The 57,671-nt window shown below is 73.2% G+C and carries 27 protein-coding genes and 1 pseudogene (2 of these 28 cut by a window edge); 16 read left to right on the top strand and 12 right to left on the bottom strand.

Annotated elements, in window-relative coordinates; genetic code table 11:
* A protein-coding gene (locus tag J5X86_RS13215; protein ID WP_208516935.1) for a cytochrome P450 crosses the window boundary here: on the top strand, positions 1-754 show its 3' portion. 503 nt of this gene lie to the left of the window's left edge; the window shows 754 of its 1,257 coding nt (coding positions 504-1,257); its start codon lies beyond the left edge, outside the window; it ends in the stop codon at positions 752-754.
* On the opposite strand, the gene J5X86_RS13220 is transcribed toward J5X86_RS13215, so the two are convergent.
* The gene (locus J5X86_RS13220) at positions 751-1,311 is read right to left on the bottom strand and encodes an ATP-binding protein (protein WP_308124533.1); all 561 of its coding nucleotides are present in this window, start codon (positions 1,309-1,311) and stop codon (positions 751-753) included. The genes J5X86_RS13215 and J5X86_RS13220 overlap by 4 nt on opposite strands.
* A 198-nt stretch (positions 1,312-1,509) precedes the next feature.
* Here J5X86_RS13220 and J5X86_RS13225 point away from each other — a divergent pair, with 198 nt between their 5' ends.
* The 4 genes from J5X86_RS13225 to J5X86_RS13240 all read left to right on the top strand — a co-directional run bounded on the left by J5X86_RS13225 (position 1,510) and on the right by J5X86_RS13240 (position 5,444).
* Positions 1,510-2,277 (top strand): IclR family transcriptional regulator, encoded by a 768-nt coding sequence (locus J5X86_RS13225; protein ID WP_208516936.1) that lies wholly within the window; start codon positions 1,510-1,512, stop codon positions 2,275-2,277.
* Positions 2,278-2,320: 43 nt separating this feature from the next.
* Positions 2,321-3,826: a glycerol kinase GlpK gene (gene glpK / locus J5X86_RS13230; RefSeq protein WP_208516937.1), complete on the top strand. Its 1,506-nt coding sequence runs from the start codon at positions 2,321-2,323 to the stop codon at positions 3,824-3,826.
* Positions 3,827-4,006: 180 nt separating this feature from the next.
* Positions 4,007-4,408: an SseB family protein gene (locus tag J5X86_RS13235; protein ID WP_078647054.1), complete on the top strand. Its 402-nt coding sequence runs from the start codon at positions 4,007-4,009 to the stop codon at positions 4,406-4,408.
* A 199-nt stretch (positions 4,409-4,607) separates the two neighbouring features.
* Positions 4,608-5,444, top strand: coding sequence for an undecaprenyl-diphosphate phosphatase (locus tag J5X86_RS13240; RefSeq protein WP_208516938.1), 837 nt, complete (start codon positions 4,608-4,610; stop codon positions 5,442-5,444).
* 17 nt (positions 5,445-5,461) lie between these two features.
* On the opposite strand, the gene J5X86_RS13245 is transcribed toward J5X86_RS13240, so the two are convergent.
* Positions 5,462-5,602 (bottom strand): hypothetical protein, encoded by a 141-nt coding sequence (locus tag J5X86_RS13245; protein WP_208516939.1) that lies wholly within the window; start codon positions 5,600-5,602, stop codon positions 5,462-5,464.
* A 34-nt stretch (positions 5,603-5,636) separates the two neighbouring features.
* Between J5X86_RS13245 and J5X86_RS50635 the strand changes: the two genes are divergently transcribed.
* On the top strand, positions 5,637-5,831 hold the full coding sequence (locus J5X86_RS50635) for a hypothetical protein (RefSeq protein ID WP_243980178.1): 195 nt from the start codon (positions 5,637-5,639) through the stop codon (positions 5,829-5,831).
* A 56-nt stretch (positions 5,832-5,887) separates the two neighbouring features.
* Here the strand turns inward: J5X86_RS50635 and J5X86_RS52835 are convergent.
* Positions 5,888-6,130, bottom strand: a pseudogene (locus J5X86_RS52835) (hypothetical protein); the annotation flags it as partial.
* Between J5X86_RS52835 and J5X86_RS13255 the strand changes: the two are divergent.
* Positions 6,078-6,236 carry a hypothetical protein gene (locus tag J5X86_RS13255; RefSeq protein ID WP_374229250.1) on the top strand — a complete coding sequence of 53 codons (159 nt, stop codon included), beginning with the start codon at positions 6,078-6,080 and terminating at the stop codon, positions 6,234-6,236. The pseudogene J5X86_RS52835 and the gene J5X86_RS13255 sit on opposite strands and share 53 nt — an antisense overlap.
* 85 nt (positions 6,237-6,321) lie before the next feature.
* Here the strand turns inward: J5X86_RS13255 and J5X86_RS13260 are convergent, their stop codons facing one another.
* Positions 6,322-6,471 carry a hypothetical protein gene (locus J5X86_RS13260; protein WP_208516941.1) on the bottom strand — a complete coding sequence of 50 codons (150 nt, stop codon included), beginning with the start codon at positions 6,469-6,471 and terminating at the stop codon, positions 6,322-6,324.
* Here J5X86_RS13260 and J5X86_RS13265 point away from each other — a divergent pair.
* A complete protein-coding gene (locus J5X86_RS13265) occupies positions 6,470-6,814 on the top strand; it encodes a hypothetical protein (RefSeq protein ID WP_208516942.1) in 345 nt (114 codons plus the stop codon). The two genes, J5X86_RS13260 and J5X86_RS13265, sit on opposite strands and share 2 nt — an antisense overlap.
* Before the next feature lie 53 nt (positions 6,815-6,867).
* Here the strand turns inward: J5X86_RS13265 and J5X86_RS13270 are convergent, their stop codons facing one another.
* Both J5X86_RS13270 and J5X86_RS13275 read right to left on the bottom strand, forming a co-directional pair.
* On the bottom strand, positions 6,868-7,722 hold the full coding sequence (locus J5X86_RS13270; RefSeq protein ID WP_208516943.1) for an oxidoreductase: 855 nt from the start codon (positions 7,720-7,722) through the stop codon (positions 6,868-6,870).
* Positions 7,719-8,594 (bottom strand): helix-turn-helix transcriptional regulator, encoded by an 876-nt coding sequence (locus J5X86_RS13275; protein WP_208516944.1) that lies wholly within the window; start codon positions 8,592-8,594, stop codon positions 7,719-7,721. Before J5X86_RS13275 ends, J5X86_RS13270 begins: the two co-directional genes overlap by 4 nt.
* Before the next feature lie 86 nt (positions 8,595-8,680).
* Here J5X86_RS13275 and J5X86_RS13280 point away from each other — a divergent pair, with 86 nt between their 5' ends.
* Together J5X86_RS13280 and J5X86_RS13285 are read left to right on the top strand one after the other, a co-directional pair.
* Entirely contained in the window at positions 8,681-9,910 is a 1,230-nt protein-coding gene (locus tag J5X86_RS13280; protein WP_243980181.1) for a cytochrome P450, read from the top strand.
* Positions 9,911-9,954: 44 nt separating this feature from the next.
* Positions 9,955-11,124, top strand: coding sequence for a serine hydrolase domain-containing protein (locus tag J5X86_RS13285; protein WP_208516945.1), 1,170 nt, complete (start codon positions 9,955-9,957; stop codon positions 11,122-11,124).
* Between the two features lie 51 nt (positions 11,125-11,175).
* On the opposite strand, the gene J5X86_RS13290 is transcribed toward J5X86_RS13285, so the two are convergent.
* From J5X86_RS13290 to J5X86_RS13305, 4 genes are all read right to left on the bottom strand, one after another.
* A complete protein-coding gene (locus tag J5X86_RS13290) occupies positions 11,176-12,498 on the bottom strand; it encodes an MFS transporter (RefSeq protein WP_208516946.1) in 1,323 nt (440 codons plus the stop codon).
* A 2-nt stretch (positions 12,499-12,500) separates the two neighbouring features.
* Positions 12,501-13,868: an FAD-binding oxidoreductase gene (locus J5X86_RS13295; RefSeq protein WP_308124534.1), complete on the bottom strand. Its 1,368-nt coding sequence runs from the start codon at positions 13,866-13,868 to the stop codon at positions 12,501-12,503.
* Between the two features lie 117 nt (positions 13,869-13,985).
* A complete protein-coding gene (locus J5X86_RS13300) occupies positions 13,986-14,576 on the bottom strand; it encodes a helix-turn-helix domain-containing protein (protein WP_093469534.1) in 591 nt (196 codons plus the stop codon).
* A 64-nt stretch (positions 14,577-14,640) separates the two neighbouring features.
* The gene (locus tag J5X86_RS13305) at positions 14,641-15,222 is read right to left on the bottom strand and encodes a TetR/AcrR family transcriptional regulator (RefSeq protein ID WP_208516947.1); all 582 of its coding nucleotides are present in this window, start codon (positions 15,220-15,222) and stop codon (positions 14,641-14,643) included.
* 145 nt (positions 15,223-15,367) lie between these two features.
* On the opposite strand from J5X86_RS13305, the gene J5X86_RS13310 reads away from it, so the two are divergent.
* Positions 15,368-16,105: an SDR family oxidoreductase gene (locus tag J5X86_RS13310; RefSeq protein WP_208517026.1), complete on the top strand. Its 738-nt coding sequence runs from the start codon at positions 15,368-15,370 to the stop codon at positions 16,103-16,105.
* Between the two features lie 16 nt (positions 16,106-16,121).
* Here J5X86_RS13310 and J5X86_RS13315 read toward each other — a convergent pair whose 3' ends face one another.
* Both J5X86_RS13315 and J5X86_RS13320 read right to left on the bottom strand, forming a co-directional pair.
* A complete protein-coding gene (locus J5X86_RS13315) occupies positions 16,122-16,409 on the bottom strand; it encodes a hypothetical protein (RefSeq protein ID WP_308124535.1) in 288 nt (95 codons plus the stop codon).
* Positions 16,410-16,432: 23 nt separating this feature from the next.
* Positions 16,433-16,846: a helix-hairpin-helix domain-containing protein gene (locus J5X86_RS13320; protein WP_208516949.1), complete on the bottom strand. Its 414-nt coding sequence runs from the start codon at positions 16,844-16,846 to the stop codon at positions 16,433-16,435.
* Between the two features lie 381 nt (positions 16,847-17,227).
* Here J5X86_RS13320 and J5X86_RS13325 point away from each other — a divergent pair, with 381 nt between their 5' ends.
* From J5X86_RS13325 to J5X86_RS13345, 5 genes are all read left to right on the top strand, one after another.
* Entirely contained in the window at positions 17,228-17,980 is a 753-nt protein-coding gene (locus J5X86_RS13325) for a hypothetical protein (protein ID WP_208516950.1), read from the top strand.
* A 14-nt stretch (positions 17,981-17,994) separates the two neighbouring features.
* Positions 17,995-19,194: a copper amine oxidase gene (locus tag J5X86_RS13330; protein WP_208516951.1), complete on the top strand. Its 1,200-nt coding sequence runs from the start codon at positions 17,995-17,997 to the stop codon at positions 19,192-19,194.
* Between the two features lie 49 nt (positions 19,195-19,243).
* Positions 19,244-20,602 carry a serine hydrolase gene (locus tag J5X86_RS13335; RefSeq protein ID WP_208516952.1) on the top strand — a complete coding sequence of 453 codons (1,359 nt, stop codon included), beginning with the start codon at positions 19,244-19,246 and terminating at the stop codon, positions 20,600-20,602.
* 135 nt (positions 20,603-20,737) lie between these two features.
* Complete coding sequence (locus J5X86_RS13340; protein WP_208516953.1) at positions 20,738-39,373, top strand: non-ribosomal peptide synthetase; 18,636 nt, start codon at positions 20,738-20,740, stop codon at positions 39,371-39,373.
* Between the two features lie 11 nt (positions 39,374-39,384).
* Positions 39,385-57,671, top strand: the 5' portion of a protein-coding gene (locus J5X86_RS13345) for a non-ribosomal peptide synthase/polyketide synthase (RefSeq protein ID WP_208516954.1). 1,759 nt of this gene lie beyond the right edge of the window; the window shows 18,287 of its 20,046 coding nt (coding positions 1-18,287); it begins with the start codon at positions 39,385-39,387; its stop codon lies off the right edge, out of view.

Here is a 57,671-nt window from a genome sequence, read left to right on the forward strand (position 1 = left end):
CGACTTCCAGCGGTGGGCCACCGTTCTGCTCCGGATCGGCCAGGGCGAGGAGGAGGTCTACGCGGCCCGGGACGCGCTGTGGGAGTACATGCGGGAGCTGATCGACACCAAGCGGCACCGGCCGGACGAGGCGCTGCTCTCCCGTCTGGTCAACGGCGAGCACGGCGCGCCCGGCGGCTCCGGCACCGCCACGGCGGCCGGGCTGACCGACGAGGAGCTGACCGGTGTGGGGCTGCTGCTGCTCATCGCGGGCCATGAGACGACGGCGAACATGCTGGCCCTTGGCACCTACGCCCTGTTGCGCCACCCCGGGCAGTCGAAGCTGGTGCGGGAGCGGCCCGAGGTGATCGACCACGCGGTCGAGGAGCTGCTGCGGTATCTGACCATCGTCCAGTTCGGGACGGTACGGGTCGCCCAGGAGGATCTCGAGATCGCCGGGGCGCGGGTGCGGGCCGGGGAGACGGTCGTCGGGTCGCTCGCCTCGGCCAACCGGGACCCCTCGCGGTTCCCCGACCCCGGCACCCTGGACGTCACCCGCGAGACGGCCGATCAGATCGCCTTCGGCCACGGCATTCACCAGTGCCTGGGCCAGCATCTGGCGCGGATGGAGATGCGGACGGGCTTTCCCGCCCTGCTGCGGCGCTTCCCCACGCTGCGCCTGGCGGTGCCGCCCGACGAGGTGCCCCTGCGCCACGACATGCTGATCTACGGCGTCCATCGGCTCCCGGTCACCTGGGACCGGGCCGCCGGTTAGGCGACCGGCACGTCCGCCCACCAGGTGATGCCCTCATGGCAGGAGTGGCTGCCGTGGCGCGTGGACAGCGCGGTGACGATGCCGAGCCCGCGGCCGTGCTCATCGGGCTCGATGTCCTCCTCCGCCCGCTGACCGGCGGGCACCGGGCCGCCGTCGGTGACCTCGATGCGCAGGCCGGCGGAGCCCTCGCACTCGGTCCAGCGCAGCCGCAGCACGGCCGGGGGCAGGGCGTGCAGGATCGCGTTGGTGACCAGTTCCGAGATCACCATGAGTGCCTCGTCGAGGCAGTCGTCCGACAGCTCCCATTCGGTCAGCAGCGCGTGCGCCCGCCGCCGCACGGTGGCGACGGCCTCGCAGATGTGCGGGACCGGGAGGACATGGCCGTCTCCCTCGTCCGCCGGGGGCCGGCCCGGGACCTCGCCGCGTGTCACCACCGGCGCCAGCAGGGGGTCCGGTTCCGGCGCCTGGGAGCCGATGAGACGGGCGCCGGTGAAATCGACGGTCTCCGCGGCCTGCCCGGTGACGCCGGGCTTCGGATAGCTCAGTTGTTCCGCCACGTCTCCTCCTCTCCGAGCCGAGTGGGTTGTCTGTGCCGGGCACCCTTCGGGTCGCCTTTTGGCATCCTGGTCTTCTTGTCCCGATACGGACGCTATGGCCCCTATCCGCCGGGGTCAACGAATCCGAGTCGGCATTACCGAACGTTTGGCGTTTTCGCCGACAGGCTGTGCCACTGGCCGAAGAGCTACGATCGCGTCATGGCCGGCCCGGTGCAGTCCATCGAGCGGGCGGCGGCGATTCTTCGGCTGCTCGCCCAGGGCTCCGGTCGGCTCAGTCTGGGCGAGGTGGCCGCCTCGCTCGGCCTCGCGAAAGGCACCGCGCACGGCATTCTGCGCACGCTGCAGGGCGTCGACTTCGTCGAACAGGACAAGGCGACGGGGAAGTACCAGCTCGGCGCGGCGCTGCTGCACCTGGGGACCAGCTATCTCGACATCAACGAGCTGCGGTCCCGCTCCATCAACTGGACCGACGCCCTGGCCGCCCGCAGCGGTGAGGCGGTCCGGCTCGGAGTGCCCCTGGAGGGCAAGGTCCTCATCGTCCACCACGTCTTCCGGCCCGACGACACCTTCCAGACCCTGGACGTGGGCTCGCTGCTGCCCCTGCACGCCAGCGCACTGGGCAAGATCCTGCTGGCGTACGGGGCGACCCCTCTGGAGCCGCTCATGGAATCCGAACCGGAGAACTACACCCGTCACACACTTGTCTCTCCCCAGCAGCTCAGCCGGGCGATGGGCGAGATCCGCGAGAATGGCTGGGCGGTCGCGACCGAGGAGATGATGGTGGGCGAGGCCGATATCGCCGCGCCGATCCGCGGACAGGGCGGGCTGGTGGTGGGCGCCGTCGGCGTCTCCGGCGCCGTGGACCGCCTCTGCGACAGCAAGGGCCGCCCTCATCCCTCACTCGTCGGGCTGACGCGCGACGCCGCCCGGGCGATCTCCCGCGATCTCGGCGCGGCCCGCTGGTGACGCCCCGTGCCCTGCTCGAACCCGCCCGAAGGCAGGCCAGGCCATGGTTGAACGCTATGTGATGTCCATCGACCAGGGCACCATGTCCACCCGGTGCATCCTCTTCGACCACCAGGGACGGCTGGTCTCGGTCGGCCAGCGAGAACATGAGCAGTACTTCTCCAAGCCCGGCTGGGCCGAGCACGACCCCGCCGAGATCTGGTCCCATCTGCGCCGTGTCGTCGTACCCCGGGCCCTGGAGGGCGCGGGGATCCGGCCCGAGCAGATCGCGGCCATCGGCATCGCCAATCAGCGCGAGACCACAGTGGTCTGGGACCGGCGCACCGGCGTTCCCGTGTGCCACGCCATCACCTGGCAGGACACCCGCACCAGCGGCTATGTCGAGGAACTGCGGCGGACCACCGGTGACGACTTCTTCCTCGAACGCTGCGGACTGTCCCCCACGACCTACTTCTCCGCGCCACGGCTGCGCTGGCTGTTCGACCATGTCGACGGCTTGCGCGAGCGCGCGGGGCGCGGAGACGTGCTGTTCGGCACGATGGAGAGCTGGCTGATCTGGAACCTCACCGGCGGGCCCGACGGCGGACTGCACCTCACCGACGCCACCAACGCCAGCCGCACCATGCTGATGAACATCCGCAGCCTGACCTGGGACGATGAGCTGCTGGCCTATTTCGATGTGCCCCGGGCGATGCTGCCGGAGATCCGCCCCTCCGCCGAGCGCTACGGCATGGCCCGCGCCCTGCTGCCGCAGGTGCCGATCTGCGCCGCGCTCGGCGATCAGCAGGCGGCGCTGTTCGGGCAGACCTGTTTTGCCAGCGGCGAGGCGAAATGCACCTACGGCACCGGCAGCTTCCTCCTGCTCAACACCGGCACCGAGCTCGTACGGTCCCGGCACGGGCTGCTGACCACGGTGGGCTACAAACTCGGCGACGAGCCGACGGTCTACGCCCTGGAGGGCCCGATCGCCGTCACCGGCTCGCTGGTGCAGTGGTTCCGCGACCGCCTGGGCATGATCCACAGCGCCCCCGAGATCGAGACCCTGGCCCGCGGCGTCGAGGACAACGGCGGCTGCTACATCGTCCCCGCCTTCTCCGGGCTCTTCGCCCCGCACTGGCGCAGCGACGCGCGCGGGGTGATCGTCGGGCTCACCTCGTACATCACCAAGGGACATCTGGCCCGCGCCGTTCTGGAGGCCACCGGGTGGCAGACCCGGGAAGTGGTCGACGCCATGAACGCCGACTCGCCCCAGCCGCTGCGGCAGCTGAAGGTGGACGGCGGGATGACGTCGAACAATCTGCTGATGCAGTTCCTGGCCGATGTCCTGGACCTGCCCGTGGTGCGCCCCATGGTCTCCGAGACCGTCTCTCTCGGGGCCGCCTACGCCGCCGGGCTCGTCTCCGGCTACTGGCCCGATCTGGAGGGGCTGCGCCGCAACTGGCACCGCGCGGCCCAATGGATGCCCACGATGGACCCCGCGCGGCGGGAGGCGGAGTACGAGAACTGGCAGCGGGCGGTCGAGCGGTCGCTGGGCTGGGCCAGTTCGTAGCCCGGGGCACCTTCCCGGGCGGGCCTGTCGGGCCCCGTCGGGCCCCGGGAAGGAATCGAGCGCGAGGAGGACGTGTGAGTTCCATGAGGCGGGGTATTCGAGCCAGCCGCGGCTGTTGAACCAGTCGCTCTGGGACCCAGAAACCCATGAAGACCCAAAACCCGATCCATGGACGGAATCATGACCAGCCCTTCCGATGAAAACGTCTCCGCCACCCAGCAGGCCCTCGGCGAGCTGGCGGCCGACCGGGCGGACGAGTCGGCGCTGAACACCCTCGCCAACAGTGAGGTCCTCCTCCCCTCCGCCGAGAGCGGAGAGGAGACCGACCCCCAGGCCGTGACCCTGCCCGTGTTCCAGCAGGAGGACGGCGCTCAGCTGGTACCGGTCTTCACCACTCCGGACCGGATGCACCAGGCCCTGCCCCAGATCGAGCGGTACCACCTGGTGCCGCTGGGCGCGCTGGCCCAGGGATGGCCCTCCGAAGAGCTCTCCCTGACCATCGACGCGGGTGCCCCGGAGGCCGTCACCCTCTCGGCCACCGGCGTACGGAGCCTGCTCAGCGGCTCCGGTCCGGCCGCCTGACCTTTTCGGCCGCGGCGGCCCGTGCCCTTCTCTCTACGGGCACGGGCCGCGGCGATGCCCGGATGCCGTGGCCGCCCCCTCCCCCACGATCGCGCCGGACCGCGGTGGGCCGCCCGCCGATTGGTCACCTTCCCGATCCATCGTCTACCGTCCCGTACACATTCACTGGTTACGGAAAGACACCGGCGGGACGGATCACGTGAGCGCGATCAACATCGGACAGGCCGTGGTTCTCGGCGTCGTCGAGGGGGTCACGGAGTTCCTCCCGGTCTCCTCCACCGGCCACCTCAAGATCACTGAGGGGCTGATGGACATCCCGGTGGACGACAAGTCCGTCGTCGCCTTCACCGCGGTGATCCAGGTCGGTGCCATCGCCGCCGTCCTGCTGTACTTCTTCCGCGACATCCGGCGCTTCGCCACCGCATGGGGACGGGGGCTGGTCAACCGCGAGGAGCGGTACCACCACGACTACAAGTTCGCCTGGTGGGTCATCTACGCCACGATCCCCATCGTGGTCGTGGGCCTGGCGGCCAAACCGCTGATCGAAGGCCCGCTCGCCTCCCTGTGGGTGGTGGCCGCCTCGCTGATCGTGGGCAGCGGGCTGATGTGGCTGGCCGACCGGATGGGCCGCCACAAGCGCGGGGAGGACGACACCAGCGTCAAGGACGCGATGCTGGTCGGCTCCTCGCAGATCCTCGCGCTGCTCTTCCCCGGCTTCTCCCGCTCGGGCGCCACGATGGCCACCGGCCTCATGCTCGACCTGGACCGCCTGGCCGCCACCAGGCTCTCCTTCTTCCTGGGCATTCCATCGCTGACCGGCGCCGGTCTGTACGAGCTCAAGGACGCCATGGGCGGTGGCGTGGGAACGGTGCCGCTCGCGGTGGGCACGGTGGTGTCCTTCGCCGTGGCCTACGCCTCGATCGCCTGGCTGCTGAAGTTCGTCGCCAAGCATTCGTTCAACGCCTTCGTGATCTACCGGATCGTCATCGGCCTGGCGCTGTTCGGACTGCTCGGCTCGGGCGCCCTCAACGCCTGACGCCGCCGCGGGCGCTCTCACCCGCCTGACGCCGTCTCCCAGCCACCGGCCGGATAGTCGACATAGCCGCCCGCCCCGCCGGTGTAGTACGTCCCCGGGCCGCCCGCCGCCGGCTCGCGGTCCAGGGCGAACCGGGCCACGAGGCCGGGGTTGGCCACGAAGTGCGTGGCGTAGGAGACGAGCGACCGCCCCGTGGCCTATCCGCATCTGCGCGGCGGACCGGCCCCCGCCGCGCCGGGCGCCGCCCTCGGCCAGGACGCCTTCGCCGGCTATCGGCGCCTCTTCGACGGTCCGCTGATCGCCAACCACGGCTTCGACCGGGAGACCGGGAACGCCATGATCGAGGCGGGGCTCGCGGACACGGGCTCCGCCACGAGCGCGTCGTAGTCGGCGAGCATCCGCTCATCGGCGGTGAACCACTCGGCGGTCCAGTACGGCGACAGGCGGACGCCCACCCGGCGGCCGTCCCAGGCCGCGGCCACCTCGTCGACGATCTCCATCAGCAGTCGCCGCCGGCCGGCCGAGTCGTGGCCGTAGGCGTCGTCGCGGCGGTTCAGCCGCGGATTGAGGAACTGCGGGATCAGGAACGAGCCGAATCTCCCGTGGGGTGACCGTCTCCTCGGCCGCCAGAAGGTGCGGGGTATCGCGGCGGTGCCCCGCGCCGAGCTGGACCGGCAGCGGCGCACCGTCGACGCCTTTCTCCCCGCCGCGCGAGGCGGGGACATGGAGGCGCTGCTCGCCGTGCTGGACCCGGATGTCGTACGGCGTGCCGACCGCGCCGCCCTGCCCTAGGGTCCTTCTGACGGATCTCCGTGGGCGAAGGAGCGGCGTCCGGTGCGTGCTCTCGGCGTGCCGCGTGGAGGCCCTCGTAGCGGAGCTACTTGGGTTTTCGCGCGGTGCGGCGAGAGGGCGTGCCGACGGTGGCCAGCGGTGCGCGGGCGGTGGCGGTGGCGGAGGAGACCGCCGGGTTCGCGGTCTCGAATTGGCTCTCCTCGACGAGGTGCGGCCTCACGTAGCCTCGGCCCATGGGTGATGTGCTGCCGTATCTGATCGTCGCCGGGGTGCTCGCCGCGCTCATGGGCTTCCTCGGCTGGGTGGCGTCCCTCGCCCGTCGCCGCGGCGCGACCGGCACGGCCCTGCGGGCGGCCCTGGCCTCCCATGACGAGGCGTTCCGAGTGACCGCCCATGACTCCCACCACGAGATCCTGGCGCAGGCGGAGCGCAAGGTACCGATCCTCTCCCCCGACGGTCAGTGGACGCCGAGCCACGCCGTGGCGGATCCGGGGGCCCGTCCGCCCTTCGGAGCACGGGCTTCCCGGACCCGGCGGGGGCTGCTGCGCCGGTGGAGCCGCCGGGTGCGGGGGCGCTGACGGTCCCGGTGAGTCGGCGGGCCCAGCGCGCGGCCACGGGGTAATCGGCGGGCCTAGGGCGCGGCCACGGGGTAGTCGGCTCCGAGGGTGACATCGCGCCAGGCATCGAAGGCGGTCCTGAGCGAGTCCAGCCTGGCCTGGGCGATGTCATAGGCCGCCTTGCCCAGCAGCAGCCGCAGCGGGGGCTCCTCCGCCTCCACCGCGCCGATGATGGCCTCGCTCGCCCGCGCCGGATCCCCGGGCTGGTGGCCGTAGGTGGCGAGGGTGCTGGTGCGCCGTGCGCCCGCGCTCTCGGCGTAGTCGTCGATGGTGACGGCGGACTGCCGCATGGAGGGGCCGGACCAGTTGGTGCGGAAGGCGGCGGGTTCGACGATCGTCACCTTGATGCCCAGCGGGGCCACCTCGGCGGCGAGCGATTCGGAGAGGCCCTCCACGGCGAACTTGGTGGCGTGGTAGTAGCCGGTGGCGCCGAAGGCGGCCAGGCCGCCGAGGGAGGAGATGTTCACGATGTGGCCGGCGCGGCGGGCGCGCATGCCCGGCAGCACCGCCCGGGTGACGTCCACCAGGCCGAAGACATTGGTGTCGAACAGGGCCCGGACCTCCGCGTCCTCGCCCTCCTCGAGAGCGGCGAGATAGCCGTAGCCCGCGTTGTTGACCAGTACGTCGATGAGGCCGAAGGCGGTTTCCGCCTCCTTGACGGCCTCCGCCACCTGGTCCTTGTCGGTGACGTCGAGCGCCAGGGCCAGCGCGCGGTCCCCGTGCCCGGCGACGATGTCGGCCAGCTGCCCGGGGGCGCGGGCGGTGACCACCGCGCGGTGGCCATGGTCGAGGACGGCGGTGGCGAGTGCCCGGCCCAGACCGGTGGAACAGCCGGTGATGAACCAGACGGGCGAGTTAATGAGGGTCATGCGGAAGAGTCCTTCGTCGTGGTGCTCATGGTGTCGTGGGGCGTCTCCACCGCGTCGGCGGCGAGGCTGCCCAGCAGGGACAGCGCCTGTTCGGACGGGCTGCCCGGTTCGGCCTGGTAGACGACGAGCTGCTGACCGGGGGCGCTGTTCACGGTCAGCGCCTCGTACTCCAGCGTCAGCTCCCCGACCAGGCGGTGCCGGAAGCGCTTGGTCTCATGGGTCTTCTGACGGATGTCATGGCGGGCCCACAGCCGCCGGAACGCCTCGCTCTTCAGCGACAACTCGCCGATGACCGCGATCAGTTCGGGGTCCTCCTCGTCGATTCCGGCCGCCGCGCGGAGCCCGGCGACGGTGTTGACCGCCACCCGCTCCCAGTCGGGGTAGAACTCCCGCGCGTCCGGGTCGAGGAAGACCAGCCGCATCAGGTCCCGGCTGTGGGTGTGCCCGTCGAACAGGGCCCTGCCCAGAGTGTTGTGGGCCAGTACGGTCAGACAGCGCCCCAGGACGACGGCCGGTGTCCGCGGCCAGCCCTCCATCATCCGCAGCAGGGTCGGGCTCACCCGCTCCCGCCGCGCGGCCGGGCGGCGCCGGCCGGGGGCCGGACGGGCCAGCCGGTGCAGATGGGCGACCGCGTCCTCCTCCAGCACCAGGGCCCGGGCCAGCGCCTCGGTCACCTGCGCCGAGGGATGCCGCTCCCGGCCCTGCTCCAGCCGTATGTAGTAGTCGGTGCTGACCCCCGCCAGCAGGGCGACCTCCTCGCGGCGCAGCCCCGCCACCCGGCGCCGGCCGGCGGACCGGATGTCCACGTCCTCGGGCCGCACCAGTTCACGGCGGGCGCGCAAAAAGCGTCCCAGAGGGTTCTCGCTGTCCATGAAATCGAGCCTAGACCTGGGAAAGCGGCATCCGGAGCCCGTAAGGTGGCCGCGCTACTCCTAGTCTGAGCCGGGAGGTGCCGCCCATGGGCGGCGGATCACACGACCGCGGAGCGCGGGAATTCGGGGAGCGCAGGGTCGACCGGGGGCCGTACGGAGGCGGCTGCCCGGTGCGTCGGGGGCCCGACGGGATCTGGCAGGTGTCCGGCTATGAGGAGGCCCGCGCCGTCCTGCGCAGCACCGCCACCGTGCAGGCCGGGCTCGGCATCGAGACGGTGGAGAAGCTGCCGTCCCGGTTCCGGCGGCCGGTGCTCTACCGGGACGGTCCCGAACACCGTGAGGACCGGCGGCAGACCGCCCGGTTCTTCACCCCGCGCCGGGTCGACGAGCACTATCGCGAGGTCATGGTCCGGGTGGCGGAGGCACAGCTCGACACCATCCGGGACACCGGCCGGGGTGTGCTCGCCGATGCGGCCTTCCATCTGGCGATCGAGGTGGCCAGTGCCGTGATCGGCCTGACGGAGAGCCGGCCCGGGATCCGGAGGCGGCTGGAGCGGTTCTTCCCCGAGAAGTTCGGCACCCCGGGGCTGACCAGTCTGCACGGGATCCGCTGGCTGCTGCGGCAGAACGCGAACTGGCTGCGGATCTACTGGGGTGATGTCCGCCCGGCCGTACGGGCCCGGCGGCGACGGCGGCGCGACGACCTGATCTCCCATCTGCTGGACGAGGGGTGTTCGTCCGGCGAGATCCTGGGCGAGTGCATCACCTTCGCCGCCGCGGGCATGGTCACCACCCGGGAGTTCGTCAATGTGGCCGCGTGGCATCTGTTCGGCGACGCCGCCCTGCTGGCGCGGTACCGGGCCGCCGACGAGCCCGGCCGGATCGCGATCCTGCACGAGATCCTCCGGCTCGAACCGGTCATCGGCCGGCTCCGCCGTCGTACCACCGCACCACTCCGGCTGCCCGGCGGCGGCCAGGATCCGGGCGCGGAGGTGACGGTGCCGCCCGGGGAGCTGGTCGATGTCCTGCTCCACCGCGCCAATCTCGACGGCCGTACGGTGGGCGAGCGGCCGGAGCGGCTCCGTCCGGGCCGCCCGATGGCCGCGGGCGCCGGTGCGCCGGGGCTGTCCTTCGGGGACGGTGCGCACAAATGCCCCGGAGCCGCCATCGCGCTCCTGGAGACGGATGTCTTCCTCAGCCGGCTGTTCGCCCTGCCCGGCCTCCGTATGGCGTCCCCGCCCAGGGTCGGCTTCAAGGACGAGATCGGCAGCTATGAGCTGCGCGGCTGCGAGGTCGTGCTCACGGGCCGGACCTGACCGCCACCGGCCCCACCGACCACCCGAGTGTCAGGAGGAACCACATGACCGAGTCCCCGGCCCCGATCCAGGGCTACTGCGACCCCCGGTTCGCCGGAGTGCGGGCCGCCTTCGAGGCGAACTTCCGCGAACGCGACGAGCTGGGCGCCGCGGTGGCCGTGCGGATCGGCTCGGAGACCGTGGTGGATCTGTGGGCCGGCTGGGCCGAGGCCGGGCGCACCCGCCCCTGGGAGCGGGACACCCTGGTCAATGTGTGGTCGACCACCAAGGGGCCGACGGCCCTGTGTGCCCATGTGCTGGCGGACCGCGGGCTGTTGGACCTGGACGCGCCGGTGGCCGCGTACTGGCCCGAGTTCGCCGCGGCCGGCAAGGGCTCGCTGCCGGTGCGGTATCTCCTCTCGCACCGGGCGGGGCTGGCCGGGTTGCGGGAGCCGCACAGCGTGGCGGAGCTGTACGACTGGGAGTTGACCACCGCCCGGCTGGCCGCGGCCGAGCCGTGGTGGGAGCCCGGCACCCGTAGCGGCTATCACGCGCTCACCTACGGCTTCCTGATCGGCGAGGTGATCCGGCGGATCACCGGGCTGCTGCCCGGCGAGTTCCTGCGGCAGGAGGTCACCGGGCCGCTGGGCATCGACTTCACCATCGGCCTTCCGGAGAAGGAGACCGGCCGGGCCGCCGAACTGATCGGTCCGCGGGCCGGGCGGCCGGCCGGTGAACAGGCCGCGGCGGGCCTGAAGTTCACGCCGGTCGCCTTGGCGGCGCTGGGCAATCCGGTGGTCGGCGCCGCCGAGGCCAACAGCCGGGAGTGGCGCGAGGCCGAGCTTCCGGCCCTCAACGGCCATGGCACGGCCCGCGCCATCGCCGAGCTGTACGGCATCCTCGCCCGCCGCGGTCTGGCCGACGACCGCCGGGTGCTGTCCACGGACGCCGCCGAGCGCGCCCGCGAGGGCCAGGGTTCCTGCCGGGACCTGGTCCTGGGCGAGGCTCTCGGCCGGGACACGGAGGTGGCGCTCGGGGTGTGGCTGAGCGGCGCGCACGGCTCGTACGGCCCCAACCCGCGCGCCGTCGGCCATGACGGCTTCGGCGGCTCCTGCGGGCTGGCCGACCCGGAAGCGGAGCTTTCCCTCGGCTACGTGATGAACCGTATGGGCCCGCACATCGTCGACGACCCCCGGAAGATGGCCCTGGTGGAGGCGGTGTACGCGGCGCTGTGACCAGCGGCGCGGCCGGCCGCGGCTGGGCAACCCCGCCCCCACCGTGGCTGACTACGCCTCTCGCGAGCGTTTCAGCAGCGCCAGGGAGCAGATGAGGGACACCGCCACCAGCCCCATCTGGTAGATCACGACCGGCACGATCGAGCCGCCGGTCGAGCGCAGCAGCCACTCGCCGACCAGGGGTGCCGTACCGCCGATGAGCGCCGAACACAGCTGGTAGGAGAGGGAGATACCGGTGTAGCGCACGGAGATCGGGAAGGCGGCGGCGAGCAGTCCGGCCAGGATCGCGTAGTTCATCGCGCCGGTGATGCCCAGCAGACAGATGCCGAGCCCCACGATGACCGGCTGGGTCGTCGAGACACAGGCGTACATCACGGGCACCAGAGCGAAGTTGAGGCTCAGCAGGGCCGCCACGGTGCGGCGCGGGCCGAAGCGGTCGGCCAGCAGCACTCCGAAGGGCTGGGTGAAGAACTGGATGACGCTGTAGACGAGCAGCACGTTCAGCATGGTGGAGCGATCCATGCCGAGGCTGCCGGTGGACCAGGACAGGACGAAGGTGGTGATGAAGTAGGTGGCGGCGATGCCGATGGAGCTGGCGAGCACGCCGAGGGCGAGGGTTCCGGGGTGGCGGGCGACCAGTTCCCGCAGGGGGACCTTCGCGACGCGCTTCTCGTCCCGCAGCCGGGTGAACTCCGGGGACTCCTCGACCTTGAGGCGCACGACGAGGCCGATGACCACCATCACGGCGGAGAAGAGGAACGGAACGCGCCAGCCCCAGGCGTCGAAGTCGTCGTCCGGAAGCTGGGTGAGCAGCGCGAACATCCCGGTGGCCAGGATCGATCCGGCCGGTGACCCCTGCTGGGCGAAGGCGCCGAACGACAGCGCCTTCCCCTTGGGCGCGTGTTCGCTGGCGATGAGGACGGCGCCGCCCCATTCGCCGCCGACCGCGATGCCCTGCACCATGCGCAGCAGCACCAGCGCGATGGGCGCGGCGACGCCGACCTCGTCGTAGCCGGGGAGCAGCCCGATCAAGGTGGTGGCGATGCCCATCATGAGCAAGGTGGTGACCAGGGTCTTCTTCCGGCCGATCCGGTCGCCGAGGTGGCCGAAGACGATGCCGCCGATCGGCCGGGCGAGGAATCCGAGCCACAGGCTGCCGAACGCCTCCAGCGCGCCGGCGGTGTCACCGCCGCTGCCGAAGAAGATCTTGCCGAGGACGAGCGCGGACGCGGTGGAGTAGATGTAGAAGTCGTACCACTCGACGGTGGTGCCGATGAACGAGGCGAGACCCGCCTTGCGGGCGGTCCGCTCGCGGTCGGTGGCCGGGGAGCGGTCCGTGGCCGCGGCGGTGGCGGTGGCGGTGGGCTTGCTCATGGTCAGCGTCCAGATATGCGGTCGGCGAGACGGGCGATGGGGGAAGTGGTGGTGCGGCCGGAGGACTCGGTACGGTCGGCGGCGCGGTACGCGGCGTACATGCCGTGCACCCCGATCCACCGGAACGGTTCGGGCTCCCATCGACGGGTGCGGTGGCCGACCCAGGGCAGCGCGGTCAGCTCGGTGGAACGGCCGAGCAGCAGATCGGACAGGGTGCGTCCGGCGAGGTTGGTGGCGGCCACGCCGTGGCCGACGTATCCGCCGGCGAAGCCGAGGCCGGTGGCCGGGTCGTAGTCGATCGAGGCGCACCAGTCGCGGGGCACGGCCAGCACCCCCGACCAGGTGTGGTCGATGGCGGCCTCGGCGGTGTCCGGGAAGAGGCCGGTGAGGATCCGCCGCAGGGCGCGCACGGTGTCCGCGCTGGTCTGTCCGGCCCGGTCGGTGCGGGAGCCGAACTTGTAGGGCACTCCGCGGCCGCCGATGGCGATGCGGCCGTCCGCGGTGCGCTGTCCGTAGGTGTAGGCGTGGGTGGCGTCGCTGAGGAGTTCCTGGCCCTCCCAGCCGAGCCGCTTCCACAGCTCGTCGGGGAGCGGCTCGGTGACGATCATCGAGGAGTTCATCGGCAGCCAGGTGCGCCGCTCGCCCTCGATGCCGCTGGTGAAGCCCTCGGTGGCGCGGACGATCCGGCCCGCGCTGATGGTGCCGAACGGGGTGCTGACCCGGCCGGGGGCGATGGCGGTGACGGGGGTGGACTCCAGGATCCGTACGCCCCGCGCCTCCACCGCGCGGGCCAGGCCCTGCACCAGCTTGGCCGGGTGAACCCGGGCGCAGTGCGGATTGTGGTAGCCGCCCAGCGCCCCGTCCAGGCGCAGCCGCTCGGCGACGCGGGGTGCGCTCAGCCACTCCAGGTCCTGTGCGCCCCAGTGCCGGAGCTGGTCGTACGCGGTGCGCAGCCGCGGCAGTTGGGCCGCGCCGTGGGCGACGGTGAGATAGCCGCTCTTGACGATGTCGGCCTCGATGCCCTCGGTACGGGCCACCGAGATCACCTCGTCCACGGTGTGGATCATCTCCCGCTGCAGGGCGATGACGCCCTCGCGCCCGCGCTTCCTCGCATAGGTCCCGGCCGATCCGGCGATCTTGCAGCTGAGCCAGCCGGCGTTCCGCCCCGAGGCGCCGAATCCGGCGAACTCCCGGTCCACGACGGTGATATCGAGATCGGGGGCGGCCTGCTTGAGGTAGTACGCGGTCCACAGCCCGGTGAAGCCCGCGCCCACGACGCACACATCGGTGGCGAGGTCGCCGTCGAGGGGCGGACGCCGTTCGGGGAAACCGGTCTGGCGGTACCAGAAGGACACATTTCCGTTCAGCACTGCGGCACTCAGCCAATCGTGGTCGTACGGCCGCTGGTCGGGCGGCCTGGGGATGGCCCCGGTTTCGTCGCGGATCGAGGAGGGCGGATCGAGGAGCGTGGACCCAGGGGGTGCGGGTCAGTAGCTGGGTGGGCTGATCACCCACAGCACCCGGGCGGCCGCCGCGGCCGTCTCGCTCAGCCGGTGCGGTACGGCGGAGGAGTAGCGGATGCTGTCACCGGCCCCGAGGGTGAAGGAGCGGTCGCCGAGCTGGAGGGAGACCGTGCCCTCGAGTACGTAGAGGAACTCCTCCGAGTCTCCGTGGCTGTAGAGGGTCTCCCCCGTGGAGCCGTGGGCGTCGAACTCCCCCAGGAACACCTCGAGATGGTGCTGCGGCCCAGGGGTCAGCCGGAACTTGCGCCCGCCGAGCACCCCGAGGGCGAGCCGGGGCGCCTCCTCGGCGCGCAGCACGCTCGGGCCGCTGGTGAAGTCGTCGCCGAACAGGTCGGCCACCTTCAGGCCGAGCGCGGCGGCGACCTGCTGGAGGGTGGCGATGCTGGGGTTGGCCTGCCCGCGCTCTATCTGGCTCAGATAGCCCTCACTGATCGCGGCGGCCTCGGCGACGGTCCGCAGCGTCAGCCGTCGTGCCTTGCGCAGCGCACGCAGCCGATCGCCAACGGACTCGTCGCCGGTACCGGCGGCCCGGTCCGTGGGGTGTTCGTTCTCCATGGCCGGACACGCTAAGAGCGCTGAGCGGCTGGCACAAGAGTCTGAACTGAAAACTCAGAAATCTTTACTGAGGACGGGGTCCGGCACTCAGTCCGTCCAGGGCGAGGTCGAGGAGGCGGTCGGCCTGCTCGCGCTGTTCGGGCTTCCCCGAGGCGAGGGCGATGCCGGTGAGAGCGGCGAACATGTCGGTCGCACTGATGTCGGACCGGATCACACCGGCCGTGACGGCGGCGTCCATCAGCCGCGAGAGAGCGTCCTGGATCATCTCGTGGCTCTGGGCGTACGGATTGACGCCCGACGCGACGACGCCCCGCAGCGCGTCCGCCATGCCCAGCTTGGCGTTCGCGTAGTCCATGAAGCGGCCCAGCCACGCACGCATGGCCTCGCGCGGGGGCAGGGTCGCCAGCAGCTCGGGGGCGGCGTCGCAGAGCCGGGCCAGCTCATTGCGGTAGGCGGCCTCGATCAGCAGCTCGCGGGTCGGAAAGTTCCGGTAGAGGGTGCCGGTGCCCACGCCCGCCTCCTTGGCGATGCGCTCGAGGTGGGCGTCCAGCCCTTCCTCGGCGAACACCCGCACCGCGGCGGAGAGGATCTTCTCCCGGTTGCGCTGTGCGTCGGCCCGCAGCGGGCGCCCTGGATCCCTGGCCATCGGCGGCTCTCCTCATTCCCCGGTTGCTAAGTGGAGGCACACCCACTTAGTGTGTACGCAGTGAAGTGGAGGCGACTCCGGTTCTCACTGTAGGCCATCGCCGCCTCCCCTTTTTCCTGCAATCCCCCTGGAAGGACTCCCCATGATGTCCGGTATCGAAGGCAAGGTCATCGCCATTACGGGCGCGAGCAGCGGCATCGGCGAGGCCACCGCGCTGCTGCTCGCCGAGCGTGGAGCGAAGGTCGTCCTCGCCGCGCGGCGGTCGGACCGCATCGAGGCACTGGCGGCCCGGATCACCGAGGCGGGCGGCGAGGCCGTCCCCGTCGTCACGGATGTGAAGCGGCGCGAGGATCTGTCCCGCCTGGTCGCGACGGCACGCGAGCGATACGGAAAGCTCGATGTGCTGGTCAGCAACGCCGGTATCAGCCCGATCTCCGCCCTCGACGATCTGCGCGTCGAGGACTGGGAGCAGATGATCGACGTCAACATCAAGGGCGTGCTGTACGGCATCGCCGAGGCCCTGCCCGTCTTCCGCGAGCAGGGCTTCGGGCATTTCGTCCACACCCTCTCCACCGCCGGGCTGACCATCGTCCCGACGATGTCGGTCTACGCCGGCACCAAGAACGCCGTACGCGCCATCTCCGAGGGGCTGCGCCAGGAGGCGGGCGAGTCGCTGCGGGTGACCACCGTCTCGCCGGGGTTCACCGAGACGGAGCTCGCGCATTCCATCACCGACCCGGACGCGAAGAGCCAGATCCAGGACTCCATGGCCAAGATCGCGATGCCGCCGGACGCCATCGCCCGCGCCATCGCGTTCGCCATCGAGCAGCCGGCCGGTGTCGACGTCGGCGAGATCGTGGTCCGCCCCACCGCACAGAGCTGAGGCCCGTGCCCGACGGTCAACCGCCGGGCGTACGGCCGGTGTCCAACAGCGCGGCATGGACGGCCGCGGTGAGAACCACGGTCGCGAGCGTCCATGAGATCCAGTCGCCCGGGTCGGGCAGCAACTGGCGTCCGAGCGCGATCGGATAGATGGCCACCGCGTACCCGGCGGGTACGGTGCGCGGCACGATCCCCTTACGGGCGGCGCCGAGGAATAGCAGCGGCGCCAGCAGCCCGGCGGAGAACACCACGCCCACCACCCACAGCACCCGGTGGCGTTGGCCGGTGTACAGAGTGGGCCGCACGGATGTTCCGGTGGAATATTCGTTCACGATGGCCTTTCGCTCGGTGCGGAGTGCAGACGATTGAGTGCGTGGTGTGCGCTCACGGCGCCGATGCCCTCCAGATCGCGAAGCTGGCGCGCGGAGAAACTGGAGAGTAGTTCGAGATTATCGATACCAGCTCTGAGTAATGCATTGGCCAAACGATGTCCGATTCTGTCGTGTCCGAGGGCATCGAAAAGTTCGCCCCCCTCACAGGAACCGCAGCCTCGTCCGGACTCGCTCGGCGCCTTTTCACCGACGCCGCACCCACCGCACATATCGATCACCCGGTCATCCCATCGCCCCCTGGACCAGCTCATTTTGACGGTGGCTTCACGGAGCGCACCGATGCTGTCGGCCGCGGAGGAGGAATGCGTGGCGCCACAGATGTCACATCGAATGGTGATCGAATGGCTCATGTGAGCATGATGGCAGAGCGACTTCCAACGGGCCTTCCCCGTCATCGCTTTGCGGCCGTTCGGCCACCCATCGAGACATGCGTTTCTCACAGCCGCTTGATGACAAATGCGACTGTTACGCCGCCCGGAGTGGTGAAAGCGTGAGCCATCAGTGGACAGCGAAGTGTCCGGGGGGGTCCGCGCGAGCCGTCGTCAGCGGCTTGAATCCCGTCGGTGCGGACGGGGAACGCACCATCGACAATTCGGGATCCGGCCGAGTGCTGTCACCGCGAGCCCCACCGGGCTCTCCTGACCGACAACGGAAACGGCTGGGTGATGAGAGACAACGCCACTGACAGGGGCGCGGACGATACGAGGGGGCGCCGTCATCGGCGATGGCGCGTGTCCGCGGCGCTGGGTCTGACGGCGGTACTGGCGGGCGGCGGGATCGCCGCCCTCCAGGCCACCGGATCGCCCGCGGCCGACGCCCCGGAGCCCGCGGCCGTCGTCGCCTCGCACTCCGGCCGGCTGACGCCCGGGGAATCGCGCGAGGCGTCCCGCATCGCCGTCGACGCCGCCACCCGGCCCGCGACCGCGACCGCCCAGGGCGGCAAGGACGCGAAGAAGGACACCGGGGGCGGGGAGCGGAACGCCGCGGGCGGTTCCGGCGCCGAGCCGCTGGACACCCGCCGTCCGCCCCGGGCCAAGTCGGCCTCCTCCGCCCCCGACAACCGGGCCGAGGTCCAGCTCTACGACTACGCCTCGGACACCCTCATCACCCGGCTGATCGATCTGCGCTCCAAGAAAGTCCTCGACTCCGCGCGGCAGCACGGCGTCCAGCCGCCTCCCACCCTGGCCGAGGCCCGTGAGGCGGTGAAGGTCGTCCTGGCCGACCGCCGGCTCGGCCCGGGGATGCGGGACTCCTTCACCTCGCAGACCGGGAAGCGGCTGACCTCGCCCTCCCAACTGCGCCTCCAGAGCATGTCGTTCCTCGGCTCCCGCGCCAAGGGGGTGGATGGCGCCCGAAAGGTGTCCCGGTGCGGTGAGCACCGGTGTGTGCAGCTCTTCGTGCGCCTTCCGGGTGGCAAGTGGATCGACACCAGCCGGATCGTCATCGATCTGTCGGCCAGGCGCGCCGCCGTCATCGGCCTGTGAGGGGAGCTTCGTCCGTGTCCAGTCTGTTTCGGCGTGCCCGTGTGCTGGTCGCCGCGGTGGGATTGCTGGCCCTGTGGGTGCCGGGCCCGGCGTCCGCCGCGCCCGCGAGGGCCTCGGCGGCCCCGTCCTGCCCCGCCGCGGATCGCATCGACACCACCCTGAAGAACGGTGCCCGGTGGCAGATGTGCTGGGACATCGACCGCAACACCGGTGCGGTGCTCAGCGATGTGATCTACACCCCGAACCGCGGCGCCCCCACCCGTGTCCTAAAGAGCGCCTCGCTCGCCGAGGTGCATGTGCCCTACGACAGCGGTCAGCCGCGCTTCTACGACGTCTCCGCGATCGGCTTCGGCGATCTGGAGCAGGGCACACTCACCCCACTCAGCGCCAAGGACTGCCCCGACGGGCGGCTGCACGACTTCCGGGACACCCCCGTGCTGTGCGCCGAGGAGCAGCCCCGGCCGTTCGCCTACAAGAGCGCGGTGGAGAAGGGCGTTCTGCACGGCACCGACCTGGTCGTCTTCTCGGTTTCCGAGATCGGCTGGTACGACTACATCACCGAATGGCGCTTCTCGGACGACGGTTCCATCACTCCCCGGTCGGGTGCCACCGGGAGCCTCTCGCCGTTCCAGTTCTCCGACGCGAGCAGCGGCTGGCCGACCGGGGTGGGCTCCACCCGGTTCAGCGAGAACCACTCGCACAACATCTTCTGGCGGCTGGACTTCGACGTCGACGGACAGTCGGCGAACACCGTGGAGCAGTACGACTACCTGGGCAGCGGTACGGCCGAGCGCACCACCAAGCGCACCGTGCTCTCCCATGAGACCGCGGCGGACCTCGCGCCCACCCGATTCTGGCGGGTGGTGAACCCCACGGCCGAGAACTCCGACGGCCACGCCAAGTCCTGGGAGATCGACAACCACCACAGCGATCAGTACCGGGGTCCGCACGAGACCGAGGAATTCACCCACCACGACATGTACTTCACGCAGTACCGGGAGTGCGAGCGGCTGGCCTACGGCAACACCGCCCCGGACTGCGCCGCCTCGGTCGACAAGTACACCGGCGGCGAGAAGCTCACCGACCCGGTCGCCTGGGTCAGCGTCGATTTCCACCATGTGCCCAGGGACGAGGACCAGGACCCGATGCCCACCCACTGGCAGGGCTTCACGATCGTGCCCCGGGATGTCACGGCCACGAGCCAGCTTCCATGACCCGGCCCCTGTCGCCCATCCCGTTCCGTCCCCCGGCAAGGAGTGCACCGTGTTACGTCCGACCCCGGCACCGTCCGTCGAGCGGTCGAAGATACGCCGCGTCCTCGAGGACCGCCTGACCGCCCTGGCCCGCGCCCATCAGGTGCCCGGCGCCCAACTCGCCGTACACAGCGGCGGGATGACGCTCGCCGTGGAGACCGGCGTCCTGGACGCGGAGACCGGCGAGCCGTTCACCGCCGAGGCGGCCGTGCCCATCGGCTCCGTCACCAAGGCGTACACCGCGACCGTGGTGGCGCTCCTGGTGGCGGACGGCGATGTGGAGCTGGACGACCCGCTCGGCGACCATGTGCCGGAGCTGCGCCGGGCCGGTCCGCCGTGCACGGTGCGCCAGGTGCTCAGCCATACCGCGGGGCTGCCGTCCGGGCCCGATTCGGACCAGGTGGCCTCGGTGACCGCCGCACGCTATCTGCTGGACCACTGCACCGACCGCACCCTGGTGATGCCTCCGGGCACGGACTTCTCCTACTCCAACGCGGGCTATGTAGCGGCGGGCCGGCTGATCGAGACGGTCACCGGGATGAGCTGGCAGGAGGCCATGCGGTCCGTGCTGCTCCATCCGCTGGGCACCGTGCCGTCCTTCATCGGCACCGCCGCCACCCCGCACCGGCCCACCGCGCGCGGCCACTCGGCCAACACGGCCACGGGCAGGACGAGACCGGTGCGGCAGAACCTCGCCCCCGCCGAGGCCGCGGCCGGTGCGCTGCGGGCCAGTGCCCTCGATCTGGTGGCACTGGGCCGGGCCCATCTCGGCGACGGCCCGCGGGGGGTGCCGCCCCGTGAGCTCGCGGAGGAGATGCGCCGCCCCGTGCCCGGTGCCGACCCCGGTGTGCTGGCCGACGGCTGGGGCCTGGGATGGGCGCTCTTCCGGCACGGCGAGACGCTGTGGTTCGGACACGACGGCAACGCCCAGGGCACCTCCTGCTCGCTGCGGGCCGATCCCGCCACGGGGGTCGTGGTCGGCTTCACCGCCAACGCGGGCGGCGGCACCGAGCTGTGGAACGAACTGACCGATGTCCTCCGCGAGATCACCGGCGTCCGGGTGCCCGCCAGCCCCACCCCGCGGCACCTGGCCACCCCCATGGCCGTGACCTCGCAGTGCACCGGGATCTATCTCAACGGCGACATCGAGTACCAGGTGACCATGGGCGACGGCGGTGGCCTCGCCCTGTCCGTGGACGGCGACCTCCCCGCGCCGCTGGTCTGCCATGAGGACCTCACCTGCGATCTGGTGGACCCGTCCTCCGGACGCCGGATCCCCGGCGGGCGCTTCGTCCGCGATCCACGGACCGGCGCCGTCGACCGGATCCAGCTCTCGGGCCGGATGGCCCGTAAGAGCGCTCTGGTCTGAGGCCCCACCGCCCACCCGCACGGCCGCCTCCCCACATCTCCCCCGGCCGGGTGCGGGCGCCCCGGCTCGGCGCCGACAAGGCCCGAACCGTCACCCATCCGCCCGTTCAACCGCTCTGAAGGGCCACACCCCGCCATGACGGACCACTACGCGACCTCATCGGTGTCCGCACCCCAGGATGTCCCGGACCTCCCTCCGGCGGCGTGGAACGCCACGGACCGTGCCGTCTCCCGCGCGCCGCTCGGCGAGCTCTTCGCCGTATGGGCGAGGCGCACCCCCAAGGCGCCGGCCCTGGTGGCGGACGACCGCGAGTGGTCCTTCGACGAGGTCGAGCGCTGGGCGAACCGGCTGGCCCACCACCTCATCGGGCAGGGCGTGGGGCCGGAGCGGGTGGTGGCCCTGGTCCTGCCCCGCTCGGCCGAACTGGTGGTGGCCGAGCTGGCGGTGGCGAAGGCCGGCGGCGCGTACCTCCCGATCGATCCGGCGCATCCCGAGGAGCGCCGCGCCATGATGCTGGCCGACGCCCGGCCGGTGGCCGTGCTCGACGACCCGGCGCGGATCCGGGAGGTGGCGGCCGGGGCGGGCCCCGATCACGCACCCGGCCGGGCGGACCTGCTCGGCCCGCTGCTCCCCGAGCATCCCGCGTATGTCATCTACACCTCCGGCTCCACGGGTGTGCCCAAGGGCGTACTGGTGCCGCACGCCGGTCTGGGGAACTTCTCGGCCGCGACGACGGCCCATTACCGGGTCCGGCCGGGCGACCGGGTGCTGCAGTTCTCCTCGCCGAGCTTCGACGCCTCCGTTCTGGAGCTGTGCTCCTCCCTGCTCGCCGGGGCGGCGCTGGTGGTGCCCCCGGAGGGGCCCCTGCTGGGCGCCGAGCTGGCCTCGGTGCTGCGGGAGAAGCGGGTGACCCATGCCCTGATCCCCCCGGCGGCGCTCGCGACCGTGCCGCCGGAAGAACTCCACGACGGGCTGCCCGGCTTCCGCACCCTGATCGTGGGCGCGGAGGCCTGCCCCGCCGATCTGGTGGGCCTGTGGGCGCCCGGGCGGCGGATGGTCAACTCCTACGGCCCGACCGAGGCCACGGTCGTGGCCACCTGGACGGACGCCCTGTCGGCGGGCTCCGGCACCCCGCCGATCGGCCGTCCGCTTCCCAACACCCGGGTGTTCGTGCTGGACGAGGCGGCGCGGCAGGTGCCGGTCGGCGCCACGGGAGAGCTCTGCGTCAGCGGCGCGGGCCTGGCCCGCGGCTATCTCGACCTGCCGGGGCTGACCGCCGAGCGGTTCACCGCCTGCCCCTTCGGCCCGCCCGGCTCCCGGATGTACCGCACCGGTGACCTGGTCCGCTGGAACGCCGACGGTGAACTGGAATTCCTCGGCCGGGCCGACCACCAGGTCAAGATACGCGGCTTCCGCATCGAACTGGGCGAGGTGGAGGCCGCGTTGGCCCGCCACCCCCAGGTGGGCACGGCCGTGGTCACGGTACGGGAGGACGAGCCCGGCCAGAAGCGGCTGGTCGCCTATATGGTGCCGCCCAGCGGCGGGACCCCGCCGAAGGCCGCGGAGGTGCGCGCCGCGGCGGCCCGGGTGCTGCCGGCGCATATGGTGCCGTCCGCCTATGTGGTGCTGGACGCGTTCCCCCTCACCCCGCACCGCAAGATCGACCGGCAGGCGCTGCCCGCCCCGCGCTCCGCGCCGGACGGCGCCTGGCGCCATATCGCCCCGCGCACCCCCGCCGAGGAGGCCCTGGCCCGTATCTGGTCCGAGGTGCTGCCGGTGGACACGGTGGGCGTGGAGGACGACTTCCTGGGCCTGGGCGGCGACTCCATCCTCGGAGTGCGGCTGCTCACCCGCGTCCGGGCCGAACTGGGCGTGGAGCTCTCGCTGCGCGACCTGCTCGACGCCAGGACGGTGGCGCGGCTGGCCGCCCGGCTGCCCGCGGGGGCCACCGACGCGCCCGCGGCGCCCGAAGCACCGATCCCGCCCGCGCCGCGCGACCGTCCGCTGCCGCTGTCCTCCGCCCAGCGGCGGCTGTGGTTCCTGGACGATCTGACCTCCGGCGGCACCGAGTACAACACCGGGGCCGGGCTGCGGCTCGACGGCCCGCTGGACGCGGCCGCGCTGCTCCGGGCGCTGGACCGGCTCGCCGCCCGCCATGACGCCCTGCGCACCACCTTCGCCACCGTGGACGGGCACGGGGTGCAGCAGGTGGCCGCGCACGGGACCGTACCGCTGGACCGGGTCGACCTCGGCGGGCATCCGCCGCGGGAGCGCGCCGAGGCGCTCGACCGCACCCTGACCGGCGAGCTGAACCGCCCCTACGACCTGCGACAGGGGCCGCTGACCAGGGCGCTGCTGATCCGGCTCGCCGACGAGGAGCACATCCTGCTGCTGGCGCAGCATCACATCGTCACCGACGGCTGGTCGGTCGGGGTGCTGGTGCGCGAGCTGGCCGCGCTCTACACCGCCGAGGTGTCCGGAACCGCTGCCGCGCTCCCCGAACCCGCCCTGCAGTACCCGGACTTCGCGGTCTGGGAGCGCGGCCGTCCCGCCACCGCCCCGGACGACGCCGACCTGGAGTACTGGCGGGGCCGGCTGGCCGGGATGCGGACGCTGGAGCTGCCCACCGACCGCCCGCGCCCGCCGGTGCGCACCACGGCGGGCGAGGTGCACCGCCGCGAGCTGCCCGCCGAGCTGGTGGCCGGGCTGACCCGGCTCGGCAGGGAGCGGGACACCACGCTGTTCACCCTGCTCGCGTCCGCCGTCGCGGTGCTGTTCTCCCGCTACTCGGGCCAGCGCGACATCGCCTTCGGCACCGTCACCGCCGGACGCCACCGCAAGGAGCTGGAGTCGGTCGCCGGATTCTTCGTCAACACCCTGGTGCTGCGTGCCGATGTGGACGGGGACAGCACGGTCGAGCGGTTCCTGGACGCGATGCGCGAGACGGTGCTGGACGCCTTCGGCCATGACCGGCTGCCGTTCGAGCGGGTCGTCGAGGAGCTGGCCCCGCGCCGCGACCCCAGCCGCAATCCGCTGGTGCAGGCGCTCGTGGTGCAGCAGAGCGCCATGGTGCCCGCCCAGGAGGCGGCGGGTGTGCGGATCACCGAGCACTCCCTGCCGCGCCCGGCCGCGCGGTTCGATCTGGTGCTGGAGTTCCTGCCCCGCGACGACGGCTCGCTGGGGCTGACCGTCGAGTTCAACTCCGATCTGTTCGACACGGCCACGATCGAGCGGATGGCCGGGCATCTGCACCGGCTGCTGACCGCCATGGTGGCCGATCCGGGCGCCACCCTGGTCTGCTTGCGGATGCTGGCCGACGCCGAGTGGCATGCGATGCTCGACGCCTGGAACGGGCCGGAGCAGACCGCGATCGACGCCACCCTGCCCGATCTCTTCGCCGCCCAGGTGGCACGGCGTCCGAGCGCCACCGCCGTGACCTGCCAGGACGCCAGCCTCTCCTACGACGAGGTGAACCGGCGCGCCAACCGGCTGGCGCGGCTGCTCATCGCCCGGGGCGCCGGTCCCGAGCGGCTGGTGGCCCTCGCCCTGCCGCGCTCGGCCGAACTCGTCGTCGTCCTGCTGGCGGTGCTCAAGGCGGGCGCCGGATATCTGCCGGTGGACCCCGGCCATCCGGCCGAGCGCATCGCGTTCACGCTGGACGACGCCGCGCCCTCGACCATCCTCACCACCACCGGGACGGCCGGCTGCCTGCCCCCGGACGCCGAACCGCTGGTGCTGGACGACCCGGCGGTCCGCGCCGAGCTGGACGGGCTCGCGGACGGCGACATCACCGACGGTGAGCGGATCCGTCCGCTGGACCCGGCCCATCCCGCGTATGTCATCCACACCTCCGGATCGACCGGCCGACCCAAGGGCGTGGTAGCCACCCACCGCGGCGTGGCGGGGCTCGCGGCCTGGGCGGAGACGGAGCTGGGCCGTGAGCGGCTGACCGACGTGGTCGCCTCGACCTCGCTCAACTTCGATGTGTCGGTCTTCGAACTCCTCTGCCCGCTGCTGGCCGGCGGCAGCGTCGAGGTGGTGCGGGATCTGCTCGCCCTCACCGATCCGGGCGGCCGGCCGCGGGCGCAGGGGCTGCTCAGCGGGGTGCCCTCGGTGTTCTCCCGGCTTCTGGGCGAGGATCCCCCGGCGGCCCGGGCCCGGACCGTCGTGCTGGCGGGCGAGGCGCTGCCCGCCCAGACCGTACGGGACATCCGGGAGGCCATGCCGTCCTGCCGGATCGCCAATCTGTACGGGCCGACCGAGGCCACGGTGTACGCCACCGCCTGGTTCTGCGATGGCCAGGCGCCGTCGCAGGCCCCGCCGATCGGCCGCCCGGTCGCGGGCACCCGCGCGTATGTCCTGGACCCGATGCTCCGGCTGGTGCCGCCCGGGGTGGCCGGTGAGCTGTACCTGGGCGGGCACGGCCTGGCCAGGGGCTATCTCAGGCGGCCGGGGCTGACCGCCCACCGCTTTCTCGCGGACCCCTTCGGGCGGCCCGGCAGCCGGATGTACCGCACCGGTGACCTGGTCCGCTGGAACGGCGACGGCCGGCTGGAGTACCTGGGCCGGGCCGATGACCAGGTGAAGATCCGCGGCTTCCGCATCGAGCTGGGCGAGGTGGAGACGGCGCTGCTGCGCCACCCCGACATCGCCGAGGCCGCCGCCGTCGCAAGGGAGACGGACGGTCATACGCGGCTGATCGCGTATGTGGTGGCCGCCGCGGGCGCCGCACCGGACCCGGCGGGGCTGCGGCGGTTCCTGCGGCGTTCGCTGCCCGACTACATGGTGCCCGCCTCGGTCGCCGTCCTGGAGCGGATGCCCCTGAGCCCGGGCGGCAAGCTGGACCGCGGCCGGCTCCCCGAGCCGGAGTGGGCCGAGGCCGCGGCACCGGGCTATGTGGCGCCCCGCACCGCCACCGAGCGGACCCTGGCGACGGTCTGGGCTCGCGTCCTGCGGGTGGAGCGCGTGGGGGTGGAGGACAACTTCTTCTCCCTCGGCGGCGATTCGATCCTCAGCATCCAACTGGTCTCCCAGGCACGGCAGGCCGGGCTCGCCGTCACCTCGCGCGATGTCTACCGCCACCAGACGGTCGCCGCGCTGGCCCTGCATCTGGACACCACCACGGCCCCGGCCGGGCCGCCCGGCTCCGACGGGGACGAGACGGCCACCGGGGAGCTGCCGCTGACCCCCATCCAGCACTGGCTGTTCACCACCGACCCCGAGCGGGCCGGCCACTTCAACCAGACCATCTCCCTGGTGCTCCCCGAGGACGTGGACGAGGACGCGCTGCGGCACGCCGTGGACGCGCTGGTGGCACACCATGACGCCCTGCGCTCCCGGTTCCACCGCCGGGACGACGGCTGGCACCAGCGGATCGAGGACGCGGCGGCCGTCCGCGTACCGCTGAAGACCACCGGCGGCGCGCATCTGGGCCGCTTCGACCTGGCCGGGGAACCGCTGCTGCGCGCGGTGCTCGACCGGGACGCCGGGCCGCACCCGGTCCTCCATCTCACCGTCCATCACGCGGTCGTGGACGGGGTGTCCTGGCGGGTCCTCCTGGAGGATCTCGACAGCGCCTACCGGCGGGCGGCCCGGGACGAGGGGGCCGGACTGCCCGCGAAGTCCTCCCCGCTGCGCCGCTGGGCGCTGCGGCTGGGCGCCCATGCGGCCGAGGGCGGGTTCGCCGACGAGGAGGCGTACTGGACCGGCCTGGCCGGGGCCTGCGACCCCTCGCTGCCAATGGACCTGGAGGGGCCGAACACGTATGCCTCGGCCCGGTCGGTCACCCTTCGGCTCGGCCCGGAGGAGACCGCCGCACTGCTCCAGACGCTGCCCGACGTCTACCGGACACAGGTCAACGATGTGCTGCTGAGCGCGCTGGCCCGGGTGCTGCAGCGCTGGACCGGGCGCGCCCGGGTGCCGGTGGACGTGGAGGGCCACGGCCGCGAGGAGCTCTTCGCGGACCTGGATCTGTCCCGTACGGTCGGCTGGTTCACCACCCGCTTCCCGGTGGCACTCGACCTTCCGGACGGCGGCTGGGGCGAGGTCCTCAAGTCGGTCAAGGAGCAGATGCGGGCCGTGCCACGGCGTGGTCTGGGCTACGGGGTGCGGCGTCATCTGCTCGATGGCGAGGGCCTTCCCGACGGCCCCACGGCCGGGATCAGCTTCAACTACCTCGGCCGGTTCGAGGCGCCGGGCGGTGGCGACGGCCTCTTCCGCGGTCTCCACCGGGAATTGGCCCTGGACGCCGACCCGGCCTCGCCGCGCCCGCATCCGCTGGAGGTGGTGGGCCGGGTCGAGGGGGACGGCCTGGAGTTCACCTGGTTCTACTCCGGGAATCTGCACCGGGAGGAGACGGTCGCCCGGCTCGCCGAGGAGTTCCGCGAGGCGCTGTGCGAGATCGCCCGGCACGGCAGCGCGCCCGGCACGGGCGGCCGCACCCCGTCCGACTTCCCGCTCGCCACCCTGGACCAGGCGGCCGTGGACCGGCTGGCGGGGAACGGCGGCACGGTGGAGGACATCTACCCGCTCACCCCCACCCAGACGGGCATGCTGTTCCACAGCCTGGCCCAGGACGATCGGCGCGCCTACTTCCAGCAGCTCGGTTTCGTCCTCGACGGGGTGCCCGATCCGGCGGCGCTGGCCGCGGCCTGGCAGCGGGTCGCCGACCGTACGCAGGTGTTGCGTGCCCGCGTGGTGTGGGAGGGGGTGCCGGAGCCGGTCCAGGTGGTGGAGCGCGGGGTGCGGATCCCGGTCACCCTGCTCGACTGGCGTCGGCTGTCCGGGCCGGACGAGCGACGGGAGGAGCTGCGCAGGTTTCTCGCCGAGGACCGGGAGCGCGGTCTCGACCTGGCCGCCGCCCCGCTGACGCGGCTGGCGCTGGCCCGGCTGTCGGCCACCGAGGTCCAGGTGGTGTGGACGTTCCACCATCTGATCCTGGACGGCTGGAGCCTCTTCCAGGTGCTCTCGGATGTCTTCCACTGCCATGCGCGGGCGCGTGACGGGGCGTCCGGCGCGGCCCTGGCCACCGGTCTGCCCGGCCGCCGTCCGTTCAGCGACTATGTGGCGTGGCTGCGGGAGCGCGACGGGGCCCTGGCCGAGGAGCACTGGCGGGCCCGGCTCGGCGATCTCACGGAGTCCACCCCGCTGCCGTACGACCGGGAGCCCACCGAGACCCACCACGCCGAGTCCACCGAGGACATCCGGCTCACCCTGCCCGCCGCCACCACCGGCCGGCTTCGGGAGCTGGCCCGGGGCGAGGGGCTCACCCTGAACACCGTGGTGCAGGGCGCCTGGGCGCTGCTGCTGGCCCGGCAGTCCGGGCGCGAGGACATCGTCTTCGGGACCACGGTGTCCGGACGGCCGCCGGAGCTGCCCGGCGTGGAGACGATGAACGGGCTGTTCATCACCACTGTGCCGACCCGCCTCACGGTGCCGGCCGGCTCCACCCTGCTGTCCTGGCTGAGCGCGGTGCAGACCGGGCAGACCGAGGACCGGCGGTTCGACTTCGTACCGCTCACCCGGCTGCGGTCCTGGACCGGTCTGCCCGAGCGGGTGAACCTCTTCGACTCCATCGTGGTCTTCGAGAACTATCCGCTCGGCGACGACCTCGCCGCCGCCCACGGCCTCGCCCTGCGCGAGCTGGACGGCGTCGAGACCACCAACTACCCGCTGTCCCTGGTGGTCTACCCCGGCACGGAGCTGGCGCTGCGGCTCGGCTACGACCCGGCGCTGTTCGATACGGCCACCGCCCGGCGGCTGGCGGAGTATCTGACGGTGCTGCTGACCGCCATGGCCGACGGCCCGGACCGGGCGCCCGCACGCCTTCCGATGCTCACCTCGGTGCGGCGCCACCAGGTGCTCCGGGAGTGGAACGACACCGCGGTCCCGCTGCCCGAGTCCACGGTGACCGGGATGTTCGCCGACCGGGTGCGGAATGCGCCGGACGCGACGGCCGTGGACGGCGAGGCGGGCCCGGTGAGCTACCGGGAGCTGGACACCCGCGCCAACCGGCTGGCCCACCGGCTCATCGGCCACGGCGTCGGCCCGGAGCGTCCGGTGGCCGTCCTGATGGACCGGTCGGTGGAGCTGGTGGTGGCGCTGCTGGCGGTCGTCAAGGCGGGCGGGGTGTACGTACCACTGGACACCCGCGCCCCCGAGGACCGGCTGCGGAGCGTGCTGGCGGAGGCGGGGGCGGAGGTGCTGCTGACCGACCGCGCCTGGGAGCGCACGGCGTCGGACATCGCGGACGGCCGGCGGACGCTGGTGGTGGAGTCCGGCGACGGAGACGACGGCCCGTCCGAGCCGCCGAGCGTGGCGCTCTCCCCCGACAACGCCCTGTATCTGATGTTCACTTCGGGCTCCACCGGGCGGCCCAAGGGGGTGGCGGTGCGCCACCGCGATGTGACCGCCCTCGTCGCGGACCGCGCCTTCGCGGGCCACGACCGGGTACTGGTGCACTCGCCCCAGGCGTTCGACGCCTCGACGTACGAGCTGTGGGTGCCGCTGCTGCGCGGCGGCCGGGCCGTGCTGGCGCCCGCCGGGGACGTGGACGCGGAGACCGTGCGCCGGGCGATCGCGGAGCACGGGGTGAGCTGTCTGTGGCTGACCGCCGGGCTGTTCCGGCTGCTCGCGCAGGAGGCGCCGGAGGCTCTGCGCGGCGCCCGGGAGGTGTGGACCGGCGGTGAGGCGGTGCCCCCCGGGGCGGTGCGCCGGGTGCTCGCGGCCTGCCCGGAGCTGACCGTGGTGGACGGCTACGGGCCCACCGAGACCACGACCTTCGCCACCCGGCGCCCCTTCCGCGCCGGGGAGGCGCTGCCGCGCTCGCTGCCCATCGGACGGCCGCTGGACAACACCCGGACGTACGTCCTCGATGGCGCCCTCCAGCCGCAACCCCCGGGCATTCCCGGGGAGTTGTACATCGCGGGGGCAGGGGTGGCCCGCGGCTACCAGGGCCGTCCCGGCGCCACCGCCGAGCGGTATGTCGCCGATCCGTTCGGGCCGCCCGGCTCCCGGATGTACCGCACCGGGGACATCGTGGCCTGGACCGACGACGGTGAACTCCGCTTCCAGGGCCGCGCCGACGACCAGCTGAAGGTCCGGGGCTTCCGCATCGAGCCGGGCGAGATCGAGGCCGCGCTGGCCCGCCACGAGGCCGTGGCGCAGGCTGTCGTCACGCTCGCCCGCGTGGGCGACCGCAGGCTGCTGACCGGCTATGCGGTGCCGGTCCACGGGAGCGAGGTGCCGGGCGCCGGGGAGCTGCGCGCCTTCCTGGGTGGCCTGCTGCCCGACTACATGGTGCCCTCGGCGTTCGTCGCCCTCGACGCGCTGCCGCTGACCCGCAACGGCAAGGTGGACCGCCGCAAGCTGCCCGCGCCCGATCCGGCGGCGGCCGGGACGGCGGGATATGTGGCGCCCCGTACCGACGCCGAGCGGACCCTCGCCGAGATCTGGGGCACCCTGCTGGGCCGGGATCGGATCGGCGCCGAGGACAACTTCTTCCATCTGGGCGGGGATTCGATCCTCAGCATCCAGGTGGCCTCCCGCGCCCGGCAGGCGGGGCTGGCCCTCACCCCCCGGGAGCTCTTCCGGCACCCCACGATCGCCTCGCTCGCCACCGTCACCACCCCGACCGCGGCGCCCGCCGCCGACACCGGGCCGGTGACCGGCGAGGTGCCGCTCACCCCGATCCAGCACTGGTTCTTACGTCTGCGGACCGCCCGGCCCGGCCACTTCAACCAGTCCGTGGTCGTGGAACTCCAGCGGGATCCGGACCTTCCCGCGCTCCGCGCGGCGCTCGACGCACTGCTGGTCCACCATGACGCGCTGCGGACGCGGTTCGAGCCCGGGGCCGACGGAAGCCCCCGGCAGTACTGCCCGCCGCCGGAGCTGACGAGCCCCGCGCTCTTACGGGAGGACGACCTGTCGGGGCTCGGCGCGCCGGAGCGGCGGGCCGCCGAGGACGCTGCGATGGCGGAGGCACAGGCCGGATTCGACCTGGCGCGGGGTCCGCTGCTGGCCGCACGGCTGTTCCACCACGGAGACGGGCAGCGGCCGACGCTCTTCCTGACCGCCCACCACCTCGTGGTCGACGGCGTCTCCTGGCGGGTGCTGCTGGAGGACCTGAACACCGCGTACCAGCAGCTGCTCGCGGGCGGGCGGGCCGACCTCGGCCCGCGCACCACCTCCGTACGGGACTGGTCCCACAAGCTGACCGAGCACACCGCCACCGGCGGCTTCGACGCCGAACTCCCCCACTGGCGGGCGGTGTCCGCGGAGTGCGCCGCCGGACTGCCCGTGGACGGCGAGGGCGACAACACGGTGGCGTCCATGGCCCAGATCACCGTCCGGCTGGACCGGGAGCGCACCGACGCGCTGCTGCGGCAGGTCCCCGAGGTCTACCGCACCCGCGTGGACGATGTGCTGCTCGCGGCGCTGGGCCGGGTGCTCGGCGACTGGACCGGACGGCGCCGGATCGCCGTGGACCTGGAGGGCCACGGCCGGGAGGAGCATCTGCTGGACGGGGTGGACCTGTCCCGCACCGTCGGCTGGTTCACCAGCCTGTATCCGGTCGCCCTGGAGCTTGCCGAGGGCGGCTGGGGCGAGACGCTCAAGTCCGTCAAGGAACAGTTGCGGGCCGTTCCATCGCACGGCATCGGCTACGGCGCGCTGCGCCATCTCGACCCCGCCTCGGGGCTGCGGGGCGCGGCCGAGCCAGGTATCAGCTTCAACTACCTCGGGCAGTTCGACTGGTCGGCCACGGGTGAGGACACCGAGGACACCGGTCTCGTCCGCACCGTACGGGACGGTCTGGGCGGTGACGCCGCGCCCGACACGGTCCGGGCCCATCTGCTGGACGTCGTGGGCCGGGTGGAGCGGCGGTGCCTGGAGATCACCTGGTACTACGGCTCCGGGACGCACACCGAGGAGACCGTGGCCGGGCTGGCGCGGGGGATGCTCCGCGCCCTGAAGGAGATCATCGGCCACTGCGCCGACCCCGCGGCGGGCGGCCGGACCCCGTCGGACTTCCCGCTGGCCCGGCTGGACCAGGCCGCGGTGGACCGGATCGCCGCCGACGGCCGGGCGGTCGAGGACATCTATCCGCTGACCCCGACGCAGGCCGGGATGCTGTTCCACGGGCTGATGGATCCGGAGTCGGACACGTACGTCAACCAGGTCCAGCTGACGCTGACCGGGGCGCGCGACCCGCAGGCCCTGGGGACCGCGTGGCGGCACACGGCGGACGCCAATCCGATCCTGCGCACCCATCTGGTGTGGGCGGACACCCCGGAGCCGCTGCAGGTCGTGACGCGCGGGGCCAAGCTCCGAATCGTCCACCACGACTGGACGGAGCGGCCCGAGGAGTGGCGCGAGGCCGAGCTGCTCCGCATGCTCGCCGAGGACCGGGCCGAGGGGATCGAGCTGGCCACGGCGCCGCTGATGCGGCTGGCGCTGATCCGGCTGTCCGCCGACGAGGTCCGGATCGTGTGGACGTTCCACCATGTGCTGCTCGACGGCTGGAGCGCGGCACAGGTCTTCGACGAGGTCTGCGAGCGGTACGCGGCGCTCACCACGGGCCGGTCGCCCGTGGTGCCCGCCCGCCGGCCGTTCCGCGAGTACCTGGGCTGGCTCGGCGAGCAGGACACGGCGGAGGCCGAGCGGTACTGGCGTACGGCGCTTGCGGGGTTCACCTCGCCCACCGAACTGCCGCGCGACCGGCCCGCGTCGGAGGCACACCGCACCGCCTCGTCGGGCTCGCACCGGGTCACCCTCGGCGCCGAGGAGTCCGCCCTGCTCCGTACGACGGCGCAGCGGGGCGGGCTGACCATGAACACGGTGGTGCAGGGCGCCTGGGCGCTGCTGCTGTCCCGGTACAGCGCGGCCGACGACCTGTGCTTCGGCACCACCGTCTCGGGGCGGCCGGCCGCGCTGCCGGGGGTCGAGTCCATGGTCGGGGTGTTCATCAACACCATCCCCACCCGGGTCCGGGTGGCGGGGCAAAGCAGGCTGCTGGACTGGCTGCGGGAGCTGCAGTCGGCGCAGTCGGAGGCCCGGCTCTTCGAGTCCGTGTCCCTGGCCCAGTTGGGGAGCTGGAGCGAGGTGCCCGGCGGGGTGAGCCTCTTCGACTCGATCGTGGTCTTCGAGAACTACCCGTTCGACGGCGAGGCCATCACGGCTCACGGCCTCGGCATCCGGCAGGAGCGGGATGTGGAGCCCACCAACTTCGCGCTCAGCGTCGTGGTGGCGCCCGAGGAGCGGCTGTCGATCTCACTGGACTACGACCCCGCGGCCTTCGACGCCCCGACGATCGAGCGTCTGGGGGCGTGTCTGCGCACGCTGCTGGAGGAGATGGCCGCCGATCCGGAGCGCCGGCTGGACGACCTGCCGCTGATCGGCGAGGGCGAGACGCGCGGGATCCTCGACCGCTTCAGCGGCCCGGTCGCCGCCGCGCCGCACGCGGTGCTGCCCGCGCTCTTCGAGGCGCAGGCGGCCCGTACCCCGGACGCGGTGGCGGTGATGGGCGACGGCGGACGGCTCACCTACCGGGAGCTGAACGAGCGCGCCAACCGGCTCGCCCGGCTGCTGATCGCCTCCGGCGCCGGGCCGGAACGGTTCGTGGCCCTCGCGCTGCCGCGCACCCCGGAGCTGGTGGTGGCCGTGCTGGCGGTACTCAAGAGCGGGGCGGCCTATCTCCCGGTCGACCCGGCGTATCCGGCGGAGCGGATCGCCTTCATGCTCGGCGACATCGCCCCGGACACGGTGGTGACCACCGGGGACGTGGCGGACCGCATCCCCGCCGGGGCGGGCGGCCGGATCCTGCTGGACGACGCGGAGTTCGACCGACGGCTGGCCGAGCTGCCCGCGCAGGACATCGGCGACGCCGAGCGGCGCTGCCCGCTGGCCCCCGGCCATCCGGCGTACGCCATCCACACCTCGGGGTCGACCGGTACACCCAAGGGCGTCGTGGTCACCCATGAGAGCGTGGCCGCGCTGGCCGCGTGGGCGCGGGAGGAGTTCGGCGCCCAGGGGCTGTCCCATGTGGTGGCCTCGACCTCCCTCAACTTCGATGTGTCGGTCTTCGAGATGCTCTGCCCGCTGCTGGCCGGCGGCGCCGTCGAGATCGTCCGTGATCTGCTCACCCTGGCCGAGCGGACGGAAGCCTGGACGGCGAGCCTGATCAGCGCCGTGCCCTCGGCGCTCGGGCAGGTGCTCGGCAAGGGGTCGGTCTCGGTGACGGCCGGCACGGTGGTGCTGGCGGGCGAGGGGCTCGCCGCCCGCACCGTCCAGGAGGTCCGCGCGGCCATCCCCGGCTGCCGGGTGGCGAACATCTACGGGCCCACCGAGGCGACCGTCTACGCCACCGCCTGGACCTGCGACCCCGCCGATCCCGACCGCACCCCGCCCATCGGCGCCCCGGTCGCCACCACCCGGGCCTACGCCCTGGACGCGCGGCTGCGGCCGGTGCCGGTCGGAGTGCCGGGCGAGCTGTATCTGGCGGGTCCGGGCCTGGCCCGGGGGTACTTCGGCCGGCCGGGGCTGACCGCGCAGCGGTTCACGGCCGATCCGTTCGGCCCCGCGGGCGGCCGGATGTACCGCACCGGCGATCTGGTCCGCTGGGACGAGCGGGGGCAACTGGAGTACCTCGGCAGAACCGACGACCAGGTCAAGGTGCGCGGCTTCCGGATCGAACTGGGCGAGGTCGAGGCCGCGCTGGCGCGCCACCCCGATGTCGCCGAGGCGGCCGCGGCCGTCGTCGACACCGGCGGTCACAAGCGCCTGGCCGGCTATGTGGTGCAGGTTCCCGGCGCCGCGCCGGTCGACTCCGCCGCGATCCGCGCCTTCCTCACCACGAGCCTGCCGGACCATATGGTCCCCTCGGCCGTGGTCGTCCTGGACCGGCTGCCGCTGGGGTCCAGCGGCAAGCTGGACCGGCGCGCGCTGCCCGCCCCCGTCTGGGCGGCCCGCACCACCGGCCATGTGGAGCCGCGCACGGAGACCGAGAAGGCCCTCGCCGCCATCTGGGCGGAGGTCCTCGGGGTGGAGCGAATCGGCGTGGAGGACAACTACTTCACCCTCGGCGGCGATTCCATTCTCAGCATCCAGATCGTCTCCGCCGCCCGGCGGGCCGGTATCGAGCTGACCCCACGCCATCTCTTCGTCCACCAGACCGTGGCGGACCTGGCCACGGCCGCCCGGGAGGCCCCGGCCGCGGCGACCGCTCACGAGCAGCACCCGGTCGTCGGGGAGGTGCCGCTGACCCCGATCCAACACTGGCTCTTCGAGCAACTGCCAACTACCGCAGGGCACTTCACCCAGTCGGTTTCGGCCGAGCTGACCGCGCCGGTGGACGAGAGCGCGCTGCGGGCCGCCCTGTCCACGGTGGTGACCCAGCATGACGCCCTGCGGCTGCGCTTCGAGCGGACCGAGGACGGCGCCGTACGCCAGCACAGCGCCCCGCCGGAGGACCAGCCGGTACTGGACCTCCACGACCTGTCCTCCGTGGCGCCGGGGCACCGGGACGCGGTGCTGCGGGAGACGGCCGGGCGGATACGGGCCGGGTTCGACCTGGCCCGGGGGCCGCTGCTGCACGCGGCGCTCTTCACCCGGGGCGAGGGGGAACGGCCCGTGCTGCTGCTTATGGCCCACCATCTGGTGGTCGACGCCGTCTCCTGGCGCATCGTGCTGGAGGACCTGGACACCGCCTACCGGCAGATCGCCGCGGGCCGGACGGTGGAACCGGGCGCCAAGACCACGTCGTTCCGCACCTGGGCGCGGCGCCTGAGCGAGCACACCGCCGCCGGGGGCTTCGACGCGGAGCGCGACCACTGGGCGGCCACCCACGGCTGCACCGACCTGCCCACGGACGGCGAAGGCCCCAACACCGCGGCCTGCGAGGAAGAGGTGACCGTCCGGCTCGGCGCCGAGGAGACCCGTCTGCTGTTGCAGGAGGTACCGGGCGCGTACCGGACCCGGGTCAACGACGTCCTGCTCTGCGCCCTGGGCCGGGTGCTGGCCCGCTGGACCGGCCGGGACCGGGTGGCGGTGGCCCTGGAGGGGCACGGCCGGGAGGAGATTTTCGAAGGCGTCGATCTGTCCCGTACGGTCGGCTGGTTCACCAGCCTGTACCCCGTCGCGCTGGAGACGCCCGCCGACTGGGGGCTGGAGCGGACGCTGAAGGCCGTCAAGGAGCGGCTGCGGGCGATCCCCGGGAACGGCCTGGGCTACGGCGCGCTGCGTCATTTGTCCGGCGCGGCCGCCTCCGGCCTCCCCGCCGCTCCGAAGATCAGCTTCAACTACCTCGGGCAGCAGGACTGGGAGCCGCCCGCGGCGGATGGTCTGCTGCACGCCCTGACCGGTGGGCTGGAGGGCGATATGAGCCCCGAGGCGGACCGGCCGCATCTCCTCGATGTGATCGGCCGGGTGGCGGACCGTCGGCTCGAACTGAGCTGGTCCTACTCCCGGTCGCTGCACCGGCACGCCACGGTGTGCCGGCTCGCCGAGGAGATGGTGGAGGAACTGCGGGCGATCGTGCGGCTGTGCACCCGCTCCGACGCGGGCGGGCGGACGCCCTCGGACTTCCCGCTGGCCGCGCTGGACCAGGCGACCGTCGACCGGCTGGCGGGCGACGGCCGGGACGTGGCCGATATCCATCCGCTGACCCCGACCCAGTCCGGGCTGCTCTTCCACGCACTGGCCCAGCGGGACCAAGGGCTCTATGTGGAGCAGGCGACATTCGTCCTCGATGGGGTCGCCGACTCCGGGGTGCTGGCCGCCGCCTGGCAGCATGTCGTGGATCGCACCCCGGTGCTGCGCGGCGAGGTGGTGGTGCACGGTGTGGCCGAGCCTCTGATGGTCGTGCGCCGGACCGCGGTCGTACCGGTCGAGGAGTTGGACTGGACCGGCCTCACGGAGGACGAGCGCACGGCCGCGCTGGAGCGGCTGCTGGAGCAGGACCGTGCCCGCGGGATCGATCTCGCCGCGGCCCCGCTGCTCCGCGTCACCCTGGCTCGGCTCTCGCCCGGTGAGGTGCGGGTGCTGTGGACCTTCCACCATGTGCTGCTGGACGGATGGAGCGTCTTCCAGGTGCTCGGCGATGTCTTCGCCGCCCATGCCGCCCTGGCCGCCGGTGAGCAGCCGAGACTGCAGGCCCGCAGGCCGTTCGCGGACTACGTCGCCTGGCTCGGCCGCCAGGACCGCACGCGCGCCGAGGCGCACTGGCGGCAGACCCTGGAGGGATTCACCGCTCCCACTCCCCTCCCCTATGACCGCAGGCCGACGCCGGACATCGCGACCCGGTCCTCGCACTGGCTGTCGCACCGGCTCGGTGAGCAGGACACCGCCGCCCTCCAGGACTTCGCCCGGCGGCACCGGCTCACCATGAATACGATCGTGCAGGGCGCTTGGGCATTGCTCGTATCCCGCTTGAGCGGCGAATCGGATGTCTGCTTCGGGACGACGGTCTCCGGACGGCCGGCGGAGCTGCCCGGCGCGGACGACATCACCGGCATCTTCATCAACACCCTGCCGGTGCGGTGCGCGGTGGCGGGCGCCGCCGGGACCGCCGCCTGGCTGCGGGAGCTGCAGGCCGAGCAGGCGGACGCGCGCGGCTTCGGCCATGTGCCGCTGTCCGAGCTGCGCGGCTGGAGCGAACTCCCGGCCGGGATGGACCTCTTCGAGAGCCTGGTGGTGTTCGAGAACTACCCCATCAACAGCTCCGCCGCGGCCGAGCACGGGCTGCGGGTGCGCGATCTGAACGCCATGGAGTCCACCAACTACGCGCTGACCGTGGTGGTCTCGCCCGGATCCGAACTGTCCGTGGAACTCGGCTACGATCCGCGGCTGTTCGAGGAGGCCACCGCCGAGGCGCTGACGGACCGGCTCACCCATCTCCTCGGCGCGCTGGCCGCGGCCCCCGACGATCTGCCGCTGGACCACATCGATGTCCTTCCGGCCGCCGAGCGCCACCGGCTCCTGGTGGACTGGAACGACACCACCCGGCAGGTGCGCCAGGCGACCTGGGCCGAGCTGTTCGAGGCGGCGGCGGACCGCGGCCCCGACGCGGTGGCGGTGGACTCCCTGCGCCTGCGGCTGACCTACGCGGAGCTGGACGGCCGGGCCAACCGCCTCGCCCACCACCTCATCGGGCAGGGCGTGGGCCCCGGGCGGATCGTCGCGCTGGTGCTGCCCCGGTCGGTGGAGTCCGTCGTCGCCCGGCTCGCGGTGGCCAAGGCCGGGGGCGTCTATCTGCCCATCGATCCCGACTACCCGGCCGAGCGCGTCGAGTTGATGCTCAAGGACTCCGCCCCGCATCTCGTCATCGAGCGGGCCGCCGAGGTCCGGGCCCCGGACGGCCCGGCGCACCGCCCCACGGACGAGGACCGACTCGGCGCCGTCCACCCGGACGACCCCGCCTATGTGATCTACACCTCCGGGTCCACCGGAACCCCCAAGGGAGTGGTCGTCACCCACCGCGGGATCGCGAGCTTCGCCGCCGCCGAGGCCGAGCACTTCCAGGTGCGGCCGGACGACCGCGTGCTGCAGTTCTCCTCGCCCGGCTTCGACGCCTCCGTCCTGGAGCTGTGCATGGCGCTGCCGTCCGGGGCCGCCCTGGTGGTGCCCGAGCCCGGCCCGCTGCTGGGCGGCCATCTCGCGGAGATCCTGCGGCGGCAGCGGATCACGCACACCCTCATCCCGCCCGCCGCGCTCGCGACACTGCCCGCCGGCACCGAGCGGGAGCTGCCCGATCTGCGGACGCTGATCGTGGGAGGGGACGCCTGCGGCGCCGAACTGGCCGCCCGGTGGGCGCCGTACCACCGCATGATCAACGCGTACGGGCCGACCGAGACCACCGTGGTGGCCACCTGGTCCGAGCCGCTCGACGCCAACGCCGCCCCGCCGCCGATCGGGCGGCCCATCCCCAACACCCGGGTTCATCTGCTCGACGCGCGGCTGCGCCCGGTGCCGGTGGGCGTGCCCGGCGAGCTGTGGGTCAGCGGTCCGTCGCTCGCCCGCGGCTATCTGGGCCGCGCCGGGCTGACCGCCTCCCGCTTCCTCGCCGACCCCTTCGGGCCGCCCGGCTCCCGGATGTACCGCACCGGCGACCTCGCCCGCTACGACGCCCGGGGCCGCCTCCACCATCTGGGGCGCGTCGACCACCAGCTCAAGCTGCACGGCCATCGCATCGAGGCCGGTGAGGTGGAGACCGCCCTGTGCGGCCATCCCGCCGTCGCGGAGGCCGTGGTGACGGTGCGGGAGGACGAGCCCGGTGTACGCCGGCTGGTGGCCCATCTGGTTCTCGCGCCCGGGGCCGCCACCCCGGCCGACACCGAGCTGCGCACCCAGCTGGGCCGCACGCTCCCGGGGCCGATGGTCCCGTCGGCGTTCGCCGTACTGGACCGGCTGCCGCTCACCGAGAACGGCAAGACCGACCGCGCCGCGCTGCCCGCGCCCGGCCCCGGCACCACCGCCGCCGCACCGGCCGGCCATATCGCCCCGCGTACCCCCACCGAGGAGGTCATCGCGGAGATCTGGTCGGAGGTGCTGGAGGTGTCGCCGGTCGGCGCGGAGGACGAGTTCTTCGCCCTGGGCGGTGACTCGATCCGCAGCCTGCTGATCGCCTCCCGCGCCAAGGAGGCGTTCGCCGTCGACCTGACCCCGCGGGACATTCTGACCGCGCGCACCGTCTCCGCCCTCGCCGACCTGGTCGAGGAGCACATCCTGCGCGAACTCGAAGACGCCGCTTCCGGCGGCAGCGACCACGACGACCGGTGAGGAAGGACGACATGACGTCTTCGAGGAACGATCGCGCTTCCGCGCTGCCCGAGGAGTTGCGGGAGGCGCTCCGCCGCCGCCTCGCGGGCAAGGCCGGGCGCGCCGACGCCATCCCCCGCGCGGACCGCGCGCGGCCGCTGCCGCTGTCCTTCGCCCAGGAACGGCTGTGGTTTCTGCACACCCTCCAGCCGGACGAGGCGGGGTACAACAGCGCGCTGGCGCTGCGGCTGACCGGCGCGCTCGACGTGGCGGCGCTCTCCGGGGCGCTGGATGCCCTGGTGGAGCGGCATGAGGCGCTGCGGACCACGTTCGACGACATCGACGGCCGGCCCGCTCAGGTGGTGCGCCCGGCCGCGCCCGTCCCCCTGCCGGTGGCCGACCTCACCGGAGCGGACCGGGGGCCGGGGGCGCTGGACCGGCTGCTGCTGGCCGAGTACGCCCGGCCGTTCGATCTGCGGACCGGCCCGCCGCTGCGGGCGCTGCTGATCCGCCTGGCCGAGGACGAGCACGTCCTGCTGCTCACGGCCCATCACATCGTCACCGACGGCTGGTCGATGGGGGTGCTCCAGGACGAGCTGTGCGCGCTGTACGGCGTGGAGCCCGGCGCGGACCCGCTGCCCCCGGTGCCGGTGCAGTATCCCGACTTCGCCGTGTGGCAGCGGGAGCGGCTCTCGGGGGCCGCGCTGGACCGGCAGCTCGACTACTGGAAGGGGCGGCTGGACGGCGTCGTCCCGCTGGAGCTGCCCACCGACCGGCCCCGGCCCGCGGCGCCCACCTCTGCGGGGGCGGTCCATGAGTTCACCGTGGACCGCGCCACCACGGACCGGCTGCGCGCGCTTGCCGCGCGGGAGCGGACCACGCTGTTCACGGCGCTGGTCGCCGCCTGCCAGGGGCTGTTCGCCCGCTGGTCGGGGCAGGACGACATCGCCATCGGCACCGTCACCTCGGGGCGTGGCCGCACCGAGCTGGAGCGCGCCGTCGGTTTCTTCGTCAACACGGTGGTGCTGCGCTCCGCGGTGGACACGGCCCGTTCCTACCGTGAGCTGCTGGCCGACGCCGGGGCCACGGTGCTGGACGCCTTCGCCCATGACGAGACGCCGTACCAACGGCTGGTGGAGGCCGTGGGGGCGCGCCGGGAGGCGGGCCGCAATCCGCTGTTCGATGTGATGGTGCTGCTGCACAGCGCCCCGCGGAGCGCGCCCCGGCTGTCCGGGCCGGCCGTCGCGAGCGTGGATGTGCCCCGGCGGTCGGCCACCTTCGACCTCAGCGTCGAATTCGTCGAAGACGGGTCGGATGGGGCGGAGCTGCGGGGGCTGCTGGAGTACAGCACCGAGCTGTTCGACGCGGCGACCGCCGAGCGGATGGCAGGCCATCTGCTGGTGCTGCTCGACGGGGTGGCCGCGGATCCGGACCGGCCGGTGCGGGAGCTGCCCCTGCTCACGGACGGCGAGCGGCGGCGGATGACGGCCGCCGGGCGCGGCCCCGCGCTCGCGGTCGAACCGGCCACGTTCCCGGCGATGTTCGAGGCGCAGGCGGCCCGTACCCCGGAGGCGACGGCGCTGGTGGCCTCCGACGCCACCTACGACTTCGCGGGGCTGAACGCGGCCGCCAACCGGCTGGCGCACCATCTGATCGCCCAGGGCGTCGGGCCGGAGCGCGTCGTCGGGGTGAAGCTGCCCCGGACCGCCGACATGGTCGTGGCGATCCTGGGGGTGCTCAAGGCGGGCGGGGTCTATCTGCCCCTCGATCCGGAACTCCCCGCCGAGCGCATCGCGTTCCTCCTGGCCGACGCCGAACCGGTGCTGATGCTCGACGAGGCCGCCCTGCTCGCCGTCCCCGCCACGCTGCCGACGGCCGATCCCACGGACGCGGACCGGACCGCCGCACTGCACCCCGACAGCGCCGCCTACGTCCTCTACACCTCCGGATCCACCGGCCGCCCCAAGGGGGTGGCCGTGGAGCACCGGTCGATGGTCAATCTGCTGGTCGGCCACCGGAAGGGCTTTGTGGCCGAGGCGGGCGGCGGTCCGCTGCGCGCGGCGCTGACCGCCTCGTTCTCCTTCGACACCTCGCTGGAAGGACTGCTCCTGCTGGCGGACGGCCATGAGCTGCACCTCATCGACGAGGCCACCCGGCTCGATCCGGCCGCGCTGGTGGAGCGCATCGCCGAGCACCGCATCGACTTCCTCGACCTCACCCCCTCCTACCTGCGGCAGCTTCTCCCGGCCGGACTGCTGGACCACCCCCGGCACCGCCCGCGGGTGCTGATGCTGGGCGGCGAAGCGCTCGGCCCATCGCTGTGGCGGCGGCTCGCGGACGCCCCGGGCACGACGGCGTACAACTTCTACGGTCCGACCGAGTGCACCATCGACGCGCTCGCCGCCCGGATCGGCGGCGCCGGGCGTCCGGTGGTGGGCCGGCCGCTGGGCAATCTGCGCGCCCATGTGCTCGACTCCCGGCTCCAGCCGGTGCCGGTGGGGGTGGCCGGTGAGCTGTATCTGGCCGGTGAGCAGGTTGCCCGGGGGTACCGGGGCCGTCCGGGGCTGACCGCGTCCCGTTTCGTGGCCGATCCGTACGGGCCCGCCGGGAGCCGGATGTACCGCACCGGTGACCTGGCCCGCTGGACCGCCGAGGGGGAGCTGGACTGCCTCGGCCGCGCGGATGACCAGGTGAAGATCCGGGGCCACCGGATCGAACCGGGTGAGATCGAGGCGGCGTTGCTCGATCTCCCGGCCGTCACCGAGGCGGCCGTGGTCGCGGTGACCGACGACCGCGGTCACACGCGGCTGGCCGCCTACTACGTGCCCGCCCCGGGCGGTGAGCCGCCCGCCTCCGCCGAACTGCGCGCGGCCCTCGGGCACACCCTGCCCGGCCATATGGTCCCGGGTGCCTTCGTCGCCCTCGACGCCATGCCGCTCAACGCCAGCGGCAAGCTGGACCGCCGGGCACTGCCCGCCCCGCGGCTCGACACGGACCGGCCGGAGCGGGCCACCGAGGCCCCGCGCACGGAAACGGAGCGGGAGCTCGCACGGATCTGGGCCGAGGTGCTCGGCGCCCAAACAGTGGGAGTGAGCGACAACTTCTTCGAGCTGGGCGGCGATTCGATCCTCAGCATCCAGATCGTCGCCCGCGCCCGCCAGGCCGGATTCGCGCTCACCTCGCGGGACGTCTTCCTGCACCAGACCATCGCCGAGCTGGCCGCAGCCGTGACGCCGCGCAGCGCGCCCGGCGCCCCCGCCGACGAGGCGGTGGACGTGGCGGGTCCGGCGCCGCTCACGCCGATCCAGCACTGGTTCTTCGCCACCCATGGCCCGCTGCGCCACTTCACCATGTCGATGGTGCTCGATCTGCCGCACGACCTGGACGAGGGCGCGCTGGAGGCCGCGCTGGACGCCGTGGTCGCGCACCACCCTGCCCTGCGCACCCGGTTCGTCCAGGGCGACGACGGCGGGTGGCGCCAGCTCGCGGACGACGTGGCGGGCGGGCCGCTGCTGCGCCACCACGATCTGTCCGGGCTCGACGGCGCCGAGGAGACCGGCGCTGCCGAGGCGGCCGCGGAGGCCGCCCGCGCCGAACTCGACCTGACGAAGGGGGCGTTGCTGCGGGGCGCCCTGCTCCGGCGCGGGGCGGGGGCCCGGCCGCGGCTGTTCCTCACCGCACACCATCTGGCCGTGGACAGCGTCTCGTGGCGCATTCTGCTGGGCGATCTGGAGAGCGCCTACCGGCAGGCCACCGCCGGGGAGCCGGTGCGCCTGGAGCCCGCCTCCACCGCCTTCACCACCTGGGCCCACCGGCTGGGCGAGCAGGTGCGGGAGGGGCTGCTGGACGGCGATCTGGCGTACTGGGAGGGCGTACGGGAAGCGGGCGGCGCGGACCTTCCGGTGGACCGCCCGGGCACGGCCACGGCCGGGTCCACCCACACCGTGCGTGTGACGCTCGAGCGCGAGGTCACCGACGGGCTGCTGCGCCGGGTGCCCGGGGTGTACCGGACGCAGATCAACGATGTGCTCCTCAGCGCGCTGGGGCGGGTGCTCGCCGGCTGGACCGGCGAGGACCGGGTGCTGGTGGCCATGGAGGGCCATGGCCGGGAGGAGCTGGACGCGGCCGTCGAGCTGTCCCGGACCGTGGGCTGGTTCACCACGCAGTACCCGGTGGCGCTGATGCTGCCCGGGGACGGCTGGGGCGCGGTGCTGAGGTCGGTGAAGGAGCAACTGCGCGCCCTGCCGCACCGGGGGCTGAGCTATGAGGCGCTGGCGTATCTGAGCGCCCCGGACTCCCCCGCGCGGGCGCTCGCCGACGCGCCGCTGCCGGGCATCTGCTTCAACTACCACGGCCAGTGGGGCTCGGGCGGCGACGGTGGCGCGTTCACCCTCACCGGGGAGAGCCTGGGGCGGGATCTGGCCGCCGACGAGCCCTCGGTGTATCCGCTCGATGTGTCCGCCGTGGTGGCGGACGGTGAGCTGGAGCTGACCTGGCTGTTCTCCGACCGGGTCCATGACGTGGCCACGGTGCGATGGCTCGCGGACGGCATGCTCACGGCGCTGCGGGAGATCGTGGCGCACTGCGACGGACCGGGCGCGGGCGGCCGGACGCCCTCCGACTTCCCCCTGGCCCGGCTGGACCAGGCCGCCCTCGACCGGCTGGTGGGCGACGGACGGGAGATCGAGGACGTCTGTCCGCTGACGCCGCTTCAGGAGGGCATGCTCTTCCACCGGCTGGTCGGCGGCGCGGAGGACGTCTACCTCGACCAGGCCGTGCTGACCCTGGACGGGGTGCGCGACCCGGAGGCGTTCGCCCGGGCCTGGCAGGAGACGGTGGACCGCACCCCGGTGCTCCGCAGTGGCGTCGTCTGGGAGGGTGTGGAGCGGCCGCTGCAGATCGTCCGCCACCGGGCCGAGGTGCCCGTGACCCATCTGGACTGGCGCGGGCTGCCGGAGGAGCGGCGCGAGGCCGAGCTGGAGCGCTTTCGCGCCGAGGACCTGGCCCTGGGCATCGACCTGACCGCGCCAACGCTGATGCGGCTGGCCATCGCCCGGCTGACCGACGCCCGGGTGGCGCTGATCTGGACCTCGCACCATCTGGTCCTGGACGGCTGGAGCCTGGCGCAGGTGTTCACCGAGGTGTGCGAGCGGTACACCGCGGCTGCCCGGGGCGGCGCCCCGGCGCTCCCCGCCCGCCGGCCGTTCCGCGACTATCTGCAGTGGCTGGCCGGGCAGGACGGGCAGGAGGCCGAGCGCCACTGGCGGGAGCTGCTCGCGGGCTTCACCGCGCCGACCCCGCTCCCCCGCGACCGCGTGGCCGTGGAGTCCCACCGGGCCCGGTCCTCGGCGACCGTGGCGGTGTCGCTCACCCCCGAGGTGTCGGAGGAGCTGCGCCGTACGGCCCGCGGTGGCGGCCTGACCGTCAATACCATCGTGCAGGGGGCCTGGGCGCTGCTGCTGTCCCGGTACGCCGGTGTGGAGGACGTGGTCTTCGGCACCACCGTCTCGGGCCGTCCGGCGGAGCTGGCCGGGGTCGAGTCGATGGTGGGGATGTTCATCAACACCCTGCCGACCCGGGTCCGGGTGGACGCCGCCCGGAACACCGGTGACTGGCTGCGCGAGCTCCAGGTGGCGCAGTCCGCGTCCCGGCGCCACGAATCCGTCTCGCTGGCGCAGGTGTCGGGCTGGAGCGAGCTACCGGCCGGGACCCCGCTCTTCGACTCCATGGTGGCGTTCGAGAACTATCCCTTCGACGACTCCTCGGCGCGCGAGGCGGGCCTGCGGATCGTCGAGGTGCGGTCCGTCGACGCGACCAACTTCGGTCTGAGTCTGCGGGCCCATCTCTCCGACCGGCTGGGCTTCGATCTCGGCTATGACCCGGGGCTGTTCGACGCCCGGACCGCGGCCGCGCTCGCCGACCGGCTGTGCCTGCTGCTCACGGCGATCGCGGCCGACACCGATCGTCCGCTGCGGTCGCTGCCGTGGACCACCGGCGAGGAGCGCCGGCGGATCCTGGTGGAGTGGGGCGGCGACGCGGCCCCGGCGACGCCGGAGCGGACCCTGGTGGAGCTGTTCGAGGAGCAGGCCGCCCGGACCCCCGGGGCCATCGCCGTCTCCTGCGCCGGGACATCGCTGTCGTACGCCGAACTCGACGCGCGGGCGGGCCGGTTGGCGCATCGGCTCATCGCCGAGGGCGCCGGACGGGAGCGGTATGTGGCGCTGGCGCTGCCCCGTTCGCCGGACATGATCGTGGCGATCGTCGCGGTGCTGAAGACGGGGGCGGCCTATCTGCCGCTCGACCCGGACCAGCCGTCCGGCCGGATCGCCCGGATGCTCGCCGACGCCGAACCGGTCGTCCTGCTGACCACCGTCGCCCACCAGGCACTGCTCGATGAGGACACCGCCGTGGCCCGGCTGTGCCTGGACGACCCCGCCCTGATCGCCGATCTGGAGCGCCGGCCCGCCGCCGTCCCGGCCGGTTCGGGGCCGCTGCCGGACAGCCCCGCCTACGCCATCTACACCTCCGGGTCCACGGGTGTGCCCAAGGGAGTGGTGATCCCGCACGCCAATGTGGTCCGGCTGTTCTCCCGGACCCATGCGTGGTTCTCGTTCGACGCGAGCGATGTGTGGACGCTGTTCCACAGTTACGCCTTCGACTTCTCCGTCTGGGAGATCTGGGGGCCGCTGCTGCACGGCGGCCGGCTCGTGGTCGTCCCCTACGCCGTCTCCCGCTCCCCGGAGGAGTTCCTGCGGCTGCTGGCGGACGAGCGGGTGACGGTGCTCAGCCAGACACCGTCCGCCTTCCAGGGGCTGATGCGCGCGGATGAGGAGAACCCCGGGGCCCGGCTCGCCCTGCGCCGGGTGGTGTTCGGCGGTGAGGCGCTCGACGCGCGGCGGCTGGCGGGCTGGTACGCGCGGCATCCGGACACCGCGCCGGTGCTGGTCAACATGTACGGGATCACCGAGACCACCGTGCATGTCACCTACGCCCCGCTCGACCGCGCCACCGCGTCCGTCGCGGCGGCCACCGGAAGCGCGATCGGCACCGGCATCCCCGATCTGCGGGTGTATGTGCTGGACGAGGGTCTTCGGCCGGTGCCGCCGGGGGCGGTCGGCGAGCTGTTTGTGGCGGGGGCCGGGCTCGCCCGGGGCTATCTGCGCCGTCCGGGGCTGACCGCGTCCCGTTTCGTGGCCGATCCGTACGGGCCCGCCGGGAGCCGGATGTACCGCACCGGCGACCGGGCCCGGTGGAGCGCGGACGGGGAGCTGGAGTATCTGGGCCGCGCCGACGACCAGGTGAAGATCCGCGGCTTCCGGATCGAGCCCGGGGAGATCGAGGCCGCCCTGGTGGCCCATCCGGAGGTCGGCGACGCGGTGGTGACCGTGCGGGAGGACCAGCCCGGGATACGGCGGCTGGTGGCCTATGTGGTGGCCGCCGGTGCGGCCGCGCCACCGGACGCCGCCGAGCTGCGCGAGTTCCTCCAGCGGTCGCTGCCCGCACAGATGATTCCGGCGGCGTTCCTGTCGCTGGACGCGCTGCCGCTGACCGCCAACGGCAAGCTGGACCGGGGCGCGCTGCCCGCGCCCGGCCCGGACGGCTTCGCGGCGAGCGCCGAGCGGATCGCCCCGCGCACCGAGGCCGAGCGTACGGTGGCGCGGGTGTGGGCCGAGGTCCTCCCGGTCGAGGAGGCCGGGGCGACGGACGACTTCTTCGCCCTGGGCGGCGATTCGATCCTGGCCATCCGGGTGGCTTCCCGGCTGCGGACGGCCTTCGGCGCGGACGTCACCCCGCGCGCGCTGTTCACCCACACCACCGTGGCCGAGCTCGCCGCCGCGCTGACCGCGCCCAAGGAGGGCGGGAGCGCGGACACCATCCCGGCCGTGCCACGGGACGGGGAGCTGCCGCTGTCCTTCGCGCAGGCGCGCCTGTGGTTCCTGGACTCCTTCGACGGCGGCGGTACGGAGTATGTGACGCCGTTCGCGCTGCGGCTGCGCGGCCGTCTGGACACCGCCGCCCTGCGCACCGCCCTGGACGGTCTGGTGGCCCGGCACGAGCCGCTGCGCACCACCTTCGCCGAGGTGGACGGCCGCGGGGTGCAGCGGGTGCACGACCCGTACCCGGTGGCGCTGCCCTCGCACGACCTCACGGCCGGTCCCGCGGCCGACCGCGAGCGGGAGCTGGAGCGGCTGCTGGAGCGGGAGGGCGCCACCCCCTTCGAGCTGCGCACCGGGCCGCTGCTGCGGGCGTCCCTGATCCGGCTGGACGACGAGGAGCACGTGCTCACCCTGACGATGCACCACATCGTCACGGACGGCTGGTCCACCGCCGTCATCGGCGCCGATCTGAGCGAGCTGTACGGCGCGGCGGTCATGGCACGGCCGCCCGCGCTCGCCCCGCTGCCGCTGGGTTACGCCGACTACGCGGCGTGGCAGCGCGATCCGCTCGGCGGCGCGGCGGCGGTGGAGCCGCAGTTGGAGTACTGGCGGGCGCGGCTGGCCGATCTGGCGCCGCTGGAGCTGCCGACCGACCGTCCGCGGCCGGCCGTGCAGACCAAGAACGGGGCGCTGCTGGAGTTCACCCTGCCCGCCGGGCTGGTGGAGCGGCTGCGCGCGGCCGGGCGGCGCGGCGATGCCACCCTTTTCATGACGCTCCTCGCCACCTGTCAGGTGCTTCTCGCCCGCTGGTCGGGGCAGGAGGACATCGCGGTGGGCACCGTGAGCTCGGGACGGGAGCGCCCCGAACTGGAGCAGCTGGTGGGGATGTTCGTGAACACGCTGGTGCTGCGCACCCGGGTGGACACCGACCAGCCCTTCGAGGAGCTGCTCACCCGCGTGCGGGGCACCGTGCTGGACGCCTTCGCCCACCAGGACGTGCCGTTCGAGCGGATCGTGGACGCGCTCCAGCCGGAGCGGGACACCAGCCGCACCCCGCTCTTCCAGGTCATGGTGGCGCTGCACAATCTGGGCGCGGAGGTGCCGGACCTGCCGGGTCTCACCGTGGAGGCCGTCCGGGTCCCGGGCCGGACCGCCGGTTTCGATCTGGGCTTCGACTTCGTGGAGCACCTCGGCGCCCTGACCGGTTTCGTGGAGTACAACACCGATCTGTTCGACGCGGCCACCGTGGAGCGGATGGCCCGCCAGTTGCGGCTGCTGCTGGAGGCGGTGGCCGAGGACCCCGGACTGCGGGTGGGCGAACTGCCGCTGCTGACCACCGAGGAGCGACGGACGGTACTGGAAGAGTGGAACGACACCGCGCTCGCGGTGGCGGACACCACCTTCCCCCGTCTCTTCGAGGAACAGGCCGCCCGCACCCCGGGCGCGACCGCACTGGTGGCCGCCGACGCCACCTACGACTTCGCGGGGCTGGGCGCCCGCGCCAACCGGCTGGCCCACCATCTGATCGCCCTCGGCGTGGGCCCGGAGAAGGTGGTCGCGGTCAGGCTTCCGCGCACCGCCGACCTGATGGTGGCCCTGCTCGCCGTCCTCAAGGCGGGCGGTACGCACCTCTACGTCGACCCCGGACTGCCCCCGGAGCGCGCGCGATTCCTGCTGGAGGACGCCGCGCCCGAGGTCGTCCTCACCCCCGATGTCCTGCGGGACGCGCCCCTGGACGGGCTGCCGGACACCGATCCCACCGACGCCGACCGGCTGTCCCCGCTGCTCCCCGGGCACACCGCGTACATCACCTACACCTCGGGGTCCACCGGCCGCCCCAAGGGCGTCGCCGTCGAACACCGCCAGTTGGTCAACCTCTGCCTCGACCACGCGGCCGAGCTCATCGCACCGCACCAGGCCGAGGCGGGCCGTCCGCTGCGCGCGGCGCTGACCGCCGCGTTCTCCTTCGACACCTCCTGGGAGGGCGCGGTGTTCCTGGCCGCGGGCCAGGAGGTGCATCTGGTCGACGACGCGGTACGGCTCGACCCGGCCGCCCTCGTGGCGCTGATCGACGCCCGTGGCGTGGACTTCGTCGACCTCACCCCGTCGTACCTCCATGAGCTGATGGCGGCCGGGCTGTTCGCCCGGGGCCGCCACCGCCCCCGGATCGTCATGGTGGGCGGCGAGGCCCTCGGGACAGCGCTGTGGCGGGAGCTGCGCGCGGTGCCGGGCGTGGCGGCGTACAACTTCTACGGGCCCACCGAATGCACCGTGGACGCGGTCTACGGCGACCTGGCCGGTCTCGGCGAGCGCCCGCTCATCGGACGGCCCGGCCGCAATCTGCGGGCGTACGTCCTGGACGGCGCGCTGCGGCCGGTACCGCCCGGCGTCCCCGGTGAGCTCCATCTGGCCGGGGCCCAGGTCGCCCGCGGCTATCTGCGCCGCCCCGGGCTCACCGCGGGGCACTTCGTCGCCGATCCGTCCGGCCCTCCCGGCAGCCGGATGTACCGCACCGGCGACCGGGCGCGCTGGACGGCGGGCGGGGCGCTGGAGTTCCTCGGCCGCGCCGACGAGCAGCTCAAGATCCGTGGGTTGCGGATCGAGCCCGGAGAGATCGAGGCCGCGCTGCTGGACCATCCGGCGATCCAGGAGGCGGTGGTCGTGGCCCGCGAGGACACCGGCCACCGGCGGCTGGTGGCCTATCTGGTGGCCGCCGATTCGCCCGCTCCGGCCGCCGATTCATCCGCTGAGGCTGCCGATTCGCCCGCTGAGGCCGCCGATTCCCCCGATCCGGTGGAGCTGCGCGCCCGGCTCAAGCGCACCCTGCCCGACTACATGGTCCCGGCCGCCTTCGTGACACTGGACCGGATGCCCCGCACCGACAGCGGCAAGGTCGACCGGCGCGCGCTGCCCGCTCCCCCCGACCGGCCGGAGCAGGGCTCGCCGTACGTGGCGCCCCGGACCCCGGCCGAGACGGTGCTGGCGGGCGTCTGGGCCGAGGTACTGGGCGTCCCCCAGGTGGGTGTGGAGGACAACTTCTTCGCCCTGGGCGGCGATTCGATCCTCAGCATCCAGATCGTCTCCCGCGCCCGCCAGGCCGGGCTGACCCTCACCTCCAAGGACGTCTTCCGCCACCAGACCGTCGCGGAACTCGGGCTGAGCGTCGAGACCGCCCGGCGGCAGCCGCTTCCGGAGTCGGCCGGGGCAGTGGCCGGACCGGCGCCGCTGACCCCGATCCAGCACTGGTATCTGGACGGGCGGCGGCCCGGCGAACGGCACCACTTCACCATGAGCCACCGGCTGGAGCTCACCGGCGACCTCGACGAGGCCGCCCTGCGCCAGGCGGTGGACGCCCTGGTGGCGCACCACGCGGCGCTGCGCACCCGCTTCCTGGCCGTCGACGGGCGGTGGCGGCAGGAGGTCCTCCCCGCCGCCCCCGACGGTGTCCTGGAGCGGCACGACCTGTCCGGTCTGGACGATGCCGCACGCACCGCCGCCGTACGGGAGGCCACGGCCGCGGCCCAGACGGGGCTGGACATCGCCGAGGGGGCGGTGCTGCGGGTGCTGCTGTTCACCTTCGGCCCCGGGCGACCGCCCGAGCTGCTGCTCACCGCCCACCATCTGGTGGTGGACGGCGTCTCCTGGCGGGTCCTGCTCGGCGACCTGGAGACCGCCTACCGCCGCGCCGCCGCCGGTGGCCAGGCCACCCTGCCCCCGGCGAGCAGCGCCTTCACCCGGTGGGCCGCCCGGCTGGCGGAACACGTGCGCTCGGGCGGGCTCGACGGCGATCTGCAGTACTGGACGGGCGTGGCGCGCTCCGCGCCCGCCGCGCTCCCCGTCGACCGTGAGGGCCCCAACACCCATGAGACGGCGGCCACGGTGACCACCGTCCTCGGCCGGGCCGAGACCGAGGCGCTGCTGCGCCAGGTCCCCGGTGTCTACCGGACGCGGATCAACGATGTGCTGCTGGCCGCGCTCGGCCGGGCGCTCGCGCGCTGGACCGGTGGGGACACGGTGCTGATCGGCGTGGAGGGACACGGCCGCGAGGATCTCTTCGAGGACCTGGATCTCTCCCGTACGGTCGGCTGGTTCACCTCCGAATACCCGCTCGCGCTGGCCGTCGACGCCGAGGCGGGGTGGCGCGACACCCTCCGGTCCGTCAAGGAGCGGCTGCGCGCCGTCCCGCACCACGGGCTCGGCTACGGAGCGCTGCGCCATCTGGCCCCCGAGGGCTCCCCGGCCGGGGAGCTGCGGGACGGCCCGTCGCCGCAGATCGTCTTCAACTACCACGGCCAGTGGGATGTGGCGGCGGACGACGACGGCGCCGCCCCCGGCCTCTACCGCGCCGCCCTCCCCGTGACCGGCCAGGACGCCCCGCCCGGGGAGACCCGCCCATGTCTGCTGGAGGTCACCGGCGCGGTCCAGGACGGCCGTCTGGAGCTGGGCTGGAGCTATCCGGCCCGGATGTACGACGAGGCGACCGTGCGCCGGCTCGCCGACGACTGTCTGGCCGCGCTGAAGGAGATCGTCGCGCACTGCGCGGAGCCCGGCGCGGGCGGGCGCACGCCGTCCGACTTCCCGCTCGCCCGGCTCGACCAACGCCAGGTGGACCTGATCGCCGGTGACGGCGGCGCGGTGGAGGACGTCTATCCGCTGACCCCACTCCAGGCCGGCATGCTCTTCCATGGCCTCGTGGACAGCGGTGCCACCGGTGGCGCCTACTTCGACCAGATCGCCATCCGGATCGGCGGGATCGCCGACCCGGACGCCTTCGCCGACGCCTGGCAGCGGGTGGTGGACCGGACGCCGGGCTTACGCAGCTCCGTCCGCTGGGAGGGGCTCGCCGAGCCCGTCCAACTCGTCCACCGCCACGCCGAGTTGCCCACCGCCCGGCTGGACTGGCGGGGGCTGACGCCGTCCGCGCGCGAGGAGGCGCTGGGCCATCTGCTGGCCGAGGACCGCGCCGCCGGGATGGCACTCACCTCGGCCCCGCTGAGCCGGATCGCGGTGGCCGGGCTGCCCGATGACGAGGTCATGCTGGTGTGGACCTCCCACCATCTGATGCTGGACGGCTGGAGCACCGGGCAGATCTTCGCCGAGGTGTGCGAGACCTACGCGGCCCTCGTCGCCGGACGCACACCGCGGCCGGCCGCGCGCCGGCCCTTCCGGGACTTTCTGCGCTGGCTGCGCGGACAGGACCAGGAGCGGGCGGAGCGCCACTGGCGCGGCGTGCTGGCGGGCTTCGGCGCGCGCACGCCGCTGCCGTACGACCGGCCGCCCCGGGAGGCGCATCGCACCACCTCGACCGCGCTGACCCGGCTGGAGCTGACCGAGGCGGTGTCCGCCCGGCTGCGGGAGACGGCGCGCGGCGGCGGGCTGACGGTCAACACGGTGGTGCAGGGCGCGTGGGCGCTGCTGCTGTCGCGGTACGGCGGTGAGCGCGATGTGGTGTTCGGCACCACCGTCTCGGGCCGTCCGGAGGGGCTGCCGGGCGTGGAGACGATGGTCGGCATGTTCATCAACACGGTCCCCACCCGGGCCGTGGCCGAGGGCGGCCGTGAGGTCGTGGAGTGGCTGCGGGAGCTTCAGGAGCAGCAGAGCGAGTCCCGCCGCTTCGACTTCGTCGCTCTCCCCCGGATCCAGGCCCTCAGCGCGCTTCCGGCCGGTGAGGCGCTCTTCGACAGCATGGTGGTGTTCGAGAACTACCCCTTCGACGAGGCGTCGGCGGCCGGTGCCGGGATCCGTGTCCAGGAGGTGCGGGCGGAGGACTCCACCAGTTTCCCGCTGTGTCTGCGCGCCTATCTCGGCGACCGGCTGGGCTTCGACATCGCCTACGATCCGGCGCTGTTCGACGCGGCCACGGTGGAGCGGGCGGCGGCCCATCTTCAGACGCTGCTGACCGGGATCGCGGACGGCGCCGGACGGTCCCTGGACGAGCTGCCGCTGCTGACGGCGGAGGAGCGCCGGCGGGCGGTACGGGATTGGAATGCCACCGCCCGGCCGCTGCCGGAGGGCTCGCTGGCCGAGCTGTTCGCCGAGCGGGTCCGCCGTGCCCCGGACGCCGTCGCCGTCACCGACGGCGCCACCTCGCTCGGCTACGCCCAACTCGACGACTGGGCAGGCCGGTTGGCGGGACACCTGGTGCGGTCCGGGCTGCGGCCGGAGGACCGGGTGGCGCTGCTCATGGACCGGTCGGTGGAGCTGGTCGTGGCCGAGCTGGCGGTGGTCAGGGCCGGTGGGGTGTATGTACCGGTGGACGTCCGCGCCCCGGCCGATCGGCGGCGGACGCTGCTGGACCAGGCGGGCGCCGCGGTCGTGCTGACGCCGGACGAGGTGGCCGCCGCGCGGGAAGCCGAGCCGATGGCACACGTGGTGCCGGTGCACCGGGACCAGTTGGCGTATGTGATGTTCACCTCCGGCTCGACCGGTGTGCCCAAAGCCGTGGGGGTGCGCCATCGCGATGTGGCGTCGCTCGCCCTCGACCGCGCCTTCGCCGGTGGCGGGCACGAGCGGGTGCCACTGCACTCTCCGGTGGCGTTCGACGCCGCCACCTATGAGATGTGGGTGCCGCTGCTGGGCGGTGGCCGGGTGGTGGTGACATCGGGCGAGCTGGACGCGGTTGCGGTACGCCGACTGGTGGCAGCACAGGGGATCACCGGACTCTGGCTGACCGCCGGGCTGTTCCGGCTGCTGGCGCAGGACGCGCCGGACTGCTTCGCGGGGCTGCGCGAGGTGTGGACGGGTGGCGATGTGGTGCCCGCGGCCTCGGTGCGCCGGGTGCTGGAGCGCTGCCCCGGGCTGACCGTGGTGGACGGATACGGGCCGACCGAGACGACGACCTTCGCCACGTCCTTCCCGATGTCCCGCGCCGACGAGGTACCCGAAGTGGTGCCGATCGGCCGGCCGCTGGACAACATGCGGGTCCACGTCCTGGATTCGCGGCTGCGGATCGTGCCGCCGGGGGTGGTCGGGGAGCTTTTCATCGCCGGGGAAGGGGTGGCGCGTGGCTACCTCGGCCGTCCCGGTCCGACCGCAGCGGCATTCCTCGCCGATCCGTACGGGCCCGCCGGGGAGCGGATGTACCGCACCGGCGATCTGGCGCGCCGACGGCCGGACGGCACGGTGGAGTTCCTCGGCCGCGCCGATGACCAGGTCAAGGTCCGTGGCTTCCGGATCGAGCCGGGCGAGGTGGAGGGCGTGCTGGCCGGTCATCCGGAGGTGGCGGATGTCGCCGTGGTCGCCCAGGACGGCGGCCCCGGTGGGAAGCGGCTGGTGGCCTATGTGGTGGCCGGTGGCGACGGAGCAGTGGACGGTGGGCGGCTGCGGGCGTACGCGGCGGAGCGGCTCCCGGACTACATGGTGCCGTCCACCGTCGTCCCGCTGGACGCACTGCCGCTCGGCCCGACCGGGAAGCTGGACCGCACGGCACTGCCCGCCCCGGGCCCGGACCCCCGCCGTACGCCCTACCGCGCACCGCGCGAGGGAGCCGAACAGGCCGTGGCGGCGGTGTGGGCCGAGGTCCTGGAGGTGGAACGGGTCGGCGCCGGGGACAACTTCTTCGAGCTGGGCGGCGACTCGATCCTCTCCATCCGGCTCACCTCACGGCTGCGGGAGGTGCTCGGGGTGGAGCCCTCGCCCCGCCTGGTGTTCACCCATCCGACCGTCGCCGCTCTGGCCGAGGCGCTCGGTGGCGCGGACGGCCGCGCCGGGGACCGGCCCGCCCCGATCACACCGGTGGCCCGGGACGGCGAGCTGCCGCTGTCGTATCCGCAGCAACGTCTGTGGTTCCTGGACTCCTTCGCGCCGGACAGCGCCGAGTACATCACCCCGCTGGCGCTGCGGATGCGCGGAACCCTCGATGTGGACGCGCTCGGGGCGGCGCTGACCGCGCTGGTGGCCCGGCATGAGTCGCTGCGGACCACCTTCGACGCGGTGGACGGCCGCGGGGTGCAGATCGTGCACGACCCCTGGGAGATCCGGCTCAACCCGTACGATCTGTCCCACCTCCCCGCCGACGGGCGGGAGGCGGAGCTGGTGGAGCTGCTGGCGTACGAGCGGGCGCGCCCGTTCGATCTGCGGCGCGGACCGCTGCTGCGGACCGGGCTGATCCGGCTCGGCGCCCAGGAGCACGTACTGAGCCTGACGCTGCATCACATCATCACGGACGGCTGGTCCACCGGTGTGCTCACCGGCGATCTGCGGGAGCTGTACCGGGCGGCGCTGAGCGGTGAGCCCGCGGCGCTGCCCCCGCTGCCGGTGCACTACGCGGACTTCGCCGCCTGGCAGCGCGCCGAGCTGACCGCTCCCCGCGCGGATGAGGAACTGGCCTACTGGACACGTCAGTTGGCTGGGGTCCCGCCGCTGGAACTGCCCACCGACCGGCCCCGGCCGGCGGTGCGGACGAAGCACGGCGCGACCGTGGGGTTCACGGTGCCCGCCGAAGTGAGCCTGCGCCTCAAGGAGTTCGGGCAGGCGCGGGGAACCACCCTGTTCATGACGCTGGTGGCGGCGTCCCAGATCCTGCTGGCCCGGCTGTCGGGCGGGCGGGACATCGCCGTGGGCACCGTCACCTCGGGGCGGGAGCGCCCCGAGGTGGAGCGGCTGATCGGCTTCTTCGTCAACACCCTGGTGCTGCGCTCCACAGTCGATCCGCACGCCCGATTCGGCGACTTCCTGGCCGAGGTGCGCGGCACCGTCCTGGACGCCTTCGCCCATCAGGCGGTGCCGTTCGAGCGAGTGGTGGACGAGGTGCGGCCGGTCCGGGACACCAGCCGGACACCGCTGTTCCAGGCGATGGTGGTGCTGCAGAACGCCCCGGGCCGGGCGCTGGAGCTGCCCGGTCTGGAGCTGGCGGACGTGGAGCTGGACACCGACACCGCCGCCTTCGATCTGACCTTCGAGTTCGCCGAGGCCGAGGGAGGGGTGCTGCGCGGGCTGATCGGCTACAGCACCGATCTGTTCGACGCCTCGACCGTGGAGCGGATGGGCGGCGCCCTGCGCACGCTCCTTGCCGGGATCGCCGAGGATCCGCGGCGGCCGGTGGGCGCGCTGCCGCTGACCACCCCGGCCGAGCTGCGGCGCACCCTGGTCGAGTGGAACGACACCCGGCGCGAGGTGGACCGGGCCACGCTGCGCGAGCTGTTCGAACGGCAGGCGGCCGTCTCCCCGGACGCCACGGCCGTACGGTACGGGAAGGGCGATCTCACCTTCGCCGAGCTGGAGACGGCCGCGAACCGGTTGGCACACCGGCTGATCTGCCAGGGTGTGGGGCCGGAGCGCCTGGTGGCGCTGGTGCTGCCGCGCTCGGTGGAGATGCTGGTGGCGCAGCTGGCCGTGGCGAAGGCGGGCGGTGCGTTCCTGCCGGTCGACCCCGGCTACCCCGAGGAGCGGGTGGCGTTCATGCTGCGGGACGCCGCGCCCTCGGTGGTGCTCGACGACGCGGCCTCGGTCTGGACCGAGGACGGTCCCACCGAGCCACCGCCCGGCCGTGGCCTGACGCCGGACCATCCCGCGTATGTCATCTACACCTCCGGATCCACCGGTGTGCCCAAGGCGGTAGTGGTCACCCATGCGGGGCTGGCCGGCTTCTCGTCGGCCGCGGCCGCGCACTACGACGTGCGGGCCGGGGACCGGGTGCTCCAGTTCTCCTCCCCCAGCTTCGACGCCTCCGTCCTGGAGCTGTGCGTCTCGCTGCCCCGTGGCGCGACGCTGGTGATCGGTGACGAGGGCCCGCTGCTGGGCGAGCGGCTGGCCGAGGTGCTCGGCGGGCAGCGGATCACCCATGCGCTGATCCCCCCGGCCGCGCTGGCCACCGTGCCGGAGGCGGCGTGGCGGGCGGGGCTGCCGGATCTGCGGACCCTGATCGTCGGCGGTGACGCCTGCTCCGCCGAGCTGGTGGACCGCTGGGCGCCGGGCCGGTGCCTGGTCAACTCCTACGGCCCGACGGAGGCCACGGTGGTGAGCACCTGGTCCGGGCCGCTCACGGCGGGGTCGGGGGCGCCGCCGATCGGCCGGCCGATCCCGAACACCCGGGTCTATGTGCTGGACGAGGCGCTGCGCCCGGTCCCGGTGGGCGTGGCCGGGGAGCTGTATGTGGCGGGCGCGAGTTTGGCGCGCGGCTATCTGGGCCGCCCAGGGCTCACCGCCGCACGGTTCCTGGCCGATCCGTTCGGCCCGGCGGGCGGCCGGATGTACCGCACCGGCGATGTGGTGCGGTGGACCGGCGACGGTGAGCTGAGGTTCCTGGGCCGGGCCGATGACCAGGTCAAGGTGCGGGGCTTCCGGATCGAACTCGGCGAGGTGGAGAGCGCGTTGCGGCGCAGTCCTCAGGTGCGGGAAGCAGTGGTCGCCGTACGGGAGACCGCCCCGACCCCGGAGCAGCCGTCCGGTGGGAAGCGCCTGGTGGGCTATGTCGTCCCGGCGCCGGGCGCCGCGCCGACCGC

The sequence above is a fragment of the Streptomyces sp. NEAU-YJ-81 genome, from assembly GCF_017592595.1.
GTDB lineage: Bacteria > Actinomycetota > Actinomycetes > Streptomycetales > Streptomycetaceae > Streptomyces > Streptomyces hygroscopicus_B.

What these genes read in the sequence shown, in the direction of transcription:
- J5X86_RS13270 (WP_208516943.1), bottom strand. Translation starts at nt 7,722, where the DNA reads ATGACCCTCATTAACTCGCCCGTCTGGTTCATCACCGGCTGTTCCACC.
- J5X86_RS13300 (WP_093469534.1), bottom strand. Translation starts at nt 14,576, where the DNA reads ATGGAGAACGAACACCCCACGGACCGGGCCGCCGGTACCGGCGACGAG.
- J5X86_RS13275 (WP_208516944.1), bottom strand. Translation starts at nt 8,594, where the DNA reads ATGGACAGCGAGAACCCTCTGGGACGCTTTTTGCGCGCCCGCCGTGAA.
- J5X86_RS13285 (WP_208516945.1), top strand. Translation starts at nt 9,955, where the DNA reads ATGACCGAGTCCCCGGCCCCGATCCAGGGCTACTGCGACCCCCGGTTC.
- J5X86_RS13290 (WP_208516946.1), bottom strand. Translation starts at nt 12,498, where the DNA reads ATGAGCAAGCCCACCGCCACCGCCACCGCCGCGGCCACGGACCGCTCC.
- J5X86_RS13265 (WP_208516942.1), top strand. Translation starts at nt 6,470, where the DNA reads ATGGGTGATGTGCTGCCGTATCTGATCGTCGCCGGGGTGCTCGCCGCG.
- J5X86_RS13320 (WP_208516949.1), bottom strand. Translation starts at nt 16,846, where the DNA reads ATGAGCCATTCGATCACCATTCGATGTGACATCTGTGGCGCCACGCAT.
- J5X86_RS13225 (WP_208516936.1), top strand. Translation starts at nt 1,510, where the DNA reads ATGGCCGGCCCGGTGCAGTCCATCGAGCGGGCGGCGGCGATTCTTCGG.
- J5X86_RS13235 (WP_078647054.1), top strand. Translation starts at nt 4,007, where the DNA reads ATGACCAGCCCTTCCGATGAAAACGTCTCCGCCACCCAGCAGGCCCTC.
- J5X86_RS13310 (WP_208517026.1), top strand. Translation starts at nt 15,368, where the DNA reads ATGTCCGGTATCGAAGGCAAGGTCATCGCCATTACGGGCGCGAGCAGC.
- J5X86_RS13280 (WP_243980181.1), top strand. Translation starts at nt 8,681, where the DNA reads ATGGGCGGCGGATCACACGACCGCGGAGCGCGGGAATTCGGGGAGCGC.
- glpK (WP_208516937.1), top strand. Translation starts at nt 2,321, where the DNA reads ATGGTTGAACGCTATGTGATGTCCATCGACCAGGGCACCATGTCCACC.
- J5X86_RS13305 (WP_208516947.1), bottom strand. Translation starts at nt 15,222, where the DNA reads ATGGCCAGGGATCCAGGGCGCCCGCTGCGGGCCGACGCACAGCGCAAC.
- J5X86_RS13260 (WP_208516941.1), bottom strand. Translation starts at nt 6,471, where the DNA reads ATGGGCCGAGGCTACGTGAGGCCGCACCTCGTCGAGGAGAGCCAATTC.
- J5X86_RS13340 (WP_208516953.1), top strand. Translation starts at nt 20,738, where the DNA reads ATGACGGACCACTACGCGACCTCATCGGTGTCCGCACCCCAGGATGTC.